This window comes from Mesorhizobium waimense (assembly GCF_003601975.1).
GTDB classification, from domain to species: Bacteria; Pseudomonadota; Alphaproteobacteria; order Rhizobiales; family Rhizobiaceae; genus Mesorhizobium; species Mesorhizobium waimense.
This window is the reverse complement of the sequence record NZ_QZWZ01000044.1, coordinates 1-47,444: the sequence shown is the minus strand read 5'-3', so window position 1 is coordinate 47,444 and position 47,444 is coordinate 1. Positions and strand designations below refer to the sequence as shown.

The window sequence follows — 47,444 nt, the reverse complement described above, 5'->3', positions numbered from 1 at the left end:
TCGGCCATGCCGAGCAATGGGACGAGATCGCGGTCGATGGTGACGTTGTTGCCAAGGATTGTCTCCTGCGCTTCAAGCGCGAAGGGCGGACGCTGGCTGTCGCGTCGATCTTCCGCGACATCGAGAGTCTGGAGGCCGAGCTGGAAATGGAGCGTTGAGTGACCTGACGGAGCGCCCGCGAAGACTTCCGTCACGGCCATATGTCGCGCGACCCAAGGACTGGGAGCGCTGAGGCATCGCCCCCGTGTCCGGATAGGAAGCCCCTACCTCTGCGCCACCACCTGCCTGAACACCGCCTTCTCCACCTCCGGCTCCAGCGATTCCGCGAACGACGTCGCGAGATGGTGCCGGTCGCGGTAGGCGATCTTGCCGTTGATGAACACATGGCAAATGGTGGCGTCGCAGAACTGGTCGGTCATGTCGATGTAGCTGGCGTTGGGCACCGAGCGTACGATGTCGCGCTCCACCGCGGCCGCCGCGTCGTTGGCGGCGTCGGTCCGCTTCTGGTCGCAGAGCGAGGGCGCTTCGCCCCGCCACAGCGCTCTGGCCACGCAGGTGTCGACATGCTCTTCGTTGAACGGCACGTCGCGGATGAAGGCGACTTTCAGCCCGGCCTGCGTGAACGCTGACAGCGTCGCCCGCAGGCCATCGCGCCACCGAGCGTCCTGGTCGGCCGGGATCTGGGCGTCGGGCGACATCTTGCGCGAACTCGCCAGCGCGATCTCCGAAATCACCACCAGGCTCGGCCGCGCCGCGATGATCTCCTTGATCGACTGCGCGCGCCATTGATCGCACTCGGTGTAGTCGCGCTTCAGCTTGGTCACCCACACCGTCAGCTGCGAGGCCCGGCAGGACGATTTGAGCCAGGTGACCACCTTGGTGTCGTTCTTCCTGGCCGCCGCGATTAGCGGCGTCGACCAGTGGTCGGCATGCGAATCGCCGAACAGCGCGATCGTGCGCGGCGCGGCCTTGTCGCCGAACTCGCAGGGCTTTGGCGTCACCGTTTCGTAGTCGAGCACGCAGCCGACCTTGGCGCGCGCGGTGGAGGGGCGCGCCGCACTCTCGGCGATGCTGCGCTGCACCGGGTCAAGATCGCTGACGGCGAGCCGCGCATTGGCATAAGCGGCTGCGACGCCGGTGCCGGTCAGGAGGACGGCCGGCACCAGCGCCCGCGCCGCATTGGCCATAAGCCATCCATTGCGGCGGATCGGGTTCTCGATGACATGATAGGTGAAGAGGGACAGCGCCAAGGTCAGCGCCATGCAGCCGACGCGCTGCAGCGGCGTCAGATCGGGCACCAGCATCGCTGCATAGACGATCACAGGCCAGTGCCAGAGATAGAGCGAATAGGACAGCTTGCCGACCCATTGCAGCGGCGGCAGCGCCAGTGCAGCGCTCGGGCCGCTGTTGGCGCGCAGCTCGGCATTGGCGGCACCCGCCAGCAGCAGCATCACCGTGCCGGCCACCGGCGCCAACGCCATGAAGCCGGGGAAGGGCGCTTCCTCGGTGAAGCTGAGATAGGCGCCCGCTATCAGCGCCAGACCCAGCCACGCCAGCGGCGCGCCGAGCTGCGGGCGCTCGCGCCAGAAACGTGCCGGCACCATGGTTGCGAGACCGCCGGCGGCGAACTCCCAGGCGCGCAGCGGCGAGAAATAGAACGCCCAGGGCTGCGCCACCGTGGTCAGCCAGGCGCAGACGGCGAAAGAGACGAGGCCGACAAGGCCGATCACCAGCATCGCCGCGCGCTTGCCGGGGGCGAGCCACGCCGCCAGCATCAGCAGCGCCGGCCAGGCCAGATAAAACTGCTCCTCCACCGACAGCGACCAGAAATGGATGAACGGGTTGCTGGTCGCATCCGCCGCGAAATAATCGAACGACCAGCGGATCAGCCACAGATTGATCATATAGGCCGAGGCGAACATGGCGCCCTTGGAATAGAGCGACTGCTCCTCCGGCGACAGCACGAAGGCGCCGGCCACCAGCGTGGCGAGGATGACGAACAGCGACGCCGGCAAGAGCCGCCGGGCGCGGCGCGCATAGAAGCGCCAGAGATTCAGCCGCCCGGTCTCGGTGATCTCGGTGAGCAAATGTTTTGTGATCAGATAGCCGGAGATGACGAAGAAGATGTCGACGCCGGTGAAGCCGCCGGGGAGCGACGTAAGCCCGAAGTGAAAGGCGATCACGCCCGCCACCGCCACGGCGCGCAAGCCTTCGATATCAGGCCGGAACGATGCTGACACGATTGTTAGACCTCGTGTTGGTGCATGACCCCGAACCGATGGTCCGCACCGGCGAGAGACAGCTCGCCGGGGATCACACGTGCTGCAGCGCCTCCGCGCGCATCGAACGCGCGGCACCACAGCCGTTGACAGCCCGCCCGTGTCAAAGACTCGCGCCTATGGCCCGATACCGCAATGCAACATATTTAACGCAGTGCAACATAAGCGGAGGGTAGCTCCCTTCTCCCCGTTCACGGGGAGAAGGACGCTCTCCCACCGCTTTCGCAATCTCCGACATTTGCAGTCGGCCCCCGCGTTGCCGGCGCTCACCGCATCGGCTATCACCCAGCCAGCCAATCCGGCAGCGTTCAAACGGAGCCCGACCATGACCGACACCACCATCCTCAAATTCGGCGCCGTCGACAATGCCGAGGCCGGCGACCTCGCGGGCTGGGTGGTGGTCGAGGGCAAGCCGACGATGAAGACCGCCGTGCAGCACACCACTGCCGACGGCAAGGTGATGTCCGGCACCTGGCAGGCGACGCCAGGCACCTATCATGCGACCTATACGGACTATGAGTTCGTGCACATGATTGCCGGCCGCATCATCATCACGGCCGACGGCGGCGCGCCGGTCGAGGTTGGGCCTGGCGATGCCTTCGTCGTCGAAGCCGATTTCAAGGGCACCTGGAAGATCATCGAGCCGGTGACCAAGCATTTTGTCGTTAGGGTCGACTGATCCACGACCGCGCCCCCAGGCAGCCGAGCGTGGTGCACGGCCCGAGTTGAGACGATATATAGTCCGCTTAATATTAGGCGATGCTAAAGCACCGGATGCGTGCGATCTGCTAGGATTTGATCACCGACAAACGGCTCTGGAACGCCGTGCGTCCGACATTCATGCAACAAGATCAACTCAAACCGGAGAATGGCCATGAAACGGCTTCTGACGGTCGCTGCCCTTTTGGCGGCGAGCAGTTTGTTTGCGATGCAAGGCGCAGCCGCCGATGACACTGCGATGATCAAGAGCGCTGAATCAGCCGCACCCCTCGCCGTGGCAAGCGGCGCTGCGATCCACGCCATGGATGAGAAGGGCGCGATGCGCACGCTGCGCGAGGGCAAGAACGGCTTCTGGTGCATGCCGGATCACCCGGCCACGCCTGGCCCGGATCCAATGTGTGGCGATGCCAACTCGATGGAATGGGCAATGGCCTGGATGGAAAAGAAGGAACCACCCAAGGGCAAGGTCGGCTTCATGTACATGCTGTCCGGCGGCAGCGACGGCAGCAACACCGATCCTTTTGCGACGAAGCCCGAGGAAGGCAACAATTGGATAGAGACCGGCCCGCATGTGATGATCGTCAACGCCATGGACATGATGCAGGGCTATCCGGCGGACCCCAAGCCTGACACGTCCAGGCCCTATGTGATGTGGGCGGGCACGCCCTACGCACATCTCATGATCCCGGTTAAGTAGCTGGAGCAGGGCGCCCGGGCCGGGTGCGCTCCGCTCCCAGAAAAATGGCGGACATCGCTGCCCGCCATATTCGACTGTACCGAACTGGCTGCGCTTAGTTGGCGCCGCCGAGCTGCTTGGTCATCTTGCAGAAATCGTCGTGCGCCTTGGCAATGGCCTCGTCGCCGCATTCCTTCGTCATGCCGGCGCGGTCCTCTTCCTTCATCGCCAACCACGCGACCTTGAATTCTTCCGCCGGCTTCATAGTCTTCATGCCGGCATCGGTGAAGAAGGGCGTCATCTTCGCCGGATCGTCGAGCGCCGAGGTTCCGGTGCTGCCGCCCGCAAGGGCTGCGCCGCTCATCATCGTAAGCGCCATCGCGCCCATGCAAAGCATCTTGATGTTCATGATCAATTCCTCTTGTTGCATTTCAGATCGTCAAAGCGACCAAGGGAGGAACGGGTCGTTTGCAAAAGAGTTCCAAATACTTTTGAAAGCAGAGCATGATATTTTCAGAAATTATCGAATGAGAAAATGATTTTCTATTGTAAACTGGCGACCGCTGCTGAGCCCGATGGTCCTGCGGGTAGGCGCGGTTGTTGCCCTGCGCCTTCTGCCCTGGCGGAACCTATCATCATCTGAGCCTGTTGTGTCGCAGGAAGGCGGCCCAATGCCCCTCACTGTCCGAACCACGCTCTGCGAAATTCGCGACGACCTGCATGGCCTGCGCAAAGACGGTGGCGGCCCGCGGCCAGATCGAGGCGATCCAGGCTATCGGCGCGCTGATCGGTGTTGCCGAAGCAGAGGCGGTGCAGGCCATCCGGCGCATCGATCTGGGACAATGATCCCGAAGGTCAGCCTGACCATCAACGCAAACGAACACCAACGGAAAGAACAATCGCAATGAACATCAAGGAGATGACGCGGCCGGAATGCGTTGCCCTGTTGAAGTCGACCAGGCTTGGCCGCCTGGCCTGCGTCAGGGACAACCGGCCTTACGTGGTGCCGATCCACTTTGCCTTCGGCGACAACGCCATTTTCAGCTTCTCTCTGCCCGGCAAGAAGGTCGAATGGATGCGGAAGAACCCGCATGTCTGCCTGCAGGTCGACGATGTCGCCGGCGACGGCTGGAAGAGCGTCGTCGTCGATGGCCTGTTCGAGGACTTGCCGAAGGCGCCGGAGGTCGACAACACGATTCCCGCCGTCGACCAGCCGCTTCCCGAGTCGAAGCATGACCGGGAGTTCGCCTGGTCGCTGCTGCAGAAGCATGCCAACTGGTGGGAACCCGGCGCCCTGAATCTGGGCGGCGCAACGCCGGCCGTTTCGGGCAGCCATCTGTTCTATCGGATCAGGATCGAGGCCATCTCCGGACGGCAGGCGTTTCAGTAGATGCTGTGGCGTCCCGGCGAGGACCATCGAAGGCAGAAGGCGCAAAAAACCCGCTTGCCAGAGGGGACTTTGGAAGCGGGCTCTTTAAACACCAAACGCTCGGGGTGTTCGATGTGTCTATCAACACGTCACCGAGGCGTTTGTTCCATTCGCGGCATGGTTAGTCGATGACCTGCACGATCCTGCGTGTATCCGGGTCAACCAGCACCGTACGATCTTGAACGACGACGTACTTGTATTTCACGTCGGGCACGTCGATCGTATGAAGTTCAACCGTGTCGGGCAGAGGCGAACCGACATTGAGTTCCACGCCGAGCAGGCTGACCGACGCAAGCTTCTGCTTGTGCACGTATTCGCGTATGACGGTCTGCTGTTCGGGAGCAATCACGATGACGTCCTCTGCAACGGCCGCACCAATACCGGCGACCAAAACAAACCCGGCGGCGGCAGCAGCGATAAGATAATTCTTCATTATAACTCCTGTGAGCTTCGCCTTTGGATCGTCGCGGGCGACTGGCTTGATAGTCCCGTTATGGCGAGCCCATGGAGCTAACTCTGGCCGCTGCCTATCGTTCCCATCAGCGCCGTCTAAATGATCAGCCCGCTCGGATAGTCCGGTTGGTGCCATGCACGAATCTTCGCCCATGCCGAAGGTTCGCATGTTGATGGTGGGAATGCCGTCAATCGGAATAATTCGGCTGGGAGGCTCGTTAATTCCTCAGACGATGGCGGATTAAGACTCTGCCTTCATTGAAGCCGCCAGACAGGCTGCGGCTTGTTCTGGCCCAACTCGGAGGGAACCAGAGATGAAAACGGCTGATTCGACCTCTTTCACAAGACGGATCGTCGTCGCAGGGCTGGCAGTGACCGCCGCGACGACGGCTGTATTGTCGGCGGAGAACGCGCACGCGCAGGACGAGCAATCCACGCCTGAGAAAAGTCTGTACGAACGGCTGGGTGGCGTCTTCGCCATCGCAGCGGTGGTGGATCACTTCAGCGACGCCGTCGTGAAGAATCCCATCGTCGGCCAGAACTCCAAGAACCCGCAGCTGCGGAAATGGCACACCAAGAACCTGGAAAGGCTGCCCGGCCTCAAGTTCATGCGCACGCTATGGGTCTGCGACGTTTCTGGTGGACCCTTCAAATTCACGGCCACCAAGCCTGGCACGACGCCGCTCGGCCTTGAGGAGGCGCACCGGGACCTGCGGATATCTCCCGCGGAATTCGATGAGGTCGCAGCGGAACTCGGACGGACCCTGGACCACTTCAAGGTTCCGAAGGCCGAGAAAACCGAGGTCCTGGCAGCCTTCGCCGCGCACAAGGATGAGGTCACCGCCGGCTACGTCAAGAAGGGCTGAAGTCCCCTGTGTTTCCGCAGGGGTAGGGCATGAGGAACGATCGGACGGATGATTCCGGTCGCGCAACAAGGTGCGATCCCGAGAGATTTTCCAGGAGGCAACAAAAACCCGCGCCTCTGACGGAGGGCGCGGGCCAATCGGGCGGAGTGCGGGAACGAAGAGGTCCCTGACTCGTCGATGATCTTCGCGGTTTAGTACCAGCGTCCACGGCCGTAGAAGCCGCCGCCGCCTAGCAGAATGACAATAAGAACTATGACCAGAATTGTGGTGATATCCATGTGGGCCATGCGCCTCCTGTGAGCGTCATTTATGCCTGTCCAAAATTGAGCGGTCTAACGTAAGCCAAAAAAGCTGAGTATCAATAGTACGATAACTACGGCTCCGACCATCCAAATAATACTGTTCACAACGGCCTCCCTTTACCTCGAGATGCCACGGAAAAACTATTGTCATTAGACGCAACGACTGTGCGACGTTTTTGTTCCACCACGTTGATTTTTAGTTCGGCAGAGTGCCGACAGTCGGTTTCCAGGGCGGAGCTACCCGATTCTGAGAGGATGCGGGCCAATCAGCACCGTCTGAAGCCGCGCTGGTCATTCCCCGGAGCTTCTCAAGGAGAAAGAAGGCGCTCGAGTTTGCTGCTGAGCTCGTCAAAGCTGAACGGTTTGCGAAGGACGACACGGCTGCTGAAGCCTTCGCGCATGTCGCGACCGCTGTTGCCAGTCGAATAGATGAAGGGCACACCGCGCTCGGCAAGCGCGTCGGCCACGGTATTGCTGTCGTCGCCATCCAGATTCATGTCCAGCATGGCGGCATCGAAAACCTGCCCTTCGATCAGGGCGATCGCCTTTTCGATCGTTGCGGCTGAGGTCACGGATTCGCATCCAAGATCGCCCAGCATGTCCTCAATCATCATCAGGACCAGAATTTCATCCTCGACAACGAGGAAGCGACGGCCAGAAAGCAGCTTATCCATCACGAGTTCCCGGTACCGGAATGTTCATCGTGCAGATCAACCCGTCCGGGCGATAGTCGAGTTGCACAGTGCCTTCGAGTTCGTGGGTCAGGCCGCGCTCGATCACGCGCGAACCGAACCCCTTTCGCAACGGCGGCGTAACGTTCGGCCCGTCCTTCTCTTGCCATGACAGGACCAGTCGGCGGCCCTCCGATGTTGGTTCGATCGTCCAATCGATCCGGATCGAACCCTTGTCATTGGAAAACGCACCATACTTCACGGCGTTGGTCGCAAGTTCGTGGAACGCGATGCCAAGTGCCAGGGCTGCCCTTGTCGAGAGGCGGATGTTCTCACCGGTAATCACCAAGCGCTCTGCCCGACCGTCGGTGACGCCGAACGGTTCCAGTGCATCGCGGAGGACATCGAGCAACCTGGCGCTGTGCCAGTTTTCGCGCGTCAGCAGGTTGTGCGACCGGGAAAGCGCAAACAGCCTGGACTCGACGGCCTCGCGGATCACCTTTGGATCGGAATTCGCTCGCGATGCCTGCCAGACGATCGACTGCACCGTTGCAAGCATGTTCTTCACGCGATGGTTCAATTCGTCGATGAGCATTTTGGATTGCGCCTGCTCCTCCTTGTGCCTGGTGAGATCGACGAAGGAGGTAAAATACTGGACGACGGCGCCGCTCCTGTCGCGGACAGGATTGACGAAAAGGGCCGCCCAGAATTCGCTGCCATCCTTGCGCCTGTAAAGGATTTCCGTGCTCGCCTCCGAATTGGCTTCGAACTCCGCCTTGATACGTTTCAGCGCCCCGGCGTCGGCGCCGTCCGCCATCAGGAAATTGAAGGGCTGACCCAGGACCTCTTCCCTGGCGTATCCGGTCAGGGCGAGGAAGGCGTCATTCGCAAAAATGATCGGATTGCCGGGTTCCTTTGCATCGGTGAAAACCATGGCCATTCGCGTTGTCTCGGCGGCAACAACGAACGGGCCAAGGTCGTGCTGAAAGCCCTCGACTTCGGCTTCGGCGTCCTTCTGCTGTTCGGACTTGTCAGGCATCGTGACCATTGATCCCGCCGTTGTGCAAGCCATTCGACAACGTAGCTTGCCCAAGGCATCCGCGCTACAGGCCGAGAGACTGGTGGAATGAAATCAAGGCGCAGTCACCAAGAACCCCGCGCGAAGGCGGGGGTCCACATGGATTGAAAAGCCCGCGCCGTCGCCAGCGCGGGCTCGTACTTGTCAGTAGGGCGAATTGCACTGCCGACGAGGGCCGTAGTTGGGCTGGAACGTGTTGTCCGAAGCGCGATAGCTCCGGTACCGATCGTAGCACCACTCCACATGGGCATCGCCGCCGCGATAGACACGGTTCTGGTTGTTGTTGATGATCGCGCTGGTGATCAGCGCGCCGGTGGCGAAGGCCGCCAGCGGGAACCAGTAGTCGCCATGACGGCGATAGCCGCGATGGTAGTCACGATAGCCGCGATGGCCATTCCAGTAGGCGCCATCATTTTGCGAAAAATTGCGATTGCGGTTGACGCTCCGGTGCTTCCTCCACGGCTTGTGGTCGATCGCCTGCACATCAGACGAGGCGGAAGGCGCTTGCGGCTGGAATATTCCGGCAGCGCCGGAAGGCCCGGCAGCGGCGGCCGCGAACGATACTGACAATGTGGCCGCCAGCAAACCCGATACGATCTTGTTCATTTTTCCTCCTTGAAGGGTGGTTGACGTCCCTATGGATTTAAAACGATTTAACCGCACTATGGTTCCGCCCGCTGGAAGGGCCGCGCCAGCAAATCAGATCGCCTTTCGAAAGTTCGAGGCCAAAAAGAAGCCCACCGGCTTTGACACCGATGGGCTGCGCTTCATCGCTGAAGCGGTACTAGAGCGGCGAGTGTATCAGCCGCCGCTGGCGGGTGCAGCCGGGGCCGGTGCGGGTTCGGCAGGCGCCGGTGCGGGTTCGGCAGGCGCGGGAGCCGGTGCGGCAGGCGCGGGTTCAGCCGGAGCGCTTGCAGCCGGCGCGGGTGCAGCCGGAGCGGGTGCGGCAGGCGCTTGGGCCGCAGGCGCATCAACCTTCACGTTGACGTCACCCCCGCCGCCCCCAGGCATGTGGACGATACCCGTAGCAAACAGCAATACGACTATTGCGACGATTGCCACGATGACGGCGATAGCTGTGGTGCCACCTCCGCCTCCGCCTGAATTGATAACAGTTGGGCCGTCAGCCATAATTTATCTCCTTTCAGATTACAAAAAATCCAAGCGTTTCAGACGCAAGCCCAAAATACCGGTGCGACTATCACCGTAAATGCTTCTGCCCAAGAGCTTTCCCAAGAATCGCTCGAAGATAAACGGACGACATCGGCTTCCGTTCCTTGAAGGGACGACTGGCCAAGAAAGATCCATTGCGAAGGTCTTCCTGAGGATGCTTCATACAGGCTTTGATGCTAGCTCGACAGGCTTGTCGCGGGGACCCGGCCGCTCAGCCAAGGATGAGGCCAGCCAGTAGAACCGTAAGGACAAGCGACAGCGGAAGGTAGCTGAGCAGGCCCGAATGTCGCGGAAGGCTACGCCGCCCGCGGGATGCGCGAGATGAATGTCGCCCTGGTCACCGATACGCTGGTGCCGTCGGTGTCGCTGATGACCTCGATCTTGGCTTCCAGCTGTTTGACCAGCGCCTCCACGATGGCTGTTCCGAGGCCCACGCTCGGCGGTTCGCCGGCCGCCTTGCCGGCGCCATTGTCCGAAACTGTCAGCTTCCAGTCGCTGCCGTCGGTCTCGTAGGTTACCTGGATCAGCGCCTTGGCCTTCTCCAACGGGAAGGCATATTTGATCGCGTTGAGGACAAGCTCGGTGACGATCAGGCCGAGGCTCACCGCCTTCTGCGAGTCTATCCTGCCGGCTTGCGCCGTGACGTTGACCTTGATCGGCTGGTCTTCACCGACCATCGACGAAGCCAGGCTGCTGCACAGCTTCGACAGATAGGACACGACTTCGATCTCCTCGAGGCCGGCCGAGGTGTGGAGATGACGCTGCACTTCGGCCACCGACAGCACCCGTTGATGGGCTTCCTTAAGGTGCTGGCGGGTTTCCTCCGAGGTGACCGAGCGGGCCTTCAGCAACAGGATGCTGGCGATGATCTGCAGGCTGTTGGCAACCCTGTGCTCCATCTCGCGCAGCAACACGTCCTTCTGTCGCAGCAGGTCTTCGGTGCGGCTGAGAAGCTCTTCCTTTTCCTTCTCGATCGAACGGCGGGCCGTGATGTCGTTGAAGGCGAGCAGGATGGTAGTGGCCGAACTGTGGTCGTAGAGCACCTTTCGCGCGTTGAGCAGCATCGTGCGCTGGCCGATATTGGGGAAATCATGCTCGACCTCGAAGCCGTCCATGGCGGTCTTCTCGAGGATGATCGTCTCCAAAAGCAGGCGCAGTGCCGGAATGTCCCACTGGCCATCGCCCAGCGCATAGAGCAGCGAGCCGTGCGTCTGCTCCGGGTCGACCTTGAAGGTCTCATAGAAGGAGCGGCTGGCCGCCAGCACACGAAACTGTTCGTCGAGCACGAGGAAAGGTTCGACTATCGTATTGACGATGGCCTGCGCCAACGTCTGCGCGTCTTCGATGTTCGCAATAGGATGGAACAAGGGCCAGAAGCCGATCTGGAGGCGTTTTCGCCTCCTCCTAGGGCTATCATTACACCGTTGCCGGCTTCGTGTCGCGAATTGAATCGGGCCGACAGTGCCAGCCAGCCTTTCCTTCCCTGGGGGCGAGCAGCGGTTCACGTCATTGCAGAGACCGATCGGCGAACGTCCCCGACATGTTCCCTTGCCGGGTTTCGGTCTGATCCCGCTATCGGACCTAAGTCTGAGTGCTGCGCGAAAAGGTCTGCAGTGTCGTATCGCCCGGAACTTTGGCGGTCTGTTCTCGTTCCCAGAAGCAAGTTTTCAGGAGGAAAAGATGGATGAGAGCGTCGGTCAAGCTCGCTGGTTATTGGCGCCAGTTTTCGGGATGTGTATAATTTTCATGACGATTGGGATTTTCTTAGGTTGATCTATGAAGATGTGTCCTAAAATCATGGTTTTAAAATTTTAGCAGCACCGGTATCTATGCAGTAACGTCCCGCCCTGTGTCGATAGGGTTCGCCTGCGACCCGCCCCGGGTGGCGGGAGAACCCTTGTGGGGCAACACTATGCTGTGGAACGCAAACATTGCGCGCCGACTAAATATACCCGATCATGACCTTGGCAGGGTGGAGGCATCAAGTGACGACCAGTCGTCGAGACCCGTCGGGCCCCGGGCTGGGGAGCATTCTTTCCGCTGCCACGGCCCCGCGCATGTCATTGCCCACCGTCGCGACTGTCGTGGCGGCGATCGCCGCCCTGTATTTCGGCCGCGAGGTTTTCCTGCCGATCGCCATCGCGCTGCTGCTGACCTTTGCGCTTGCCCCGGTGGTTTCCGCCCTCAAACGAATAGGCATTCCTCGCACCCCTGCTGTCATCGTCAGTGTGCTCAGCGCATTCGCGGCACTCGCCTTGTTATCCTTCATTGTCGCATCGCAGGTCAGCGAACTGGCGCAGAACATCCCAGTTTACCAGACTAACATCCTGACCAAGGTCAGATCCCTTAAGGAAACAGGCGTCGGGGGAGGGATCGTTTCCAGATTGAGCCGCGTGGTCGAGCGCATCGGCCAGGAGATCGAGCGCCAGGAGCCGCAGCTGCCATCCGCTGCCGAGGCACCGAAACGCGAACCCCTGCCGGTCGAGATCGTCGCCCGCGAAAGGCCGCTCGAAGTGCTGCAGAACCTGGTCGGCCCGCTGATCAGCCCGCTGGCTTCGGCCGGCCTGATCATCATCGTCGTCATCTTCATGCTGCTGGAGCGGGAGGATCTGCGCGACCGCTTCATCCGCCTCGTCGGCTACGGCGACCTTCACCGCACCACGCAGGCGCTGCAAGATGCCGGCACCAGGGTTGGCCAGTATCTGCTCATGCAGCTGGTGGTGAACATCGTCTACGCCGTGCCTATTGCCATCGGCCTCTGGATCCTCGGCATTCCCAATGCGCTGTTGTGGGGCCTGCTGGCGCTGGCGCTGCGCTTCGTTCCCTATATCGGCCCGGTCATCGGCGCGCTGCTGCCGCTGTTCCTGGCGCTGGCGGTGGCGCCCGGCTGGTCGCTGCTGCTATGGACCGCCGGGCTGTTCGTGGTCATGGAGATGCTCACCGGCAATGTGATCGAACCCTGGCTCTATGGCTCGCGCACCGGGCTGTCGCCGCTCGCCATCATCGTCGCCGCGATTTTCTGGACCTGGCTCTGGGGGCCGCTCGGACTGGTCCTGTCGACGCCGCTCACCGTCTGCCTGGTCGTGCTCGGCCGGCACGTGCCGCAGTTCGAATTCCTCGACGTCTTGTTCGGCAACGAGCCGGTGCTCGAGCCGCATGCCCGGCTTTACCAGCGGCTGCTGGCTGGCGATCCCGACGAGGCCACCGACCATGCCGAGGAAATGCTGGAAGAGAAGTATCTGGTCGACTTCTACGACAAGGTCGCCATTCCCGCCTTGCTGCTTGGCGAGCAGGATCGTGTACGGGGAGTCATGGACGAGCAGCAGCGGCAGCAGGTGGCGGCCAGCGCGCTGACGCTTGTCGCCAATCTCGACGACAGCGCGCAGGAGGAAGCGGCCGAGGAGGATGAGCTGACCGCGGCCGACGAGGCCGCTACGAACGGGGGCAAGGACGCCGCCGGCGAGGCCGAGGCCGAACTGCCCGATGGCACCGGCATGTCGGTGCTGTGTGCCGGCGGGCGCGGCGAACTCGACGATGCCGCCGCCGCCATGTTGGCGCAGGTGTTGGAAGTCCAGGGTGCGACGGTGTCGAAGGCAAGCTTTGCCGATATGGAGCCCGCCGGCATTCGCCGCCTCGAACTCGACGCCGTCGACAGCGTCGTGGTCGGCTTCCTCAATCGCGATTCCGTCAAGCACGCCCGTTTCCTGGTGCGCCGGCTGAAGCGCGCCAGGCCGGCGCTGCGGGTCGGCATCGTGTTCTGGTCGGAGGCCGGCAACAACGACAGGCAATCCGCCGAAGCACTGGCCGGCGATCTCAACGCCGATTTCGTCGCCTATGGCATGGTCGACGCCGGGCTGGGCGCGCTGACCGAGGCGCTGCCGGTCAAGCTCAAGCTCGCCGCCAAGCGTCGCCTGCGGCGACGCCCGCCCGCCCGGAAGAAGGCGGCGCTCGCTGTTGCCGGCTGAGGCCGCGCGCGACGGGGCTGCAGGCCTGGCCGTCGTCGCGCGAGGGCCATTGGATCCGGGCGTCACGGCCAGCAAAAAACGACCTATTGGAAATTGAGGTACAGCGCCGGCGGATACTGCGATCCGTCCGTAGCCGGCGCCGCCTTTGCGTCGGCAGGCGTGATCCCGCCCGTCGGTGTGTTGTCGAGCGGCGGCCGGGTCTTCTCGACCTTGGCGGCGTTGTCCCCAGTAACTGGGGTCTGCTTCTTGGCCTCCGCCGCTTGCGACAGTGCAAGCGCGACGAGCAGCGTGGATAGCATGGTTAGAACGAGTTTCATGACGACTCCCCTGTCTTTCCCGGCGTGACGTTACCGCCGACTGCCGGGCCCGGAAGGGCAGGCACGCGGAATGCCATGGAATTCTTTGGAATTGCTGGATTATTAGACAATGGAAATATAAGATGGGGCGGGGAACGCTGCGCCGGCGAAATGCCGGCGCATGGCATGGCCCGGGGCAGGGGCATGATCTCAAAAAGTGGGAACCGGGTTTGGGCAAGATCATACGCGGACCGGGAAATGGGACATGCCCTGGGGAGCAGCAGCCGGATGGCACAATACATCGCGCAGAAACTGCGGCTGACGTCAGCCGTGCTGGGCACTGTCACCCGCAAGGACCTGGCGGCGGCGTTCCGACGCGTCAATCCGGAGACGTCGTTCGACCTCGGTCGTGCCGACAAATGGCTGCAAGGCCGCGCGCAGCCGCGCCAGCTCAGCGTCTATGACGATTGGGCGAAGGTGCTGCGGCTCGAGCAGCCCGGCGCCTGGATCGCCGAATGCGATCTGTCGAGCTTCACGGCGGCGATATCGGCCCGCCATGGCATCGACAGGAACGAACTGGAGCGCCGCGCCAGCGCCCAGCTCGAAGCATCGTCCTCGCATGACGATCGCGGCCTCGGTATCGCGCTCGCCGGCATCTATGCCTGCTACTCGCGCGCGCTGTCGCCCTATTATCGCGGCCAGCTGATCAGGGGCGACCTGTCGATAGAGGCCGGGCCTGGCGCGCATGGCCTCAGCGCCATTTATCGCGAGGCCCTGCCAACGGGCCAGCTCGCGCTTGGCGGTCCGGTCATGCCGGCAAAGCGCGGCCTTTACATGTATCTGAGGGAAGCCGGCGGCGATGCCCAGTTCTTCCTCTGCCTATTCCCGCAGTCGCAGCCGGGAAGCGTGCTTGGCGGCTACATGTGCGGCACCACCATCATCGGCCCGGAGCCGCAGCCCTCGATCACCAGAATCCTCGTCTTCCGCCTGCGCGATCCGCTGCCCGGCGCCGAGGCACGAGGCGGATATCTGTTGCCGGAACAGTCGATAACAGAGGATCTGGCCTCGCTCGGCATGGCCATCGAGCACCCGGAGACGGTCGAGCGCCTGCTCACCGAATTCCTTTTTGGCGACGGCGGCGCCGACCAGATTCCGCCGGCGGAATTCCGCGCCATCCTCGACGTGTTCGACCGCGATTGGCTGAGCCATGCGGGCTAGGGCGGCCCTTCACACCGACCAGAAATAGCGCACCGTGTGAAAAAACACCGGGGCGGCGAAGACAAGGCTGTCGGCGCGGTCCATCATGCCGCCATGGCCCTCGATCAGATGGCCCCAGTCCTTCACGCCCTGGTCGCGCTTGATGGCCGAGGCGACAAGTCCCCCGAGGAAACCCATCAGGCAGGCCACGAGGGCGACGGCGGCTGCCTGCAAGGGCGAGAACGGCGTCAGGAACGACAGCAGCGCGCCGAGCAGGCTCGATGCGGCGAGCCCGCCGACCAGTCCTTCCCAAGTCTTCGACGGCGAGACCGTCGGCGACAGAAGGTGTTTTCCGAACAGCTTGCCGAAAATGTATTGCAGCACGTCGCTGCCTTGCACGGTGATGATCAGGAAGGCGATGAGCAAGAGGTTGCGGCCTTCGAAGCCCGGCACGTTGAGCGTCAGCAGCGCCGGCACATGGCTGACGCAGTAGACCGAGATCATAACCGCCCATTGCTGCGCCGAGACGCGCTCTAGGAAGCGCTCGGTGTCGCCGTTGAGCGCGGTGATCGCCGGCATCAGGAGGAAGCAGTAGACCGGGATGAAGATGGTGAAGAGCCCGTACCAGGCGGTCCACACCAGCCAATACTGGAACGGGATGATGATGCCGAACATGCCGAGCAGCACCCAGTGGTCGCTGCGCCGGCTGTGCGTCAGCGTCACGAATTCGCGCAGTGCGGCAAACGAGATCAGCGCGAACAGGATGGTCATGCCGGTGCGGCCGAAGAAGAAGGCGACGGTGATCGCCACCACCATCACCCACCAGGCGTTGATGCGCTGGGTGAGGTTGACCAGCGTCGAGGACAGCGGCTTCGGCGCCCGCCACGACAATATGCCGGCGACGAGGCTGGCCGTGGTCAGCACGCCGACCAGGCCGATCACCAGAATCATGGTTTCGTGTATCGGCGGCAGTGTCATACCGGGCCTCCGGCCCTTGATTTTTGCTTGACCATGATCTTGTCCAAAAACCGGAAGCCACTTTTTGGGATCATGGTCTAATCGTCTCGATCCGGGCGGGGGTTGAGCGCAAGCAGCGTCTGGCGCGCGCGCTCGAGGAAGGCGCGCCGGTCCTCGCCGGGCGCGATCGTCACCGCCGGGCCGAAGACGACGCGGCAGAGCAGCGGCACCGGCAGGAACTGGCCTTTGGGCAGCACGCGCGACATGTTCTCGATCCAACACGGGATCAGTTCGACCTCGGGCCGCGCCATCGACAGATTGTAGAGGCCGGAGCGGAAGGGCAGCAGCGGCTCGTCTGACGTGTTGCGGGTGCCTTCGGGAAACAGAATCAACGAATGGCCCTGGTCGAGCACCAAGAGCATGATCGAGATCGGGTTCTGCGCCTCGTCGGTCCACTGCCTGTGGATCAGCACCGACGACAGCATGTCCTCGGCGATGTAGCGGCGCAGCCGCGACTTGCCCCAGTATTCCGCCGCCGCAACCGCATGGGTGCGTGCGCGCACCTTTTCGCTGAGACAGGCCGAAAGCAGGATGAAGTCGCCATGGCTGGCATGGTTGGCGAAGTAGATGCGCTGCCGCTCCGACGGCTGGCTGCCGTTCCAGATCGGCCGCACCCCGGTCACCACCCAGGCCAGCGCCGACAGGCCAACCGAGGTTACCGTCTGCAGCAGGGTAAAAGTGTTGGCGCGGAGGTGGAGCTTTGTCATCGAAGGGCTCATAGGAATGCCGCCACGAGCGACGCCGCCGCAAACAGGGCAAAGGCGATGCGCTGCTTCATAAGCAGGCGGCGCGTGCCCGCCATACGCTGGTCCAGCGGGCGGGTGGCGGCAGGCGCCGGCTTCAGCCGCATGCGCGTCAGCACGTCGTCGACCGCGGCACCGCCTTCTGCCTCGCTGTCGTGGCTGGCCATCAGCCGGAACAGCAGCGCGTCGAACAGGATGAGCATGGAGAAGGCGAGGGTTGTCAGGGCGCCCATCGCAGCCACGAACCAGGCCGCCACCGACAGCGGCGTCGCCTGCGGTCCGGTCGCCAACCCGATGACGGGCGTGGCAAGCACACAGGCCGCGATCAGCAGCAGCGGCCACGCCGCCTGCACCATCAACCCAGCGGCGAAGGCCCCGGCTCTGTCTTGGAAGGCGTTGCCGCTCATGCCGGTTCGTCCACTCCGGCATGAATGTGCACCGGACGGCCGGATGCCGCGAGCACTTTCCGTGCTTGTGCTGCCGTGTGCGAGCGGCCGGTGGCGACCAGCCATCCGGCGACGACGCCGGCGCTGCGCTGGAAGCCGAGAGCGCAGCAGACCAGCACTGTGCCGCGCTTGCGCGCCGCCTCGATCGCCGGCACTGCTCTATCCAGCGGGCCCGGCGCGGGCGCCACGAGGTCGAGCATGGCAAGGCTGGTCCAGCGGCAGGAAATGCCGCGCGGCCGTTCCAGTTCGGCGGCAAGGTCGACAACTGTGCCGAAGCCGTTAGCCTCGCGAGCCGTCGGAAAGCGGCCAAGGAACACGCCGTCGGTAATCGCCACATGCGCCGGCAGTTTTCGGGTCCACGCCCACAGATTGATCCGGGCAGCAAGCCGGTAGGGCCAGAGCACGATGCGGCTGGCCAGCGGCACAGTGCCGTCGGTGGCTTTCTGGAACACTTTGGGTCCGGCCCCGGCATAGGCGAAGGCGACGATGGCCAGTGCTAGCGCCGGCCACAAAAGGATCAGCGCGACAGCCGAGACGAAGGCACCGAGAGCAGCGCCTGCCAGCGCCAGAGCCGCGCCCAGCGCATAAAACCGTGCCAGCCGCCTGGCCTTCGGGTCGGTCGCCAGCTGGAAGCCGGCGAAAGGCAATTCGCCCTCGCGCGGGAACAGCCACAGTGCAAAAAAGCCGAGCAGCGCCCCGGTCGGGATGTCGATGAAATGATGCTGCCATGTCGTCAGCACCGAGGCGCCGATCAGGAAGCACCACATGTGCCAGACGACACCGGTGATGCCACTCAGTCGCTGCCGCCAGTGGTTCCAGATGATCACCAGCAGCGCGATGTGCAGCGATGGCGCCTGGTTGAACGGTTTGTCGAAGCCGCCGAGCACCGCAAACAGGAAACCGGGCAGCCCAGAGGTTTCCGGCCGCACGAAGGTCGCCTTCAGCGGAAACAGGATGAAGCAGGTGATGGCGATGACCTGCGCCGTCAGATAGCGGCCGGCGAGGCGGTCGACGCCGCTCTTCGTATCGTTTAGCAGCAGCGACATGCCGTAAAACAGATTGATCGACCAATAGGGCACGATCGTCCAGGCCATGAACGGGATGTCGCGCTCCCACGCAAAGACGATGCTGCCGACATCGTCGCGCCGCGACGCCAGCCAATTGGCGAAGCCGTAGGTCGAGTAGAACAGCGGCGCCAACAGTACCAGCCAAAGCGCGGCCCTGAGCAAGATGGCGCTGAAGGGTTCTTTCGGCCGCTCGGCCGCAATGGGGGCAGGGGCAGCGGCAGGCACGGCCATGCTCAGACGCGCCGTGCGACCGAGACGGTGAAGATGCCCCACTGGTCGATGCGCTGATCGATCTTCTCGAAGCCGGCAGCAGCCACCAGCTGGTCCATCTCGCCCTGCGTGCGCCGCCGCATCACCCAGGCCTGGCCGCCGCGATGCGAGGTCAGGCTGCGCGCAATCATCTCCAGCTGCGGGTGCCAGGGCTGGTTGGTGTAGATCAGCAGGCCGCCGGGCTGCATGGCGCTGGCCAGTCCGCTCAGCGAGCGGGAAATCATCGCATTGTCGGCAAACAGCTCGTAGAGCCCGGAGACGATGGCGAGATCCGGCGCCGGCTTCAGGGCGGCCAGCATCTTTGCGTCGAAGGCGTCGGCCTTGCGGAAAGAGACGCTGATCGGCAAATTCCGGTCGGCGATCAGCTTCGAGCCCTGCCCGACATTGATGTCGGAATAATCTTGCAGCCGCACGCTGGCCGGCGGCTCGGCGCATTTGGCGACGGCATCGAGCACATAGCGGCCATGGCCGGCGGCGATGTCGACGATGTTGACGGGACGGCCGGCCGCCTTCAGCGCCGCGACAGCGTTGCCGATCAATTCTTCCAGATGCAGCTTGCGCTGGCGGATGCCGCGCCAGCCGATGGCGTCGAGGAAGGTGCGGTCGATCATGCGGCCGATGAAACCGGTGCCCCGCGCCTCGTTCTCGTAGACATAATCGAGCGTCGAGCCGGAATCGAAGCCAGTGGCGATCCCCATCTTCATGCCGAGCGACAGCCAGGCACCCATGCGGATCGAGGCGCGGCTCATGGCCCAGTAGAGACCCTTTGGCGACAGCAGAGCCAGTGGGGAGGCCAGGCGGTCGGCCTCGTCGCGCGTGTAACCGGTGCGGTCGGCGCCGGTCAGGTCTATCGCCTTCTCCGGCGCCGCGAATTGTTTTTCCAGGAATGGCCGGATCAGGTCGAGCGCCTGCTTGCGGTCGCGTTCGCCCAGCGTGTCGTGGAAGAAGCCGGGCAGCACATGCCGCTCCTTGGCCGGGCTCGCCAGGTTGACGAAGAACCCGTGCTGCGGTCCGTGCCGTACCACCCAGTCGGCGCCGGAGATCAGGAGCTGCGTCGGCACTGTGATGGCGCGGGCATCGGAAACGATGCGCGCGGCATGGGCGTAAAGCTCGACCAGAATGTTGGAGGCGATCGGCCGTGTGATCAGCGGATCGGCTTCGAAGGAGGCGATGCGCTGGGCATCATGTGTCAGCAACTTCGCCTTGACGTAGGAATTGACGAAGAAGCGGCCTTTGAGCTTCTGCCACAGCGCGATGCCTTCCTTGGCGAAGGGCACGTAGAGCTTGACCGAAAAGGCCGGCGAGGCCACCACCATCGCGCGGATGTCGGGCGCATAGTCATGCACCCAGGCGGCGGTGAGCACGGCGCCGAAGGATTGCGCGATCAGCGCGATGTCGCGCTGGCCAAACCCGTCCCTGCCGATTTCGCGCACGAAGCAGTCGATGTCGCGCACCAGAGCGGCAAAGGACGGCGCGTAGCCGCGTTCGCCGGCCGAGCGGCCATTGCCGCGCGCGTCCCAGGCATAGAAGGCATGGTCGGGCATGGTGAGTTCATCGACCAAATGCGCCATGCGGCCGCCATGCTCGTGGCCGCGGTGGAACAGCAGGATGGCGCCCTTGGCAGGTTTCCCGACCGCCGACCAGTAGCGGTAGAAGATCTCGGTGCCGTCATGGCTCTTGAAGGTCCGCTCCTCTGCCACGCGATCGAGGCTCGCCGGCGCGGCGCTGATGTTTTGTTCGTGAAGCATGGCGGTCCCCTCGAGGCTGGTCATCAGCCGCCGCTCCCACTAAGGCCGCTGCGTATCCGGTTGATGGCGGTCGCCAGCGACACTGTAGCCATGGCCGGAAACACAATGGGTGTAAGGACTTGCATCCACAGCCCGCAGGCGATGAGCAAGCCGATAATGCCGAGCGCCAGCGCCCGGTCGCTCTTGCCGAACGGGCCGGCATAGTTGCGCCCCGCGCCGGCGGCGACGCCGAGCACGCCGGCGAATTCGACGATGATCGCAGCGATGGCAAAGGCTACGACGCCCCAGACAGGGAAGGCGACGGCGAAGGCGAGGATCAGCGCCACGTCCGAAACAACGTCGCAGAGCTCGTTGAGATACATGCCGAGTTTTGAAGCCTGCCCATGCTCCCGCGCGAGCATGCCGTCGATGGCGTTGAGCGCCATGCGCGCGAACAGCACCGCCGGCATCAGCAGGAACACCGCCCGATGCTCGGCAAACGCGGCGACAACCGCGCCGGTGGCGATCGAGAGTACTGCAGCGAGAAGCGTGATCTGGTTGGCGGTGACACCGGTTCTTGCCAACCAATCGGCAAACGGCCTCAACCTCGCCTGGAAGGCTGGTTTCAACGCATAGAGCGTCGGCATCTGCGATTCCCCAACCCGTGCCTCAATAAGGGCGAAGATGGTCAATCGGCGGGCAAGACGCAAGGGGCGGAGGTGCGCTGTCTTCCCTACGTTGCGACGCCGGAATGGCACGGGGATGGGGTCAATGCCGTGGCCAATTGTATTTTAGCACATGCTTGACAAAGCCGCCGCCGCGGGGTCACTTTCGCCGATCGTTTCTGGGAGAGGGGATGCCGATGAAAAAGGCCTACAGCAAGCCGACGCTTAGCCGGCGCGAAAAGCTGTCCGTGATGACGGCAGGTGCGCCCGTTTCAGACGCCAATCCAAAGGCTTGATCGAGGCTTGAGTCTCCCGCGAGGAGAAGGCTGGCCAGGAGCGGGCGGTACACTGCGCAAGTGCCCGCCCGTCCGGCGCCGCCGCCAATGCTGTTGAAACCCCGTCCGTCCCCAACAGCCACGGATATGGCGTGACCCGTAACTGTGCGAATATCCATTGGCGGTGCCGCCTGTCAACGCCGTCCGCCATGGCCTGAAAGAGGGATTTTCGGTGTCCGGGCAGCCGTCCGGGCGTACTGCGCGATCGCGCCATTGCTGGGTGAAAGACCTCGGAAAAGCCGGTTTTCCGGGCTTTTCGGCGGTTGCAGGGAACGCTGCGTCAGCCCTGTTCTAGGCGCTTGAATCGGGTTTACTTTTCGCTGGCCGGAACGCTCCGCGCCGGGCTTTTCAACCTGACTTTTTTTGGGTGTATTTTCGTGGCGGCGGTTTTGGCGCCCTTCGCCGCCGGGGACTTGGGTTGCCACTGCCGCCAAGCCCCTGCGAAGGCGTGCCGGAAACAGCAATGGCGGGCCGGAGCCCGCCATTTCCGAACAGTGTCCCGATGCAGCAACGACTCAGTTGGCGCCGCCCAGCTTCTTGGTCATGGCGCAGAAGTCATTGTGCTCCTTGGCGATTCCCTCGTCGCTGCATTCCTTCGACATGCCGGCGCGATCTTCCTCGCTCATGGCCATCCAGGCCGCCTTGAAATCGGCTTCCGGCTTCATGGTCTTCATGCCGCTATCCGTGAAGAAGGGGGTCATCTTGTCCGGGTTGTCGAGCGCGCCGGCCAGCGCCGCGCCGCTCACCATCGAAAGCGCCATCGCGCCCATGCAAAGCATCTTGATGCTCATGGCAAATTCCTCCGGTTTGAAAAAGATCGTCCAGGTTGCGATCGCTGGAAAAAACGAGCTCTACGTAGAAAAAGTTTCAAGCATTTGGAGACTTTTCAAATGCATGTGCTTCACAGTGCGGGCGATAGAAAGCAAATTACAGGATAGAGTCCTGAAAGGTAGAGTTAAGCGAAATATATTTTGGAATTGCGCCGCTCTCAGGGTGAGGGAGACCTGAAGCAGACTGGCAGAGATCCTTCGCAGCATAAACGAGACGGCAGGAAAAAGTTTCTCGCGATGCTGCGAGGAGGCGCAAATAACAGCCTCTCGCGTCACTGCAACGATGCTCGGGGGCTAAGGCAGCCGGCCAAAGCGCGGCAAAACCAACTCGGCGGCTGGCGGTCGTCCCCTAACGATGTGGTGATGAACGAAAATCGAGGCAAATCCTTAGGAAATAGTTAGTGTATTCATGGTTGCTTAAATGCGCTATGCGGATGCTTCTGAATATTTTCTGGGACTTTGTCTTCCACTGCCTGCGTCGCGGCGCCGAGGCGGGCGGCAACGTCGCCGTCGTTTTCGCGCTGACTTTGCCCGTCGTCGTCGGCGGGGCAGGTCTCGGCGTGGAGACGTCCTACTGGTACTATTCGCGCCTGAAGCTGCAGGCGACGGCGGACGCCGCCGCCTATGCCGGTGCGCTCGAGAAGGTCGCGGGATCCGACACCGCGGCGATCACGACGGCCGCCACCCAGTCGGCCACCTCGAACGGACTAGGCACCGGCACCATCGTCGTCAACACGCCGCCCACCTCGGGGCCGAACACGGCCAACAAGGCGGTCGAGGTGATCCTCAACCAGAACCTTGACCGGATCTTCACCTCGATCTTCGTTCAGGGGCAGGTTCCCGAAAAGGCGAGGGCGGTGGCGCTCATCACCGATGGCGCCTATGCCTGCAACATAGCGCTCAATGCGTCGGCCTCGCAGGCGGTGCTCTTTTCCGGCAACACCAGCCCCAAGCAGACCGGCTGCGTCACCATGTCGAATTCGATCGCCAGCGATGCAATCAAGCTTCAGGGCTCGGCGACCCTCCAGACTGACTGCCTGATATCGGTTGGCGGCGTTTCGCTTAGCAACACACCCACGATGGTCTGCAAGGCCCCGATTACCCAGGCCTTGCCTGCGGCCGATCCCTTCTCCAGCCTGCCGGCGCCCACGGCCTCGAACCCGTGCAAGAACGTCAACGGCAACAAAACCTCGCAAACGCTCCAGCCTGGCACCTATTGCAGCGGCATGAGCCTCAACGGCGACGTCACGCTTTCTCCGGGTGTCTATGTCGTGGAGGGCAGTTTGAAGGTCAACGCCAACGCGGTCGTCTCCGGAACCGGCGTGACCATCTTCATGTCCGGAAGCAATACCGTCAGCATGAACGGCAACGCCACGGTGACGCTGAGCGCGCCGACCTCGGGCACCTATTCCGGCATGCTGTTCTACGGCGACAGGACGGGGACCGCGGCGGATAGCACCTTCAACGGCACCGCGGACTCGCTTTTGACCGGGGCCATCTATTTCCCCAGGCAGCAGGTCAACTATCTCGGCAATTTCTCGGGCATTAATGGCTGCACCCAGGTGGTTGCGGACACGATCCAGTGGTCCGGCAGTACGACCATCAAGCAGGACTGTTCGAGCCTTGGAATGAAGAATATTCCGGCTGCCCAAGCCGTGCAGATCGTCGAGTAGCGGCATGGGGCTATTCGCGATCCGCTTCCGCAAGAACCGCTCCGGCGCCGCCGCGGTGGAATTCGCGCTCGTGCTGCCGGTGCTGTGCACCGTGCTCTTCGGCATCGCCGACGGCTGGTCCTACGTCACCAGTTCGATGGCGATGCGGGCCGGCGTGAAGACGGCGGCGAACCTGGTGATGGCCGGCGCTACCGACGACAACGCCATCCAGGCCGCGGCGGTGGCAAGCTGGGAAAAGAAACCGGACGATGCGGCGGTCACCGTTACCCGCAGCTACAAGTGCGGAACGACCGTGGTCACTTCGACGACCACCTGCGCGGGCCCGAAGGTGTCTTCGGTCTTCGTCCAGATCCAGGCGTCGGGCACCTGGGTTCCGCCTTTCACCTTCGGCGTCTTCCCGGGCAACAGCGCGATTTCCCATCAGCAGGTGGTCCGTGTCCGCTAAACAGAGAGCCAGGGCGTTTGCCGGCGATGCCTCGGGCGGCGCCGCTTTCGAGTTCGCGCTGATCGCGCCTTTCCTGATCATGCTCCTGTTCGGCATCTTCGCCTTCGGCTGGTCGATGAACAACATGTCCAGCGTGCGCTACGCGCTCGAGGCGTCCGCGCGCTCCCTGCAGCTCAACAACACGATGACCGAGTCCCAGATCCAGGCGATCGCGAAACAGAAGCTTGAGGCGCTCGGCCTGAAGAACGTCAGCGTCACGATCACCACCGATCCGGCGAGCGGCGGCTTCAAGATGGCGCATGTCAACGCCAGCTATGCCTTCGTCATCGACTTTCCCTATTTCGACCAGTACCCCATAAACTACACGACAACCGTGGCCGTGCCGCTGGTTGCCTCGTAGGAGGCGCGAGGCGGCCAGTTTTTGCCGGCTTCAGTCTCCGTCAGAAGAAGCCTTGCCGCACTCAGCCAGCACCTTGCCGATGGCGGCGCTCGAACCGCCAAGTGAAAAACTGTTCTCGCCATATTTGTCCGACGCGACCGTGATTTCGCCGTTGGCGCGCAACAGGTCGAGCAGCGGGTCGGCGCTGTCCATCTGCACCGTGAAGTAATTGTACATCGCCTCGAGTTCGAGCGTCTTGGTCACGGCCTTGCCGCCGGCCTTGAACACGAACGAAGCGCTGATGCCGGGTTCCAGCTGCGCGCCGGCGGCACCCAGATCATAGCTCAGCGTCGGCTTGCCGAAACAGGTCAGCATCAGTTGCGCATCGGCCTTCGGCCCGCCGCAGACAGACGCCGTCAGCACGCTGCCGCCCTCGTCTTCCTCGATTTTCGCGGTCCAGCCGCAAGGTGCTGCAAACGCCGGCAGAGTGGCCGCGACGGAGCCAGCCACGATGAATATCGCCAATCCGCTTCGCATGATCCCCTCCCAGGACGTGCAGGCATCTGCGGCCACATGGCGATCATACAGAACTGCCATTATTCGCAAAGGAGATTGGCGAAAGCCGAAGCGACAGCCGATCTCCCCGGCAAGGGGGAGATCACTCGCTCGGCCACCTTCGCCCATCACAACCACCCCTCATGGACTTCGCCAAAATACAACCCATATTGAATCCAAGGAGCTTTGAGCGTGACCTTCGCGCGGGTGGCCCTTCTTGCCGCGGCTTTTGTTGCCGCCGCAGTCTTTTCTCCCTTCTCATCGGCTGGGAGCGGGAAGGTCGCGCTGAGCGTCGCGATCGACGGCGCCATCGGGCCGGCAAGCACAAGGCAGCTCCAGGAAGCGCTTGATGTCGCCGCCAGGCGGGACGCCGAAGTCCTTATCCTTCAGCTCGATACGCCGGGCGGGCTGGTCACATCGATGCGCGAGATGATCGCCGACATCCTGGCTTCGCCGGTTCCCATCATCGGCTATGTCGCGCCGGCCGGCGGCCATGCGGCGAGTGCCGGCACCTACATCCTCTATGCCACCCATGTGGCGGCGATGGCGCCCGGAACCAATCTGGGTGCCGCGACACCGGTCGAGATGGGTGGGCTGCCGTCGCTGCCGGGCGACGACAAGAAAAAGGACGACAAGAGCACCGGGCCGCCGGCCGCCGACGCGATGATGGCCAAGGTGACCAATGACGCGGTCGCCCTGATCCGTTCGCTCGCTGAACTTCGCGGACGCAATGGCGACTGGGGCGAAAAGGCCGTGCGCGAAGCGGCCAGCCTGTCGGCTAACGGAGCATTGCAGGAGCATGTCATCGACTTCGTCGCCCGCGACATGACCGAGCTGCTGCAACTGGCGGATGGGCGCACCGTCGAGGCGGCCGGCGCCAAAAAGACACTGGCGACGAAAGGGCTGCCGGTCGAGACGCTGGAGCCCGGCTGGTTCATCAGGCTTCTCTCCGTCATCACCGATCCGAACGTCGCCGTCATCCTGATGCTGGTCGGCATCTACGGCATCGTCTTCGAGTTCACCAGCCCCGGCGCTGTGGCGCCCGGTGTGGTCGGCACGATCTGCCTCGTGCTCGGGCTCTATGCGCTCAATCTCCTGCCGATCAACTATGCCGGCCTTGCCCTGATGCTGCTCGGCATCGCCTTCCTTGCCGTCGAGGCCTTCAACCCCACCGTGGTGCTTGGGCTGGGCGGCGTGAGCGCCTTTCTGCTTGGCGCCGCCATGCTGCTCAAGGTCGAGGGTCCCGGCTTCGAGATGTCATGGGCGGTCATCGGCGCCGCCACCGCCCTGACGCTTGGCCTGGCGCTGCTCACCGGCAGCTATCTGTGGGCGGCGCGCCGGAGCCTGCCGCGTGTCGGCGGCGAGGCCATGCGCGGCCAGCCCGCTAAGATCCTCGACTGGCAGGGCGGCGAGGGCCATGTGCTGGCTTTAGGAGAGCGCTGGCGGGCGAGGGCCAATGAACCCGTCGCACCGGGCGACAGCGTCGAGGTGACCGATGTCAGCGACCTCGTGCTGACGGTGCGGCGCCGCGATGCCGGACAGAATGGAGCAAGACAATGATGGTTGGTTACGTGGCCTATCTGGTACTCGCTCTGGTCGTGGTCATGTTCCTGTCCGCGGCCATCCGCATTCTCAGGGAATATGAGCGTGGCGTGATCTTCACGCTTGGCCGCTTCACCGGGGTCAAAGGGCCCGGCCTCATCATCCTCGTCCCCTTCATCCAGCAGATGGTGCGGGTCGACCTGCGCGTCGTGGTCCAGGACGTGCCGCCGCAGGACGTGATCTCGCGCGACAACGTCTCGGTGAAGGTCAACGCCGTGCTCTATTTCCGCATCGTCGATGCCGAGCGGGCGATCATCCAGGTCGAGGACTTCATGGCCGCCACCAACCAGCTGGCGCAGACCACGCTGCGCTCGGTACTCGGCAAACACGAGCTCGACGAGATGCTGGCCGAGCGCGACAAGCTCAACAACGACATCCAGGAGATCCTCGACCAGCGCACCGATGCCTGGGGCATCAAGGTCTCCAATGTCGAGATCAAGCATGTCGACCTGAACGAAAGCATGGTCCGCGCCATCGCCAAGCAGGCCGAGGCCGAGCGGCTGCGCCGCGCCAAGGTGATCAATGCCGATGGCGAGCAGCAGGCGGCGGCAAAGCTGGTCGAGGCCGGCCGGATGCTGGCAGCCGAGCCGCAAGCCATGCAACTGCGCTATTTCGAAGCCCTGCACGACATCGCCGGCGAGCGCTCGTCCACGGTGGTATTCCCGCTGCCAGTGGATTTGCTCAGCCAGTTCCTGAAGCAGCAGGGTGAGGCGAAGTAGTGAAGATTGGGGAAAGCCAAGACGGCAGCCGATCTCGCCCGCAAGGGGGGAGATCGGCAGCTCCACCGCCTCTAGATCAGCTTCTCCAACGTGATCGGCAAATCCCGCACTCTTTTCCCCGTGGCATGGAACACCGCGTTGGCGATCGCCGGCGCCACGCCGACGATGGCCAGTTCGCCGACGCCCTTGCCGCCGAGCACTGACGAATGCAGGTCGGGGATGCCGACCGAGATCACCTCGATATCCGGAATGTCGGCATTGGTCGGCACCAGATAGTCGGCGAGGTTGTTGTTGACGATGCGGCCATGGCGGCGGTCGACGATTCCTTCTTCCAGCAACGCCTGGCCGATGCCCATGATGATGCCGCCCTTCCACTGGCTTTCGGCCAGCTTCGGGTTGTAGAGCCGGCCCGAATCCAGCGCCGACACCACACGTGACACCCTGACCGTGCCGAAATCCTCGTCGACGCGCACCTCGATGAAATGCGCGCACCAGCTATGCCGGGAATAGTCGCCATCGGTGTGCGACAGCGGCGTGGCGATGGTGGTGTAGGCCTTGTAGCGATCCTCGGCGGTCGAATTGGCCGGCATGGTGTCGCCCTTGGCCTCGATCTGGTCGGCCCCGACGCTGGCCAGCAGCTCGGCGATCGAGACCTCCGGCCCGTCGCCGCGCGGCGAGGCGATGCGGCCGGCTGACACCACCAGCGTGTTGGCCTGCAGCGCATGGAAGGGCGAGCGCGGATCGGAGATCGCCAGGCCCACCAGTTGGTCGAGCGCTGCACCGGCCGCCTTGTGCACGGCGCCGGTCATGATGCCGGCCAGCCTTGAGCCTCCGGTGACGCCGGCGCGGGCAAAGCGCGAATCGCCGAGCTTGACCACGACATTGTCCGCCGGCACGCCGAGTGACTCGGCCGCCGTCTGCGCCAGGATCGTGTAGGTGCCCTGGCCCATGTCGATCGACGAGCTTTCGACCTCGACCGTGCCGTCGGCGAGGATGCGCACCAGGGCCTCGCCATAGGCGCGCCGCACCGGGTAGGTGCCGGCGGCGACCCCCCAGCCGATCAGCTGGTTGCCATCGCGCATCGAGCGCGGTTGAGCGCTGCGCTTCGACCAGCCGAAGGTTTCTGCGCCGGCAGCGAATGCCTCGCGAAGCTGCCTTGTCGACCAGGCCTTCCTGGCATGCGGATCCTGCTCGGCATAGTTCCTGAGCCGGATCTCCAGCGGATCGATGCCGACCTCATAGGCGAGCTCGTCGATGGCGCTTTCGATGCCGAAGGCGCTCGGATTCTCGCCCGGCGCGCGCATCGCACCCGGCACCACCGAGTTGACCCGCACGACATTCTGCTTCGAGGAGAAATTCGGCGTCGCGTACATGATCGAGGTGACGGAGCCGAGCGGCTCGACCCACATGCCGTCCATCGAGGTTTCGTTGACGCCGCGATGCACGATCGACTGGATTTTTCCGTCGCGGTCGGCGCCGAGTGTCACCGTCTGCCGCGTCGCCGCCCGGCCGCCATAGCCGGTGAAGGTCTGCGGCCGGCTCATCACAAGCCTCACCGGCCGTCCGAGCATTTTGGCGGCACTGGCTGCCACCGCGCCATGCGACAGCGCCAATGCCTTGGAGCCGAAGCCGCCGCCAATATAGGGCGACACCAGCCGCACATTTTCGAACGGTATGGCAAACCATTCGGCATAGGTGCGAGCCATGCCGTCCAGCCACTGGCTGGGCTCCCACACGGTCAGCCGGTCGCCTTGCCAGACGGCGATCAGTCCATGCGGCTCCATCGGTGCCTGGTATTCGCGCGGTGTGTTGTAGGCGGCGCAGATGCGCACCGGTGCTGCGGCGAAGGCCGCTTCGGCCTCGCCCCATTCCTTGGTCATCATGTCGATCGGAATGCCGTCGCCGGCCTTGGCGTCGCTGAGGTCGGCGATGGCAGGGGCTTCGTCATAGCTGACCTTGACCAGTGCCGCCGCTGCGACCGCCTGCTCGAAACTCTCGGCAACCACGGCCGCGACATGCTGGCCGCTGAAGGCGATGTCGCGCGCCAGCGGGCAATAGGGCACATCCGGCGGCGGCGTGCCGAACCAGTCGGACGCCGTCTTCAGCGGCGGGATCGTGTCCGGGGTCAGCACGAGAAGCACGCCGGGCGCGCGCTCCGCCGCTGCAGTGTCGATCGCGTGCACCTTGCCGGCGGGAACCGTGCTTTCGACCAGCACGGCATGGGCAAGCCCTTCGAGCTGCTGCTCGACCGCGTATTTCGCAGCACCGGTGATCTTGGCCGGGCCGTCGACGCGCGACAACCGCCCGCCGACCTGGTCGGCGTTGCCGTCCGAAGCGTCGCCGTGCCGGGTTCTGAGGTCGTGAATGGTCATGCGATGGCTCCCGTCTTAAGTATGGCGCGGGCGACGACGCGCGGCGCCAGTTCGATCTTGTAGTGGTTGGCGCCATGGTCGACGGCGCCCTCGACGGCGAGCAGGCTGGCGCGGCGGACCGCGTCTTCCTCCAACACCTTGCCGCGTAGTGCTTCTTCCACGGCCCACGCCCGCCACGGTTTGGTGGCAACGCCGCCGAGCGCGACGCGCAGATCCCTGATGGTGCGGCCGTCTGCCTCGAGTTCGATGCCGACGGCGGCACTGGCCGCGGCAAACTCATAGGACTGGCGGTCGCGGACCTTCAGATAGGTCGAACGCCGCGCGGCGGCGGACGCCGGAATGCTGATCGCGGTGATCATCTCGCCGGGCCGGATTGCATGCTCTTTGTCGGGGGTGCTGCCCGGCAGGAGAAAAAAGTCATCGACGGGGAGCTGGCGCTCACCGAGATGGACGGCCGCGTCGAAAGCGACGAGGGCGACCGCAAGATCGCCGGGATACATGGCGATGCAGGCCCCGCCGGTGCCGAGCACGGCATGGCCGCGGGTGACGCCGCCGATTGCAGAGCAGCCGCTGCCCGGCTCCCGCTTGTTGCAGGCGGAAAAATTGGCCGGGTCGCGGAAATAGGGGCAGCGCGTGCGCTGCATCAGATTGCCGCCGATGCTTGCCATGTTGCGGATCTGCGCTGACGCCGCCTGCCACAGCGCCTCGGAGACGGCGGGGAACTGGCTCTTGATGCCGTCATGGCCGGCGACCTGGCTCATTTTTGCCAGTGCGCCCAGGCTGGCGCCGTGCTCGCCGACCTCGATCGTGTCGAGCCCCTTGAGATGGCTGATATCTACCAAGGCCTCGGGTTCGGCGACGCCGCATTTGGCGAGGTCGATCAGCGTCGTGCCGCCGGCAAGCAGCATGGCGCCGGGCAGGGCGGCCGCTTCGCGTGCGGCGTCGGGCGAGGTGGCGCGAAGATAGGAAAAGTCCCTCATGATGCGACCTCCAGGGCTGCCTGGCGAACGGCGGCGACGATGTGCGGATAGGCGCCGCAGCGGCAGAGATTGCCGGCCATGTATTCGCGGATTTCCTCGTCCGAGCCGGCATGGCCCTCACGGATACAGGCCACCGCCGACATGATCTGGCCGGGCGTGCAATAGCCGCACTGGAAGGCGTCCTGCTGGAGGAAGGCAGCCTGCACGACGTGCAGCGTGCCGTCCTCTTGCGCCAGCCCTTCGATAGTGGTGATCGCGCGGCCTTCGACCTGCGCGGCGAGGGTCAGGCAGGCAAGCACGCGCTCGCCGTCGACATGCACGGTGCAGGCGCCGCACTGTCCCTGGTCGCAGCCCTTCTTGGTGCCGGTAAGATCAAGGCGATCGCGTAGCGCATCGAGCAAAGTGACGCGCGGCTCGATTTCGAGCGAATGGTCATGGCCGTTGATGGTGAGATGGATGGTGGTTTGGCTAGTCATGGCGTCTGGCTCCAGTTGCTTGACGCTGAGGGGGAATGATCTGGTGCCCGGCCGGGGGACGGCAAGGGCGTCAGACGGCTAGGGGAGACTGCAATTGCTGGCAGCCGGCAGAGCTTGGCGATTGGCGAAAGCGGCGGAGATGGCGTGTCGCTCTCTGGTTAGGTTCCCGGCGCTCGAAGGGTTTGACGGAAGGCCAGCGATCCTTCGCGCCCCTCTCTGTCCTGCCGGACATCTCCTCCACGAGGGGGAAGATCGGCAGATCCCCGGCCTTCGCCATTCTCCAGCGGGCAGGGGAAGCTGTGGCCTTCAACGTCTCAGCACGTGACATACCGGTCCCCCTGATTATATGATAAAGGTGCTCCACTAAAACGGAGGCGCCTCCGTTTCTTACGTGGGGGCTGACCCTCTTGGGTTCAAGCCCCGAATTGCATGTGGAGACAAAATTGGCTTACGAGCCGCAGGAAACCGCCGAACAGAGGCCCGAAGCCGCAGCGCAAAAGCCGCTGCGCGCCGATGCGCAACGCAACCGCGACCGGCTGGTCGAGGTGGCAGCGGTGGCCTTTGCGCAGAATGGCGTCGACGCCTCGCTGGAGGAGATCGCCCGCCAGGCCGGCGTCGGCATCGGCACGCTCTACCGGCATTTCCCGACGCGCGAGCATCTGGTCGAAATCGTCTACCGCCGTGAGGTGGAGGGGCTCTGCGCTGCCGCCGACGATCTTGCGCTTCACCATCCGCCCGATGTCGCGCTCGAACAGTGGATGCAGCGCTTCGTCGACTACATCGCCACCAAGCGCGGACTCTCGACCAGCCTGCGCATCCTGCTCACCACCAATTCCACTCTGTTTTCCGACATGTCGGGCCGCGTCTCGCTCGCCCTGCGCCGCCTGGTCGAGGCGGCGGTCGCCGACGGCTCGATCCGCGGCGACGTCGATGCCTCCGACGTGCTGCACGCACTCGGCGGCATCTATTCCGCACCGGATACGAAAGACTGGCGCGACCGCTCGCGCCGTCTGGTCAAGCTGCTGATGGATGGACTGCGGTTCGGGGCGAAAGGGCGTTGAGGCATCGAGCCTGCCCGACGATCGGGCGGGTGAGCGCGCTTCGCTATCGTCCCAGCGGTTGCCTCGACAGCGAGACAAGTTCCGCCTCGTCGAGAATGCCGGCCATGTAGTTGGCAAGTATGCGCGACGCCAGACCTTCGAGACGATCGGGCGAACCGCTTTCAAGTTTCAGCCGTTCGAAGACCCTCGCCAGCAAAGCCAATTCGGACGGATCGAAAATACCGGCTTCCTGAGCTTTTCGGCGAATCGGCATAACGCCTCCCAGGCGGACGTTTCGCGACGACATTGCAACGCGACCCTTTGGAGACTGCGGGTGCGTGGTTAAGAAAACATTAGCCATGCAAAAGTTCCGCCGCGATCGAAATGGACGGCAGGGAGGGCGAGCAGCGGCCTCCTGGCGGCTCCTGCGCCGCACTTTGTATTGATAGCGACTGGCCTTGGCGGCCTCAGTGCCTAGATAAGGCCTGCGCTGGGCGCAACGTTGCAGAAGGACTTGGATATGCCTGAACAGATGACCCTGAATAAGCCTGACCTGATTACGCTCAACGACGGCTCCGCCATTCCCCAACTCGGCCTCGGCGTGTGGCAGGTCGATCCGGCCATCACCGCTGAGGTGGTGGGCTGGGGGATCGAGGCCGGCTACAGGCTGATCGACACCGCCGAAGGCTACCAGAATGAGGAAGGGGTCGGGCAGGCGATCCGCAAGGCTGGCGTGCCGAGAAGCGAGTTGCTCATTACCTCGAAGCTGCGCAACGGCGCGCATCAGCGCGACACCGCCTTGCGGGCTTTCGACGAGACGATGGAGAAGCTTGGCATCGAGCAGCTTGACCTGTTCCTGATCCACTGGCCGGTGCCCAGCCAGGGCAAATATGTCGAGGCCTGGAAGACGCTGGTCGAACTCAGGCAGGCCGGCCGGATCAAATCGATCGGCGTTTCGAATTTCAACCAGGACCATCTGGAACGCATCATCGGCGAGACCGGAGTGACGCCAGTCGTCAACCAGATCGAGCTGCATCCCCGTTTCCAGCAGCGCGACGCCAGGGACTTTCACGCCAGGCGCAACATCCGCATCGAAAGCTGGAGCCCGCTGGGCAGCGGCCGGTTGTTGAGCGATCCGACGCTGGCGGGCATTGCCAGAAAGCATGGCAAGTCGGTGGCGCAAATCATCATCCGCTGGCACCTTCAGGAAGGGCTGATCGTCATTCCGAAGTCGAACCACCAGGACCGTATCGCCGCCAACTTCGATGTCTTCGATTTCGAGCTGGACGCGAAGGATCTCGAAACGATCGGCGGCATGGATTCATCCGACGGCCGCAACGGGGCGAATCCGGCGACGGCCGCGTTCTTGTTCTGAGCTGCACTCTCCCTTCTCCCTTGTGGCCGTCGACCGTAAAGAACGCAAGCACGCCGGGCAGGCCGCTCGCTTCCATCTCGCCATGCTCCTCGAATGTCAGGCCGGAGCCGACCACGAGATCGCGCACGGTTCGCGACGCGATGATCTCGCCCGGTCGCGCATGGTCGAGCAGCCGCGATGACAGGTCGATCGCGATGCCGGTGAAATCGTCGCCACGCTCCTCGCATTCGCCAGCGTGGACCGCAGCGCGGACGTCGAGACCGGATTGCCTCAGGCGATGGCGGAGCGCGATCGCGCACTGGATCGACCGCGTCGGCCGCTGGAACGCGGCGAGAAAGCCGCTTGCGGAACGCCTGATCTGTCTGCCTTCGGCAACTAGCAGTTCGGCTCGGATATCCTCGGCGTGCCGCTCGATCGGATCCGCGCTGGCACCGGAGCCCTCGATCTCCACGGACAGTACCGACACCAGAACCCGCTCGCCCGGCGCCGCCGGCAAGGCGCCGGTGACGAAAGCCTGGATCTCGTCGACGAGGCGATCGGAATTTTCGCCCCAGATCACGTGATCCCGGCCGGCAAGCTCGACATATCTGGCGCCCTCGATATGCGTTGCCAGGTAGCGTCCTTCTTCCCGCTCTACCCAGCGGTCGCCCGTTGTCTGCACGATCAGTGTCGGAACATGAATGGCTGGCAGAATGTCGCGCACATCGATTTCGGTTCCCCAGCGCCAGAGCGCGATCGCGTCGGCGGGCGAGGCTGAATTCCTGAGATAGGCGGCGAACCATTCCCGCTCGAACGTGTCGCTCATCAGGCTGGGTGCCGCATTGCTCATATCCGCCGCCGCTCCCCAATCTCTCTCGACGACGGCCAGATCTTCTTCCACCTGCTCGCTTGTCTTCGCCCAGGGATAGTCTTTCGACCATCTGCCGCTGGCATAGGCTCCATTGAGCACGAGGGCCGCCGTGCGCTCGGGGTAGGTCGCCGCAAACAGCATGCACATCGGGCCGCCCTCGGAGCCGCCGAACAGCACTGTGCGCTTCGAGCCGACCGCATCCAGCACCGCCCGCATGTCTTCCATCCGCTCTTCCAGCGTCGGCAGACCGACATTACGATCGGAGAGCCCGGTGCCGCGCTTGTCTATGCGGATCAGGCGACAGAAGCTGCCAAGGCGCTGAAACACGTGCGAAAGCCGGGGCGACCCCCAGGCAAGATCAAGGTTGGAAACCCATCCCTGCACATAGATCATGTCGATCGGCCCATCGCCGGTCTCCTGATAGGCAATGTTGATCCCGGCCGATTTGACATAGTGGGTCGGAGGGCGGATCGGCTCGCTCCCGAACGCCGGTCGCTCGCCGGTTCGGGCCGGCGACGCAGGGACGGTCGTCCGGGAGGCGGCTCGCGGCGTGATGCGCCGCGTCCGCAGGTCTTCGTGGAGATGCCGGGTTTCCGGCTCGGGCTGCAGCTTAAGTTCGCGCTGCAGCGCATCGCGGCAATGCTCATACTGTTTCAGCGCGAGATTGATCCGGCCCTGCGCCGCATAGGCTCGCATCAGGGCGCGATGGATATCCTCTCTCAGCGGCTCCATGGCCAGCAGCCGCGTTGCCGCGAGCACGCATGCAGCAGGATGGTTCGTCGCGGAATAGTGCGCGACGAGCCTGTCCAGCGCCGCGACGGCCATCGCCCTCAGGCGTTCGCGTTCGATCCGTAGCCAGTCCTCGAACGGCTCCTCCTTCAGGCCGAAGCCGTCGAGCAGGTCACCGCGGTAGACGAGAAGCGCTTGTTCGAGGTCCTCAGGCACCGAACTGGCGGCCAGCGCCTCGAACCGCAGCACGTCGAAATCAAGGCCGTCGAGATGGAGGGCAATGTTGTCGCCGTCCGTCATGAAGCGCCCGCCGGACGCGTGCATGGCCTTCCTGACGGCCGACACTGCCTGCCTGAGGCTCATCCGGGCCTGGGTCTCGCTGTTGACGCCCCAGAGCAGCGTGGCGAGCTTCTCGCGTGACTGCGAATGCCCGGGTTGCAGCGCGAGATAAGCCACCATGGCGCGCGCCTTGCGGCTGAAGACCGGGACCGCGGCCCCGACACCGGCAAAGTCGAAACCACCCAGCAGATGAAGATGAGGCCCCGTCATTGGATTTCGCCCCAGCCTTGGCTCGGTGGCAATTCTTTCGTGTAGCGGCCGCTAATTCAACCGCGATCTGCCCTGAGCGCCGTTTTTCACGATTCCATCACGCTGGCTTCACCGCCCTCATCACGGCCGCGGACGACAGTGGTCGATACGATCAGTCAAGGAGCGATGCCATGCTGCCCCCGAAAACAGTCGAATGGCCCATCTGGCATGACGACCCCCGACGGAACGGGCATGGGCGCGACGAGCCCGTGCCGCAGCGCCACAATATCGAACTCGCGCGCTATGCTGAAAAGCAACAGGCCCGCCGGGAAACGAGACCCGCAGGGATTGATCTCACCGAAACCGCAAGCCGCCTGCGGGCGCTTGCAGGGCGGATCGGAAGCATCCTCTTCCCACACCGCGGACGCAGCGCTTCGTCGACGGCATCGCCACCAAGCGCGGGCATGGATCCTGGACCCGACAGGACCGGCGCGACCGCTCGCGCTGTCTGGTCAAGCCGCTGATGGATGGAACTGCGGTTTGGACCGGGGAAGGGGTGAGGCGGCTAAGAGGTGAGGCCTTCTCCTCCCACAAGGAGAGAAGGCGAGGCCACAGCAGTCCGGGCCATCAAATGAAATGCCGAGTACCCTGCTAGTTAGGATCGCCGGACCTCGAGCCCCCGTGAGACCCGCCGCCGGCGTTGTCGGAGTGACCTCGATTGGCCTTGCGGGCTCGAGCAAGACCGGCCTTGCGGACCTGACCGGGAGGGCCGGAGTGAATGTGGTTCTTGTCCCCCCATCCATTGCCAGGACGTGATCCGCCTGATTTGGCGATCGCCGCGGAGCTCAGGCTTGTGCCGAGCAGAGGCGTAATGGCCGGCGGAGTCACTGCCGCGAAGCGTCCAGCCTTCTTGAGAAAATCGCGGCGCGCCTGAGCTTCTGAAACCAGACTATCGGGCTCTGAACGTCTTGGACTTTTCGTTGCCATGTTAAAACCCTCACTTTCAACACATTTACTTTAGTGTTTCTGTATAAGGGCACTAGCTCGCCAAAAGGCTTAGATTTCGCGACAATTAAAGAGGATGCGGGCGAAAGCCGGGGGCTGAAGCATGGCGCGCGTTCATTACGCAAAGGTCGATATCCCATTGGCGCGCAACGCCAAACACCGGCGCAACCGCTCTCGCCGGCTGGCGTCGCTGCAGATCGTGCAAACTATGAAGAAGCCAGAGCGGCTACCCCTTCTCTTCCACCAGGATCACCAGCGACTCCGGCACCACGCCATCGAATTCCATCGCGTCGGCGGCTGCCTTGCTCTGCATCATCGCCGCCATGGCATCCATGTCCGGAACGTCCATCATCACAGCCACCCGCTTCGGGTTCTGCGGATCGACGAAGGTTCGGATGTTGGTGATCCCGAGCGCGCCGAACAGCTCTTTGCGCTTCGGCGATGTGAGCCAGTGCTTGGTATCTTTCGTGATGTTGTGATGGGCAACAACCGTTGGCATAGCATCCTCCCGAGGTGACGCTGGCGGGTCGAAATCGACCGTCTTGCTGCGATCCACCTACTCAAGCCATTGAGTGCCGTTTCCAATGGATCGTCAATTGGTCGGCTAAGGCGGGCAAGGGGCGGGAACGGATTTCTAAGTCTTTGATGCTATTCACGCCCCGGTCCATCCGGGGCCAGGCACAGTGACCGCGGCCACCCATGTCCACGGTTCGCTCAAGCCGGACGGCACCTGGATGATCGTCGAGCCGTTCGCACATGATCATCTGGCCGCCAACCTCAATCCCGTCGGACGCGTCTACTATGCCGCTTCCACCTTCGTGTGCACGCCTCGCTGTCGCAGGAGGTCGGGCCCGGGCTCGGCGCCCAGGCCGGCGAGGCGCGGCTGCGCAAGGTCGTGACCGGCGGCGGCTTCAAGCGCTTCCGCCGCGCCACCGAGACGCCGTTCAACATGGTTCTCGAGGCACGTCCATAGAGCAATTCCAGGGAAAAGTGCGTAGCGGTTTTCCGTCCGGAATTGCGTAAAAACAAATATTTAGAGCGGGTCAGCCACCCTATCAGAAGCAGAACCGCTATAGAGTATTCTGCTGCCGAATGTTATTTTAAGGTGTCCGCATAAATGCGGAAAAACAGATGGTTAGAGCAGCGTTCGGTTCCATCAGGACCGGAGCGCATGACTTGAACCGATGGGAGGAAATTATGACCGCCTACAACGTCGTCCGTTTTCGCACCAAGCCAGGCAAGGAAAAGGCTTTCATAGAAGCGCATGAGAAAATCGCGCTCAACGCCGCGGGCTTTCGCAAGGGCGCCCTGATCAAGACCGGTGAGGGCACGTTCTGCTTCGTCGGCGAGTGGAACGACATGGACAGCCTCGCCGCCGCGCGGCCGTCGATGATCGGCCTTCTCGACACATTTCGCGATACGCTGGAAGACCTCGGGGGCAATCTCGGCGTGACGGACCCGGTCTCGGGGACGGTTGTCGCGGAAGTGCACTGAGGGCGGGCACCAGCGCCGATCTCCTCCCTCGAGGGAGGAGATCGGCAGCGTCGCTCGCGGCGCATCCCCCTCAGGGAACTTAGGCAACGAGCGTCCGTTCGCTGTCGGTCATGGGGTCGCCGACATTGGGATGCCCTTTGCCCGTCGCAATCAGGCTCCGCAGGCTGTCGTTGATGTAGGTGCGCCATCCGTCGGAGCAGGCGTCGTAGCACTCATAGTCCGGAACCAGGCCCTGGTGGGTGAAGCGGACCTCGGTCTTGCCGTCCTTGGCGGAGATATCGAAGATCATCTCCGTGCCCGTCCATTCGGTCTTGTCCACGGTAAAACTGAAATAATTGTCCAGCACGCGCCAGGCGACTTTTTTGCCGGGGACGAGCTCTGTCACCTTGATCTTGCAGCGGTGGAGATCGCTATAGTGATAGTCGAAGTCTTCGCCGGATTTGTCGGTTCGGCCTTGGATTTCTTCCGACCACCATCCGCGGACATTGTTGATGGCCGCGAAGGCTGCTTCCGGAGTCTGGTCCACCGTGAAGGCAGTTGTTAAATTGCGATTGGTCATGACTGTCTCCTGTTTCGTCTGCTTTTCAGCGATCAAAAGGTTCAAATGCCTGAGGTCATTCCCGGCCCGGGCGTGCCTGCCGGCCGGAAATCACCCGCAGCCAGGGCGCCAGGTGGAAGGCGCTCATCAACAGATACATCACCGGCATTCCGGTCAGGGGCAGGCCGGCGAGCGTCGAGGCATTCGCGCCCATGCAGAACATGGCCGCATCGCTGCCGAGGATGCAGGTGAGCAGCGCCATCAGCGCAAAGGTCGGTGCCGCGGCGAGGCACAGCCAGTCAGCCATGCCAAGGGTGGCCGCGGCGTTTTCACTGGGAATCGCGCCGCCGGTGCTTGTACGGGTCTCGCTCATGGTCTCTTTCCCTTGCTGGTTGCGCTTGTGGCGCGTGCCTCGGATTGCGACGCGACCCGCCAGGACTTGGGTTCCTCGCCCCTGCCAAAGGCGGGGGAGAGGTGGCCGCGAAGCGGCCGGAGAGGGGCTTTCGTAGGGCGCAATCCCTCGGCTTCGCCGAGCCACCTCTCCTCCACTTCGTGGGGGCGAGGAACCCAAGCTGGATATGCGCGTCCTGCCAAATCCAACTGCTAGGCCTTGTCCCGGAACGCTGCCTCTCCGGCATCGGACACTTCGGCCCATTTCTTGTCGGGCGCGCCGTCGTAATTGTCGTGCCAGTTCCACCACTTGTAGGTCGGCGTCTGCGGATAGCCTTCGGGCGAGTCCTCCCAGACCTCCTGGCGGCCGAGCGGCGTCGCATCGAGGTAGCTCCAGACGGTGCCCATCGCCTCGTCGCCGCGGCTGTTGATGAGGTAGGTGCGGAAAATACGGTCGCCGTCGCGGATGAAGACGTTGTGGCCGTGCCATTCGTCGACACCGAAGTCGGCGTCGAAGCTGTCGGTGATGGTGTACCAGGGCATCTCCCAGCCCATCCGCTCCTTCAGCCGCGCGATGTCGGCCTGCGGGGCGCGCGAGGCGTAGACGAGCGTGGTGTCGCGGGCGTTGAGATGGGCGAGGTTGCCGACCTGGTCGGCGCCCAGCGAACAGCCGCGGCAGGCGTGATCGGGCCAGCCATAGACGCCGGGCTCGAAGAAGGCGCGGTAGACGATCAGCTGACGGCGGCCTTCGAAGAGGTCGAGCAGGCTCGCCTTTCCGTTGGGTCCCTCGAACGTGTACGTCTTGTTCACCTCCATCCAAGGCATCCGCCGGCGCTCGGCGGCTAAAGCGTCCTTGGCGCGGAGCGTGGCCTTCTCCTTCACCAGCAGCTTTTCGCGCGCGGCCTCCCATTGCTGCTGCGAAACAACAGGTGGTGTCTTCATTGCGGTGTGCTTGGTCATGGTCTTCTCCTTTGCCAGTCTGTCGTCACGCCGTTGCGACGTGTTGTTGGTTGCCGATGGTGAGATAGAGTACGGGTCCTGCGCCGAAAGGTGGGAGTTACAACTGTGACGGGATTTGAATGGACTCGCTGATTACCGCGGCTGGGCTGGCGCTGGCGGCCGGTGATCCGCTCGGCGCGCTCGACCGCGTCGCCTTGCGCGAGGACGCGCCGGCGCTGGCGCTGCGCGGCATCGCCATGGCGCAGCTCGGCGATCTCGATCGCGCCAAGGTGCTGCTGCGGCGGGCGGTGCGCGGCTTTGGCCCGAAGGAGGCCGTGGCGCGCGCCAGATGCATTGTCGCGGAAGCCGAGATCGCGCTGGTCTCGCGCGACCTAGGCTGGCCGGCGAAGGCGCTCGATACGGCGCGGGCAACGCTGGAAAAGCATGGCGACCGGCTGAACGCAGCGCATGCCGGGCACCTCACGGTGCGGCGCCTGATGCTGATCGGCCGCCTCGACGAGGCCGAGCGTGTGCTGGCCGGGCTCGACCCGGCGCCGCTTCCGCCAGCCTCGCGGGCCGCGCACGAGCTCGCCGTCGCCGGGATCGCGATGCGGCGCCTTAGGACGAAAGCCGCGCGCGAAGCGCTTGAGTGGGCGAGGCTGGCCGCGAACCGGGCCGGCATTGCCGGGCTGACAGCGGAGGTCGACAGTGCATTCCTGGTGCTGGAGACGCCCGCGGCGCGGCTGATCGCGCAGGGTGACGAGCGCCCGCTGCTGCTCGAGGAGGTCGAGGCGCTGCAGGGTTCGACGGCGCTGGTCGTCGATGCCTTGCGCTATCTCGTGCGCAAGCAGGAAACGACAATCTCGCTGGCGACGCGCCCGGTGTTGTTTGCGCTGGCGCGTGCGCTCGCCGAGGCGTGGCCCGGGGATGTGTCGAGAGAGGAACTCGTGGCGCGGGCTTTTGGTGGCAAGCACGCCGATGAATCGCATCGCGCCAGGCTGCGGGTCGAGATCGGCCGGCTGCGCGCCGAACTGCGTACGCTGGCCGACATCGGCGCGACCAAGCGAGGCTTCGCCATGGCGCCGCGCCAGCCGGGCGACGTGCTGGTGCTGGCACGGCCGATCGAGGAGCGGCATGCGGCGGTGCTGGCCTTCCTTGCCGATGGCGAATCCTGGGCGAGCTCAGCGCTGGCGCTGGCGCTCGGCGCCGGACAGCGCAGCGTGCAGCGGGCACTGGAGCAGCTCGCCTTGAGCGGCAAGGTGCAGTCGTTCGGGCACGGGCGGGCGCGCCGCTGGATGACACCGCCGGTGGCGGGATTCACGACCACCTTGTTACTCCCGGCGCCGCTGTAGAACGGCTAGGGAGACATGACCGATTATCTGGCGAGGAAAAAGAGATGAAACATGCAGCGGCCGAAATCCTGCGCGAATACGGACCCTTTCCGGGTGTCGACGCCGTTCACGGGGTGAGCTTTGACGGGAAGAATGTCTGGTTTGCCTCTGGTGAAAAACTGACCGCCTTCGATCCGGCGAGCGGTGAGACGCTGCGCTCGATCGATGTCGCAGCCCATGCCGGCACCGCCTATGACGGCCGGTACCTGTACCAGCTCGCCAAGGATCGCATCCAGAAAATCGATCCGGACACCGGCCAGGTGCTGGCCACCATACCGGCGCCCGGCGGCGGCGGCGATTCCGGGCTCACCTGGGCCGAAGGCACGCTCTGGGTCGGCCAGAACCGGGAGCGCAAGATCCACCAGATCGATCCCGAAACAGGAGCAATTCTGCGCACCATCGAATCCAACCGCTTTGTCACTGGCGTGACATGGGTCGACGGCGAATTGTGGCACGGCACCTGGGAAGGCGACCAGAGCGACGTGCGGCGCGTCGACCCGCAGACGGGAAAAATTCTGGAGAGACTGGACATGCCGGCCGGCACCGGCGTCTCGGGGCTGGAATCCGATGGCCGCGACTGTTTCTTCTGCGGCAGCGGACGCGGCGGAATGGTGCGGGCGGTGCGCCGGCCAAAGTAGGGCAGCGCGGACGACTGGACCGAAGGGTCAAACCTGAAGCGGTTACGCTGGCCGTCGCCGACCGCTTCCGCTCATATGCCGGAGCCGTCCAGCAGCGGCACGTCTTCGCCTTCCCAGGGCGCCGGCATCGAGGCCCGGCCCTCATTGGCCCTTGGCAGCGGCATCCAGCATTTCAGCTCAGGGTCGGCATATTCGACCACGCGTCCCGGCGAGGAGTCGGAGGCGCGCCAGCCTTCGGCGCCGAACTGGTCGGCGCGCGACCAATAGGCCATGTCGACTTCCGCCGGCCCCTGTTCGGACGGCCGCACCGTGACCAGGATCCGGCTGCCGTCCCGTGGCGCGCTCGACATGTGACGCCACTGATCGGGTTCATCCATTGCATTTCCTCCCTGCAGTCTGCGCCGGCTGGCTGAAGCCGATAGTCGCTTCGTGCCCGGGAGCGGTCAACCCGAACTTTGCGCTAGAGAGCGATATCGTTCCTGGTCTGGCTGTTCGGCGGTTAGCCGACCTTGGCCCGCACTGCCCAGGCTCTGGTTTTCATGGGGATTGACCCGTCCTCGCCGCGCGGCAGGCTGTCGCGCAGTTTCTCCAACAGGCGCTGGCGGGCGTGCGGTTCGAGGCTCAAGCAATAGCCGGGCGCCGGCCCCGCGCCCAGAGTGAAGGGCCGCCAGTAGTCGTCGAAGTCCTCGAACACAGCCGGCATTTCGATCTGGGTCCAGTCGACGGAAACCAGTCCGGCTGAGTTCGCGAGGGCGGTCAATCCGTCCGGTGTGCAGAATGGAAAGCGTTTGTCCTCGGCAAGGTCGATGGCAGCGGGGTCGAGGGCCGTCGCGGCAGTCCAGAAAGCCCGCATGAATTCCACGCCGCCGCCGGGATAATCCCATACATAGAACCCGATCGTCGCGCCGTCGCGGGCGACCCGCTGCATCTCCGCCAGCGCTTTGTCCTTATCGGGGATGAAGTTGAGGACCAGCGCCGACACGACCATGTCCTTACTGCCCGATTGGACGGACAGCACCTGCGCATCACCCTGGACAAACTCGACACGCCGATCTGGCACGTTTGCACGCGCCTTGGCGAGAAAACCCTCCGAGGGGTCTATCGACACCAGGCTCGCGGGATTGCAACGCGCAAGGATCGCCGCGGAAAGCGCCCCGGTTCCGCACCCCACCTCCAGCCAATCCAGCCCCTTGGGCGGATCGAGCCAATCCAGGAAGCGGGGAGCGATCTGCCGGCTCCATCGCCCCATATAGAGGTCGTAGCTGTCTCCGGCCTGCCAGGCGTCGTGACGCGTTGCCTGAGCCATCGCAATCTCCCCTAGCGAGATATTTTCAGACCCTTGGACCCAGGATACGTCCGCCTCTCACGCAGGACCAGAGGCATATACGGTGGGTCACTTTGCGCGAGACAGCTATATCGTTCAAAGCTAATCTTTGGAGGCCGCAATCCGGACAAGGTCGATGAGCGAAGAACTGCGGTCGATGAGCGAAGAATTGCTGGCCAGCGCCACCCATCTCGGTCCGGTGCATCTGCGTGTCGTCGATATCGCGGCGGCCTTGCCGGTCTGGGTCGACGCGGTCGGCCTCGCAGTGCTTGGCGATGATGGCGCAGCCGTCGAACTCGGTGTCGACGGCAAGGCGCTGATCGTGCTGCATGCCGGGGCGGATGCCGTCCTGCCGCCGAAGGCACGCGATCTCTTCCATGTCGCCATACATGTGACGACGCGCAAGGAATTGGCGCGCGTTGCCGCACGGCTCAAGGCGTCGGGGATGAGATACAGTGCCCAGGATCACCTGATCTCCGAATCCCTCTATGTCTCCGACCCGTCCGGCAACGGCCTCGAGATCTGCGTCGACACGCCCGAGCGCTATGCCTCGAGAGAGGAGGCGGCGGACGGTCGCGTCTCGCTGATCGCCACGGACGGCAGCGCCCATTCCGGCCTCGAGCCGCTGGATGTCGCGGGCTTGCTGCGCGAACTCGGCAATTCCGGCCATGTCGAACCCATGCTGGCGGCCGATGCCTTCATCGGCCACATCCATATGCGCGCCCGCTCGCCGGAAGCGCTGATGGCATTCTATCTCGGCATGCTAGGCTTCAGGCCGCACATCCAGTCCCGCTCGTTCGGCCTGTTCGACTGCGGCACCGACCGGCGCCCGCACATGGTCGCCTTCAACATCTGGGCCCGCGACGAATTGCGGGAGCCGCCGCCCGGCGCCGCCGGCCTCGACCATTTCACCGTGGTGGTTCCATCGGCCGAGGATCTCGCTGCGGTCGCGCGGCGGCTCGGCAACGCGAACCTGCCTTCGACGCAAACGGATGGGGCACTGCACCTCGCTGATTCGGAAGGAAACCGCCTGCGGATCGTGGTGGCAGGAGACTGATCTGCTTGATCAAGGGGAGGGGTGGCATGGCGATCAAAGTAATAGGATCCGGCTTCGGCCGCACCGGCACGGATTCGATGCGCGAGGCGCTGGCGATCCTGGGTTTCGGCCCCTGCCACCATATGTCCGCGGTAAACACCAACGAGGAGCAGAAGCGGCTCTGGCGCGCGCTGGCCAAGGGTGCCGCGCCCGACTGGAACACGCTGTTCTCCGGCTATGTCTCCTGCATGGACTGGCCGTCGGCCTATTACTGGCGGGAGTTGATCGACTTCTACCCCGACGCCCGCGTCATCCTCACCTGGCGTTCGCCCGAAAGCTGGTGGGAAAGTTTCGAAAAGACGATTGTCGCCGGCATCGCCACCAGCCAGGAACCGGACTCGCTCGGCGTCGCCCTGATCGCCAAGCAGGTTTTCGCCGGCCGTCCCGAGGACCGCGCGACCGCGATCGCCGCCTATGAGGCCAATGTCGAGGCCGTCATCGCCACAGTGCCGGCCGAGCGCCTGCTGGTCCATAGGCTGGGCGATGGCTGGGAGCCGCTCTGCGCCCATCTTGGCGTTGCCGTGCCGGACCAGCCCTATCCCAACCGCAACAACACGAAGGACTTCCGCTCGACATGGCTGTCGCTGAAATAGGAATCGCACTTTTCAAAGCGATGGCGGATTGCCGCGCTCAGACGCCCTCTAATGCCCGCTTCCCGCGACCTTTTGCCGACGAGATCTGACCGCCTCCAGCAGTTCGCGCTCACTGGTGTGAGCATTTCGAAAAATGGCCACAACCATCACCGCCAAGATTTCGGCGTCCGGGTCCAATGGGTCGAGATGCTCATCCGCGCAGACCTGATCGAACACGCGTTCGCAAATAGCCAGATCGTGAGGGCTGAGGCAGGTGCGATTGAAACGCCGACGCAGCATCTGCGTGTACCTTTCAGGGCCCACCGCCCATGCATGCGGCGGGCTTTTGCTGATGAGGCGATGGACCGCTTGAGGGATAATATCGTCCGCAGTGTATTGGAATCAGTTTACTCGCTGCCTGATGATTGCTCTGTTAAGAGTCCCAAAATCAGCGCGCACTCACGAGCTTTATACTGACCGGCAACCATAAGTTGGTAGTAATCTTGCCGTTTGTGTTCCGGGACATGAAAACCGCGTCGAAATTCCGCCGCCTCTTTCGGAGTTCGAGTGCAGCCGAGTTTACTGGCGGTGACTTTCAAACTCGCCAGGGAGCATCCGATCTTTGCCGCAATATCCTTCAACGGCTCGTTGTTACCGTATCCGTCAAGAATTATCCTTCGACGAGCTTCGCTGTTGAGCTTTGTGGTCACTTCGGCGGTCTCCTCAACTAATATTTCAAGATGCCCGATTCTATACGCGCCAGTTGAAGAGTGTCGTTAGCTTCGCATCCAGAAACTTATCTCGGAATGCATTTCTTGCCGTAATCCAGCGTGATCGCCGTTTCAGTCGACTCGAGTCCACCAGTCTTGCCAGATGCCTGAGTTACACCACATGATTGAGAGGGGCATGGGCATACCCGATTCGGATATGGCACCACGCGATGGACGCTAAAAGGCAAGGCAAGACCTCGGCGAAGCAGGCACCGGAGCGTGATCGACGTCGTTGGCCCCGCGAAGCTCAACCTCACAATGAGGCTAAGCTCGCGCCGGCGCTCGAACCTCTGCCCTTTTCAACGTTCGAACTGGCGCCAGAGGATCAATTCGCCGCTTGGCAAGCGCATATGGCGCCGCTTGTCGAGGTCAGGCTGCCGGATGACAGATCGCTGGACGATGGCTTTCCCGCCGACCACACGGCTTGGAACCTCGGTGGCATGCTGATCGTCCAACAGAACGCTCCGGCACATAGTTACATCCGTTCTGCAGCTAAGCTTCGGTCCAGCTCGATCGATCACTGGTATATCGTCTTGCCACGTACTGGCCGGTCGTGGACGGAGGTCGATCGCCGCGTTGCAGAAGGCCAGCCGGGCAAATTGGAGATCAGGTCGCTTGGCTATCCGTTTCGCGGCAGGACAACGAACTCCGAAGGTCTCTTTCTCTATCTACCGCGTGATTTGTTCTCTGATGCGGCGGCAACCCTCGACGCAAAGAACAATTCAATTCTGTTCGGCAATTTTGCCAACCTCTTGGTTGACTACGTCAACAGCATCGAAGCAAGGCTACGCAGTCTCACGGCTGAAGATCTGCCCCGTATCGTACACGCAACACGCAGCATGATCATTGCCTGCCTCACGCCTCCGGCGGAACATGTTGTGGCCGCTGAACAATTGACGAGTGTCGCGCTGATGGAGCGAGCGCGTCGATACGTCCAAAACAATCTGGATGCGGCTCATCTGACACCGGATACAATGTGCCGGGCGCTCGGCGTATCACGCTCGCGTCTCTATCAGTTGTTCGAACCGAGCGGTGGTGTTCTCCATTACATACAAAGTCGCCGCCTTCTGGCAGCCCATATTGCGCTTAGCGATCCGGCGGACAGCCGGCGCATCGTTGAAATTGCTGAGGCCTTCGGGTTTAGTTCTGCGGCTAATTTCAGCCGGGCATTCAGCAAGGAATTCGGTTACAGCCCCCGCGAAGGCCGCACTGCTGTGGTATTGCCGCGCCCTGCCAACTCTGTTTCGCTTGCTGGACACGAGAAGGCCTCTTCCTTTGAAGGCTGGCTCAAAGCGCTCGGAAACTGAAATCGGGGATCGGCGATCTTGGGACGGGGCGGGGCTCAAAACAGGCTTGCGG

The 47,444-nt window shown here is 63.4% G+C and carries 49 protein-coding genes and 4 pseudogenes; 22 read left to right on the top strand and 31 right to left on the bottom strand.

The window, feature by feature from the left end; genetic code table 11:
• Nucleotides 1-158 (top strand): annotated as a pseudogene (locus D3227_RS43160) (pyridine nucleotide-disulfide oxidoreductase); the annotation flags it as partial.
• 105 nt (nt 159-263) lie between these two features.
• Here D3227_RS43160 and D3227_RS32555 read toward each other — a convergent pair.
• Nucleotides 264-2,240, bottom strand: coding sequence for an acyltransferase family protein (locus tag D3227_RS32555; protein ID WP_120018278.1), 1,977 nt, complete (start codon nt 2,238-2,240; stop codon nt 264-266).
• Between the two features lie 364 nt (nt 2,241-2,604).
• Between D3227_RS32555 and D3227_RS32550 the strand changes: the two genes are divergently transcribed.
• Together D3227_RS32550 and D3227_RS32545 are read left to right on the top strand one after the other, a co-directional pair.
• The gene (locus D3227_RS32550; RefSeq protein ID WP_120018287.1) at nt 2,605-2,958 is read left to right on the top strand and encodes a cupin domain-containing protein; all 354 of its coding nucleotides are present in this window, start codon (nt 2,605-2,607) and stop codon (nt 2,956-2,958) included.
• 195 nt (nt 2,959-3,153) lie between these two features.
• Nucleotides 3,154-3,696 carry a hypothetical protein gene (locus D3227_RS32545; RefSeq protein ID WP_120018286.1) on the top strand — a complete coding sequence of 181 codons (543 nt, stop codon included), beginning with the start codon at nt 3,154-3,156 and terminating at the stop codon, nt 3,694-3,696.
• A gap of 94 nt (nt 3,697-3,790) precedes the next feature.
• Here the strand turns inward: D3227_RS32545 and D3227_RS32540 are convergent, their stop codons facing one another.
• Nucleotides 3,791-4,084 carry a hypothetical protein gene (locus D3227_RS32540; RefSeq protein WP_120018285.1) on the bottom strand — a complete coding sequence of 98 codons (294 nt, stop codon included), beginning with the start codon at nt 4,082-4,084 and terminating at the stop codon, nt 3,791-3,793.
• Nucleotides 4,085-4,395: 311 nt separating this feature from the next.
• On the opposite strand from D3227_RS32540, the gene D3227_RS43900 reads away from it, so the two are divergent.
• A complete protein-coding gene (locus tag D3227_RS43900) occupies nt 4,396-4,521 on the top strand; it encodes a hypothetical protein (protein WP_281034997.1) in 126 nt (41 codons plus the stop codon).
• Nucleotides 4,522-4,579: 58 nt separating this feature from the next.
• Nucleotides 4,580-5,065: a pyridoxamine 5'-phosphate oxidase family protein gene (locus D3227_RS32535; RefSeq protein WP_120018277.1), complete on the top strand. Its 486-nt coding sequence runs from the start codon at nt 4,580-4,582 to the stop codon at nt 5,063-5,065.
• A gap of 160 nt (nt 5,066-5,225) precedes the next feature.
• Here D3227_RS32535 and D3227_RS32530 read toward each other — a convergent pair whose 3' ends face one another.
• Complete coding sequence (locus D3227_RS32530) at nt 5,226-5,537, bottom strand: DUF1236 domain-containing protein (protein ID WP_120018276.1); 312 nt, start codon at nt 5,535-5,537, stop codon at nt 5,226-5,228.
• Nucleotides 5,538-5,928: 391 nt separating this feature from the next.
• On the opposite strand from D3227_RS32530, the gene D3227_RS32525 reads away from it, so the two are divergent.
• Entirely contained in the window at nt 5,929-6,423 is a 495-nt protein-coding gene (locus D3227_RS32525) for a group I truncated hemoglobin (protein ID WP_245451982.1), read from the top strand.
• Between the two features lie 610 nt (nt 6,424-7,033).
• Here the strand turns inward: D3227_RS32525 and D3227_RS32520 are convergent.
• From D3227_RS32520 to D3227_RS32500, 5 genes and pseudogenes are all read right to left on the bottom strand, one after another.
• Complete coding sequence (locus D3227_RS32520) at nt 7,034-7,399, bottom strand: response regulator (RefSeq protein ID WP_120018274.1); 366 nt, start codon at nt 7,397-7,399, stop codon at nt 7,034-7,036.
• On the bottom strand, nt 7,392-7,991 hold the full coding sequence (locus tag D3227_RS43155; protein ID WP_245451983.1) for a sensor histidine kinase: 600 nt from the start codon (nt 7,989-7,991) through the stop codon (nt 7,392-7,394). The genes D3227_RS32520 and D3227_RS43155 overlap by 8 nt, the downstream gene beginning before the upstream one ends.
• Nucleotides 7,992-8,060: 69 nt before the next feature.
• Nucleotides 8,061-8,330 (bottom strand): annotated as a pseudogene (locus D3227_RS43150) (PAS domain-containing protein); the annotation flags it as partial.
• Nucleotides 8,331-8,618: 288 nt separating this feature from the next.
• A complete protein-coding gene (locus D3227_RS32510) occupies nt 8,619-9,080 on the bottom strand; it encodes a BA14K family protein (RefSeq protein ID WP_120018272.1) in 462 nt (153 codons plus the stop codon).
• 863 nt (nt 9,081-9,943) lie between these two features.
• Nucleotides 9,944-11,014, bottom strand: coding sequence for a sensor histidine kinase (locus tag D3227_RS32500; protein ID WP_120018271.1), 1,071 nt, complete (start codon nt 11,012-11,014; stop codon nt 9,944-9,946).
• A 690-nt stretch (nt 11,015-11,704) separates the two neighbouring features.
• On the opposite strand from D3227_RS32500, the gene D3227_RS32490 reads away from it, so the two are divergent.
• The gene (locus tag D3227_RS32490; protein ID WP_245451981.1) at nt 11,705-13,612 is read left to right on the top strand and encodes an AI-2E family transporter; all 1,908 of its coding nucleotides are present in this window, start codon (nt 11,705-11,707) and stop codon (nt 13,610-13,612) included.
• Between the two features lie 83 nt (nt 13,613-13,695).
• Here D3227_RS32490 and D3227_RS32485 read toward each other — a convergent pair whose 3' ends face one another.
• On the bottom strand, nt 13,696-13,929 hold the full coding sequence (locus tag D3227_RS32485) for a hypothetical protein (protein WP_120018268.1): 234 nt from the start codon (nt 13,927-13,929) through the stop codon (nt 13,696-13,698).
• 267 nt (nt 13,930-14,196) lie between these two features.
• On the opposite strand from D3227_RS32485, the gene D3227_RS32480 reads away from it, so the two are divergent.
• Nucleotides 14,197-15,126 (top strand): hypothetical protein, encoded by a 930-nt coding sequence (locus D3227_RS32480; protein ID WP_120018267.1) that lies wholly within the window; start codon nt 14,197-14,199, stop codon nt 15,124-15,126.
• A 9-nt stretch (nt 15,127-15,135) separates the two neighbouring features.
• Here the strand turns inward: D3227_RS32480 and D3227_RS32475 are convergent, their stop codons facing one another.
• From D3227_RS32475 to D3227_RS32445, 7 genes are all read right to left on the bottom strand, one after another.
• Nucleotides 15,136-16,083, bottom strand: a complete 948-nt coding sequence (locus D3227_RS32475) for a phosphatidate cytidylyltransferase (protein WP_167480952.1) — start codon at nt 16,081-16,083, stop codon at nt 15,136-15,138.
• Between the two features lie 77 nt (nt 16,084-16,160).
• Nucleotides 16,161-16,829: a lysophospholipid acyltransferase family protein gene (locus D3227_RS32470; protein ID WP_120018283.1), complete on the bottom strand. Its 669-nt coding sequence runs from the start codon at nt 16,827-16,829 to the stop codon at nt 16,161-16,163.
• 8 nt (nt 16,830-16,837) lie between these two features.
• Complete coding sequence (locus D3227_RS32465; protein ID WP_120018266.1) at nt 16,838-17,272, bottom strand: hypothetical protein; 435 nt, start codon at nt 17,270-17,272, stop codon at nt 16,838-16,840.
• Nucleotides 17,269-18,609 (bottom strand): phosphatase PAP2/dual specificity phosphatase family protein, encoded by a 1,341-nt coding sequence (locus D3227_RS32460; protein ID WP_120018265.1) that lies wholly within the window; start codon nt 18,607-18,609, stop codon nt 17,269-17,271. Before D3227_RS32460 ends, D3227_RS32465 begins: the two co-directional genes overlap by 4 nt.
• A 2-nt stretch (nt 18,610-18,611) precedes the next feature.
• On the bottom strand, nt 18,612-20,420 hold the full coding sequence (locus D3227_RS32455; protein ID WP_120018264.1) for a bifunctional alpha/beta hydrolase/class I SAM-dependent methyltransferase: 1,809 nt from the start codon (nt 20,418-20,420) through the stop codon (nt 18,612-18,614).
• Nucleotides 20,420-21,022, bottom strand: a complete 603-nt coding sequence (locus D3227_RS32450; RefSeq protein WP_120018263.1) for a CDP-alcohol phosphatidyltransferase family protein — start codon at nt 21,020-21,022, stop codon at nt 20,420-20,422. Before D3227_RS32450 ends, D3227_RS32455 begins: the two co-directional genes overlap by 1 nt.
• An 868-nt stretch (nt 21,023-21,890) precedes the next feature.
• Nucleotides 21,891-22,166, bottom strand: a complete 276-nt coding sequence (locus D3227_RS32445; protein WP_120018262.1) for a hypothetical protein — start codon at nt 22,164-22,166, stop codon at nt 21,891-21,893.
• A gap of 473 nt (nt 22,167-22,639) precedes the next feature.
• Here D3227_RS32445 and D3227_RS32440 point away from each other — a divergent pair, with 473 nt between their 5' ends.
• From D3227_RS32440 to D3227_RS32430, 3 genes are read left to right on the top strand one after another with little or no spacing between them, the layout of a single operon-like run.
• Nucleotides 22,640-23,878 carry a pilus assembly protein TadG-related protein gene (locus D3227_RS32440; protein WP_167480951.1) on the top strand — a complete coding sequence of 413 codons (1,239 nt, stop codon included), beginning with the start codon at nt 22,640-22,642 and terminating at the stop codon, nt 23,876-23,878.
• A gap of 4 nt (nt 23,879-23,882) precedes the next feature.
• Nucleotides 23,883-24,323: a TadE/TadG family type IV pilus assembly protein gene (locus D3227_RS32435; RefSeq protein WP_120018261.1), complete on the top strand. Its 441-nt coding sequence runs from the start codon at nt 23,883-23,885 to the stop codon at nt 24,321-24,323.
• Entirely contained in the window at nt 24,313-24,723 is a 411-nt protein-coding gene (locus tag D3227_RS32430; protein ID WP_120018260.1) for a TadE/TadG family type IV pilus assembly protein, read from the top strand. Before D3227_RS32435 ends, D3227_RS32430 begins: the two co-directional genes overlap by 11 nt.
• 30 nt (nt 24,724-24,753) lie before the next feature.
• Here D3227_RS32430 and D3227_RS32425 read toward each other — a convergent pair whose 3' ends face one another.
• On the bottom strand, nt 24,754-25,239 hold the full coding sequence (locus D3227_RS32425) for a hypothetical protein (protein WP_245451980.1): 486 nt from the start codon (nt 25,237-25,239) through the stop codon (nt 24,754-24,756).
• Nucleotides 25,240-25,449: 210 nt separating this feature from the next.
• Between D3227_RS32425 and D3227_RS32420 the strand changes: the two genes are divergently transcribed.
• Together D3227_RS32420 and D3227_RS32415 are read left to right on the top strand one after the other, a co-directional pair.
• Entirely contained in the window at nt 25,450-26,817 is a 1,368-nt protein-coding gene (locus D3227_RS32420) for an NfeD family protein (protein WP_120018259.1), read from the top strand.
• Nucleotides 26,814-27,578 (top strand): slipin family protein, encoded by a 765-nt coding sequence (locus D3227_RS32415; protein ID WP_120018258.1) that lies wholly within the window; start codon nt 26,814-26,816, stop codon nt 27,576-27,578. Before D3227_RS32420 ends, D3227_RS32415 begins: the two co-directional genes overlap by 4 nt.
• A 71-nt stretch (nt 27,579-27,649) precedes the next feature.
• On the opposite strand, the gene D3227_RS32410 is transcribed toward D3227_RS32415, so the two are convergent.
• From D3227_RS32410 to D3227_RS32400, 3 genes are read right to left on the bottom strand one after another with little or no spacing between them, the layout of a single operon-like run.
• Nucleotides 27,650-29,950, bottom strand: a complete 2,301-nt coding sequence (locus D3227_RS32410) for a xanthine dehydrogenase family protein molybdopterin-binding subunit (RefSeq protein ID WP_120018257.1) — start codon at nt 29,948-29,950, stop codon at nt 27,650-27,652.
• Nucleotides 29,947-30,930, bottom strand: coding sequence for an FAD binding domain-containing protein (locus D3227_RS32405; protein ID WP_120018256.1), 984 nt, complete (start codon nt 30,928-30,930; stop codon nt 29,947-29,949). The genes D3227_RS32410 and D3227_RS32405 overlap by 4 nt, the downstream gene beginning before the upstream one ends.
• Nucleotides 30,927-31,406, bottom strand: coding sequence for a (2Fe-2S)-binding protein (locus D3227_RS32400; protein WP_120018255.1), 480 nt, complete (start codon nt 31,404-31,406; stop codon nt 30,927-30,929). The genes D3227_RS32405 and D3227_RS32400 overlap by 4 nt, the downstream gene beginning before the upstream one ends.
• Before the next feature lie 443 nt (nt 31,407-31,849).
• On the opposite strand from D3227_RS32400, the gene D3227_RS32395 reads away from it, so the two are divergent.
• On the top strand, nt 31,850-32,467 hold the full coding sequence (locus tag D3227_RS32395; RefSeq protein ID WP_120018254.1) for a TetR/AcrR family transcriptional regulator: 618 nt from the start codon (nt 31,850-31,852) through the stop codon (nt 32,465-32,467).
• A gap of 43 nt (nt 32,468-32,510) precedes the next feature.
• On the opposite strand, the gene D3227_RS32390 is transcribed toward D3227_RS32395, so the two are convergent.
• Complete coding sequence (locus D3227_RS32390; protein WP_120018253.1) at nt 32,511-32,720, bottom strand: hypothetical protein; 210 nt, start codon at nt 32,718-32,720, stop codon at nt 32,511-32,513.
• Nucleotides 32,721-32,966: 246 nt separating this feature from the next.
• On the opposite strand from D3227_RS32390, the gene D3227_RS32385 reads away from it, so the two are divergent.
• Nucleotides 32,967-33,821, top strand: coding sequence for an aldo/keto reductase (locus tag D3227_RS32385; protein ID WP_120018252.1), 855 nt, complete (start codon nt 32,967-32,969; stop codon nt 33,819-33,821).
• Nucleotides 33,822-34,404: 583 nt separating this feature from the next.
• Here D3227_RS32385 and D3227_RS43145 read toward each other — a convergent pair.
• The 3 genes and pseudogenes from D3227_RS43145 to D3227_RS32370 form a co-directional block, all read right to left on the bottom strand.
• Nucleotides 34,405-35,700, bottom strand: a pseudogene (locus tag D3227_RS43145) (bifunctional AfsR/SARP family transcriptional regulator/alpha/beta hydrolase); the annotation flags it as partial.
• Nucleotides 35,701-36,579: 879 nt separating this feature from the next.
• Entirely contained in the window at nt 36,580-36,915 is a 336-nt protein-coding gene (locus tag D3227_RS44480; RefSeq protein ID WP_120018251.1) for a hypothetical protein, read from the bottom strand.
• Between the two features lie 244 nt (nt 36,916-37,159).
• The gene (locus D3227_RS32370) at nt 37,160-37,432 is read right to left on the bottom strand and encodes a hypothetical protein (RefSeq protein ID WP_120018250.1); all 273 of its coding nucleotides are present in this window, start codon (nt 37,430-37,432) and stop codon (nt 37,160-37,162) included.
• Between the two features lie 139 nt (nt 37,433-37,571).
• Here D3227_RS32370 and D3227_RS32365 point away from each other — a divergent pair.
• Nucleotides 37,572-37,906: pseudogene (locus D3227_RS32365) on the top strand (SAM-dependent methyltransferase); the annotation flags it as partial.
• A gap of 224 nt (nt 37,907-38,130) precedes the next feature.
• Nucleotides 38,131-38,427 (top strand): antibiotic biosynthesis monooxygenase, encoded by a 297-nt coding sequence (locus D3227_RS32360; protein WP_120018249.1) that lies wholly within the window; start codon nt 38,131-38,133, stop codon nt 38,425-38,427.
• A gap of 79 nt (nt 38,428-38,506) precedes the next feature.
• On the opposite strand, the gene D3227_RS32355 is transcribed toward D3227_RS32360, so the two are convergent.
• The 3 genes from D3227_RS32355 to D3227_RS32345 all read right to left on the bottom strand — a co-directional run bounded on the left by D3227_RS32355 (nt 38,507) and on the right by D3227_RS32345 (nt 40,315).
• Complete coding sequence (locus tag D3227_RS32355) at nt 38,507-38,986, bottom strand: SRPBCC family protein (RefSeq protein ID WP_120018280.1); 480 nt, start codon at nt 38,984-38,986, stop codon at nt 38,507-38,509.
• Between the two features lie 55 nt (nt 38,987-39,041).
• On the bottom strand, nt 39,042-39,338 hold the full coding sequence (locus D3227_RS32350; RefSeq protein ID WP_120018248.1) for a hypothetical protein: 297 nt from the start codon (nt 39,336-39,338) through the stop codon (nt 39,042-39,044).
• Nucleotides 39,339-39,568: 230 nt separating this feature from the next.
• Nucleotides 39,569-40,315 carry a DUF899 domain-containing protein gene (locus D3227_RS32345; RefSeq protein ID WP_120018247.1) on the bottom strand — a complete coding sequence of 249 codons (747 nt, stop codon included), beginning with the start codon at nt 40,313-40,315 and terminating at the stop codon, nt 39,569-39,571.
• 119 nt (nt 40,316-40,434) lie between these two features.
• Between D3227_RS32345 and D3227_RS32340 the strand changes: the two genes are divergently transcribed.
• Nucleotides 40,435-41,646, top strand: a complete 1,212-nt coding sequence (locus D3227_RS32340) for a helix-turn-helix domain-containing protein (RefSeq protein WP_120018246.1) — start codon at nt 40,435-40,437, stop codon at nt 41,644-41,646.
• A 44-nt stretch (nt 41,647-41,690) separates the two neighbouring features.
• Nucleotides 41,691-42,323: a Vgb family protein gene (locus tag D3227_RS32335; RefSeq protein WP_120018245.1), complete on the top strand. Its 633-nt coding sequence runs from the start codon at nt 41,691-41,693 to the stop codon at nt 42,321-42,323.
• Nucleotides 42,324-42,394: 71 nt separating this feature from the next.
• On the opposite strand, the gene D3227_RS32330 is transcribed toward D3227_RS32335, so the two are convergent.
• Both D3227_RS32330 and D3227_RS32325 read right to left on the bottom strand, forming a co-directional pair.
• Nucleotides 42,395-42,700 carry a hypothetical protein gene (locus tag D3227_RS32330; protein ID WP_120018244.1) on the bottom strand — a complete coding sequence of 102 codons (306 nt, stop codon included), beginning with the start codon at nt 42,698-42,700 and terminating at the stop codon, nt 42,395-42,397.
• A 122-nt stretch (nt 42,701-42,822) separates the two neighbouring features.
• Entirely contained in the window at nt 42,823-43,629 is an 807-nt protein-coding gene (locus D3227_RS32325) for a class I SAM-dependent methyltransferase (RefSeq protein ID WP_120018243.1), read from the bottom strand.
• A 154-nt stretch (nt 43,630-43,783) separates the two neighbouring features.
• On the opposite strand from D3227_RS32325, the gene D3227_RS32320 reads away from it, so the two are divergent.
• Both D3227_RS32320 and D3227_RS32315 read left to right on the top strand, forming a co-directional pair.
• Nucleotides 43,784-44,704, top strand: a complete 921-nt coding sequence (locus D3227_RS32320) for a VOC family protein (RefSeq protein WP_245451979.1) — start codon at nt 43,784-43,786, stop codon at nt 44,702-44,704.
• A gap of 26 nt (nt 44,705-44,730) precedes the next feature.
• Entirely contained in the window at nt 44,731-45,336 is a 606-nt protein-coding gene (locus D3227_RS32315) for a sulfotransferase family protein (RefSeq protein WP_120018242.1), read from the top strand.
• A 48-nt stretch (nt 45,337-45,384) separates the two neighbouring features.
• Here the strand turns inward: D3227_RS32315 and D3227_RS41260 are convergent, their stop codons facing one another.
• Nucleotides 45,385-45,615 carry a hypothetical protein gene (locus D3227_RS41260; protein ID WP_147377732.1) on the bottom strand — a complete coding sequence of 77 codons (231 nt, stop codon included), beginning with the start codon at nt 45,613-45,615 and terminating at the stop codon, nt 45,385-45,387.
• A 107-nt stretch (nt 45,616-45,722) separates the two neighbouring features.
• Nucleotides 45,723-46,025 (bottom strand): hypothetical protein, encoded by a 303-nt coding sequence (locus D3227_RS41255; RefSeq protein ID WP_147377731.1) that lies wholly within the window; start codon nt 46,023-46,025, stop codon nt 45,723-45,725.
• A gap of 230 nt (nt 46,026-46,255) precedes the next feature.
• Here D3227_RS41255 and D3227_RS32305 point away from each other — a divergent pair, with 230 nt between their 5' ends.
• The gene (locus D3227_RS32305) at nt 46,256-47,392 is read left to right on the top strand and encodes a helix-turn-helix domain-containing protein (protein WP_120018240.1); all 1,137 of its coding nucleotides are present in this window, start codon (nt 46,256-46,258) and stop codon (nt 47,390-47,392) included.
• Nucleotides 47,393-47,444 lie beyond the last annotated feature (52 nt).

Excerpts from the sequence above, each read along its gene's own strand:
- D3227_RS32550 (WP_120018287.1), top strand. The coding sequence starts at position 2,605 with ATGACCGACACCACCATCCTCAAATTCGGCGCCGTCGACAATGCCGAG.
- D3227_RS32545 (WP_120018286.1), top strand. The coding sequence starts at position 3,154 with ATGAAACGGCTTCTGACGGTCGCTGCCCTTTTGGCGGCGAGCAGTTTG.
- D3227_RS32540 (WP_120018285.1), bottom strand. The coding sequence starts at position 4,084 with ATGAACATCAAGATGCTTTGCATGGGCGCGATGGCGCTTACGATGATG.
- D3227_RS43900 (WP_281034997.1), top strand. The coding sequence starts at position 4,396 with ATGGCCTGCGCAAAGACGGTGGCGGCCCGCGGCCAGATCGAGGCGATC.
- D3227_RS32535 (WP_120018277.1), top strand. The coding sequence starts at position 4,580 with ATGAACATCAAGGAGATGACGCGGCCGGAATGCGTTGCCCTGTTGAAG.
- D3227_RS32530 (WP_120018276.1), bottom strand. The coding sequence starts at position 5,537 with ATGAAGAATTATCTTATCGCTGCTGCCGCCGCCGGGTTTGTTTTGGTC.
- D3227_RS32520 (WP_120018274.1), bottom strand. The coding sequence starts at position 7,399 with ATGGATAAGCTGCTTTCTGGCCGTCGCTTCCTCGTTGTCGAGGATGAA.
- D3227_RS43155 (WP_245451983.1), bottom strand. The coding sequence starts at position 7,991 with ATGCTCATCGACGAATTGAACCATCGCGTGAAGAACATGCTTGCAACG.
- D3227_RS32510 (WP_120018272.1), bottom strand. The coding sequence starts at position 9,080 with ATGAACAAGATCGTATCGGGTTTGCTGGCGGCCACATTGTCAGTATCG.
- D3227_RS32490 (WP_245451981.1), top strand. The coding sequence starts at position 11,705 with ATGTCATTGCCCACCGTCGCGACTGTCGTGGCGGCGATCGCCGCCCTG.
- D3227_RS32485 (WP_120018268.1), bottom strand. The coding sequence starts at position 13,929 with ATGAAACTCGTTCTAACCATGCTATCCACGCTGCTCGTCGCGCTTGCA.
- D3227_RS32480 (WP_120018267.1), top strand. The coding sequence starts at position 14,197 with ATGGCACAATACATCGCGCAGAAACTGCGGCTGACGTCAGCCGTGCTG.
- D3227_RS32475 (WP_167480952.1), bottom strand. The coding sequence starts at position 16,083 with ATGACACTGCCGCCGATACACGAAACCATGATTCTGGTGATCGGCCTG.
- D3227_RS32470 (WP_120018283.1), bottom strand. The coding sequence starts at position 16,829 with ATGACAAAGCTCCACCTCCGCGCCAACACTTTTACCCTGCTGCAGACG.
- D3227_RS32465 (WP_120018266.1), bottom strand. The coding sequence starts at position 17,272 with ATGAGCGGCAACGCCTTCCAAGACAGAGCCGGGGCCTTCGCCGCTGGG.
- D3227_RS32460 (WP_120018265.1), bottom strand. The coding sequence starts at position 18,609 with ATGGCCGTGCCTGCCGCTGCCCCTGCCCCCATTGCGGCCGAGCGGCCG.
- D3227_RS32455 (WP_120018264.1), bottom strand. The coding sequence starts at position 20,420 with ATGACCAGCCTCGAGGGGACCGCCATGCTTCACGAACAAAACATCAGC.
- D3227_RS32450 (WP_120018263.1), bottom strand. The coding sequence starts at position 21,022 with ATGCCGACGCTCTATGCGTTGAAACCAGCCTTCCAGGCGAGGTTGAGG.
- D3227_RS32445 (WP_120018262.1), bottom strand. The coding sequence starts at position 22,166 with ATGAGCATCAAGATGCTTTGCATGGGCGCGATGGCGCTTTCGATGGTG.
- D3227_RS32440 (WP_167480951.1), top strand. The coding sequence starts at position 22,640 with ATGCTTCTGAATATTTTCTGGGACTTTGTCTTCCACTGCCTGCGTCGC.
- D3227_RS32435 (WP_120018261.1), top strand. The coding sequence starts at position 23,883 with ATGGGGCTATTCGCGATCCGCTTCCGCAAGAACCGCTCCGGCGCCGCC.
- D3227_RS32425 (WP_245451980.1), bottom strand. The coding sequence starts at position 25,239 with ATGCGAAGCGGATTGGCGATATTCATCGTGGCTGGCTCCGTCGCGGCC.
- D3227_RS32415 (WP_120018258.1), top strand. The coding sequence starts at position 26,814 with ATGATGGTTGGTTACGTGGCCTATCTGGTACTCGCTCTGGTCGTGGTC.
- D3227_RS32410 (WP_120018257.1), bottom strand. The coding sequence starts at position 29,950 with ATGACCATTCACGACCTCAGAACCCGGCACGGCGACGCTTCGGACGGC.
- D3227_RS32405 (WP_120018256.1), bottom strand. The coding sequence starts at position 30,930 with ATGAGGGACTTTTCCTATCTTCGCGCCACCTCGCCCGACGCCGCACGC.
- D3227_RS32400 (WP_120018255.1), bottom strand. The coding sequence starts at position 31,406 with ATGACTAGCCAAACCACCATCCATCTCACCATCAACGGCCATGACCAT.
- D3227_RS32390 (WP_120018253.1), bottom strand. The coding sequence starts at position 32,720 with ATGCCGATTCGCCGAAAAGCTCAGGAAGCCGGTATTTTCGATCCGTCC.
- D3227_RS32385 (WP_120018252.1), top strand. The coding sequence starts at position 32,967 with ATGCCTGAACAGATGACCCTGAATAAGCCTGACCTGATTACGCTCAAC.
- D3227_RS44480 (WP_120018251.1), bottom strand. The coding sequence starts at position 36,915 with ATGGCAACGAAAAGTCCAAGACGTTCAGAGCCCGATAGTCTGGTTTCA.
- D3227_RS32370 (WP_120018250.1), bottom strand. The coding sequence starts at position 37,432 with ATGCCAACGGTTGTTGCCCATCACAACATCACGAAAGATACCAAGCAC.
- D3227_RS32360 (WP_120018249.1), top strand. The coding sequence starts at position 38,131 with ATGACCGCCTACAACGTCGTCCGTTTTCGCACCAAGCCAGGCAAGGAA.
- D3227_RS32355 (WP_120018280.1), bottom strand. The coding sequence starts at position 38,986 with ATGACCAATCGCAATTTAACAACTGCCTTCACGGTGGACCAGACTCCG.
- D3227_RS32350 (WP_120018248.1), bottom strand. The coding sequence starts at position 39,338 with ATGAGCGAGACCCGTACAAGCACCGGCGGCGCGATTCCCAGTGAAAAC.
- D3227_RS32345 (WP_120018247.1), bottom strand. The coding sequence starts at position 40,315 with ATGACCAAGCACACCGCAATGAAGACACCACCTGTTGTTTCGCAGCAG.
- D3227_RS32340 (WP_120018246.1), top strand. The coding sequence starts at position 40,435 with ATGGACTCGCTGATTACCGCGGCTGGGCTGGCGCTGGCGGCCGGTGAT.
- D3227_RS32335 (WP_120018245.1), top strand. The coding sequence starts at position 41,691 with ATGAAACATGCAGCGGCCGAAATCCTGCGCGAATACGGACCCTTTCCG.
- D3227_RS32330 (WP_120018244.1), bottom strand. The coding sequence starts at position 42,700 with ATGGATGAACCCGATCAGTGGCGTCACATGTCGAGCGCGCCACGGGAC.
- D3227_RS32325 (WP_120018243.1), bottom strand. The coding sequence starts at position 43,629 with ATGGCTCAGGCAACGCGTCACGACGCCTGGCAGGCCGGAGACAGCTAC.
- D3227_RS32320 (WP_245451979.1), top strand. The coding sequence starts at position 43,784 with ATGAGCGAAGAACTGCGGTCGATGAGCGAAGAATTGCTGGCCAGCGCC.
- D3227_RS32315 (WP_120018242.1), top strand. The coding sequence starts at position 44,731 with ATGGCGATCAAAGTAATAGGATCCGGCTTCGGCCGCACCGGCACGGAT.
- D3227_RS41260 (WP_147377732.1), bottom strand. The coding sequence starts at position 45,615 with ATGCTGCGTCGGCGTTTCAATCGCACCTGCCTCAGCCCTCACGATCTG.
- D3227_RS32305 (WP_120018240.1), top strand. The coding sequence starts at position 46,256 with ATGGACGCTAAAAGGCAAGGCAAGACCTCGGCGAAGCAGGCACCGGAG.